The sequence below is a fragment of the Agrococcus sp. TSP3-2-1 genome, from assembly GCF_049897585.1.
GTDB lineage: Bacteria > Actinomycetota > Actinomycetes > Actinomycetales > Microbacteriaceae > Agrococcus.
In genome coordinates, this window is the sequence record NZ_JAFCWN010000004.1 from 1 (window position 1) to 54,341 (window position 54,341).

Below are 54,341 nucleotides of genomic sequence, written 5' to 3' on the forward strand. Positions count from 1 at the left end.
GACGACGAGTTGCTCGCGTTCGGCACGGTTAAGGGTGCCGGAGCAAAGCACGCCCCGAACTCGCCCGAGATTCCGCGGCTAGATCAGGATCCCATCCACACGTTTTGGCCTATAACCCGAGATCGCCGGTCGCGTCAGCCCGAGACCTCGTCGGCCTCGGGGTCGCCGCTGCGGCGCAGGATGCGCTCGGCGAATGCCGTCTCGATGCTCTCGAGCACGAGGTAGACGGTCGTCGCCACGAACGGCGAGAGCAGCCACGCGACACCGCCGTCCAGGAGGTGGAGCACCGGCAGCGCCGCAGCGAGCCCCACGAGGACGGAGACGATGTTGAGGCTCGTCGCGAGCGCGAGGGTCTGCGTCGGGTGCTGCGGCATCGCCTTGCGGAACCCGCTGGAGAGCACGCCCGTGAGCGCCGTGAACGACAGCACCGCACCTGCCGCGTACAGGAAGATCTCCGGCACGCCCGGCGCCCCCTCGACCGTCTGCGTCAGGCCGAACGCCACGGTGACGAGGATCGAGAAGCCGAAGGTCGTGCTCTCGCGCCCCGTGGTGCTGCGCAGCGCGCGGAGGAACGTCGCGGAGGGCCGCGTCTCGTCGGTGTGAGGGCGTGACATGCCGCCATCGTAGGTCTCGCGCGTGGTCGTCGGCGGTGAGCGGGTCTCAGGGGGTCAGTCTCGGTAGAGGTCGCCCGCGAGGTACTTGAGGCCGGTGTCGGTGGCCACGGTCACCACCGTCGCGCCCTCGCCGAGCTCGAGCGCGAGGCGCGTCGCGCCCGCGACGTTGAGGGCGCTCGATGTGCCGGCGAAGACGCCCTCCTCGCGCGCGAGGTGACGTGCGAGCGCGCGCGCCTCCGCCTCGTCGACGGTGCGCGCCTCGTCGAAGGTGCCAGGCAACAGGAGCGGCGGCACGATCCCGGTCGCGATGCCCTCGACGCGGTGCGGGCCGGCGCGGCCCTCGGTCAGCATCGGCGACGACGTCGGCTCGAGCGCGACCACGCTCGGCGGATGCGGCTGCTCGCGAAGCGCGGCGGACGCGCCCACAGCATGCCGGCCGTGCCGACACCCGCGCAGAACGCGTCGACGCGACCGCCGTCCGCCCGCACCGCCTCGAGGATCTCGCGCCCGAGCTCGGCGTAGCCGACGAGCGCATCGGCGTTGTGGAACTGGTCGACCCACCAGGCGTCATCACGCTCGACGATGCGCTCGACCTCCTCGCGCATCCGCACGAACAGATCGGGCGTGATGCGCCCGCCGTCGCTCTCGACGAGCGTCACGTCGGCGCCGAGCGCCCGCATGGTGTCGAGCTTCTCCTTCGCGAACGCGTCCGACGAGACGATCGAGAGCGCATGGCCCTTCACCGCGCACACGAATGCGAGCGACGAGCCGGTGCTGCCGCCGGAGTACTCGACGACGCGCCTGCCCGGCCGCAGGTCGCCGCGCCGCTCGGCCGCCTCGACGATCGCCCGCGCCATCCGGTCCTTGTAGCTCCCGGTCGGGTTGCCGCCCTCGAGCTTCACGAGCACGTTCGCTGCCCCGGGCGGCACGACCCGGCGCAGCTGCACGAGCGGCGTGCCGCCGATCGCGTCGAGCGGCGACGAGAGGATGCCGTGCTCGCCCATACGCCCTGCTTCCCGCGGAAGTGCGCCGCTCGAGCGCGGCGCTCGCTCCAGTCATGCCACACGGGCGCGCCCGCGACAAGCCCGTGCTTCGCTCGACACCCGCTCCGAGCCCGACTGCCTAGACTTCGGCGCATGGACCTCGCCGTCATCGCGTGCATCGCCGCCGCGCTCGCCGCAGCCGTGCACGGCTACATCTTCGTGCTCGAGACGCTCCGCTGGGAGGAGCCCGGCACGCGTCGCGTCTTCGGCACGACACCCGAGCAGGCGGCGCACTCGAAGCAGCTCGCCGCGAACCAGGGCGTCTACAACCTGCTGCTCGGGATCGCCGCGCTCGCCGGCGTCATCCTCGTCGTCACGGGCCTCCGCGGCCCGGGCATCGCGCTGCTGCTGACCATCACCGGCATCATGCTCGCCGCGGCGCTCTACCTCGTCGTGAGCGATCGCTCGAAGGGGAGGGCAGCCGTTGTGCAGGGCTTCTTCCCGCTCGTCGCGGTCGTCACGGGCCTCGTCGCCCTCGGTCAGAGCGTCTGATGCCCGGCATCCGCACCGCCGCTCGCGTCCTGCTCGGCGCCTCGCTCGTGTTCGCCGGCGCCAGCCACCTCACGTTCGCGCGCGACGAGTTCCGCGCCCGGGTGCCGGAGCTGCTCATCGCGTGGGCGCTGTGGTCGACGCGAAGACCGCGCCGCTGACCGCTCAGTCCTTGCGCGGGAAGATCCCGAGGAACTTCCGCTTGCCCGCTGGGCGATCCTCGCTCGAGGCGCGGACCGAGGCGCGAGCGTCGCCATCGCGCGCCGAGCGCGAGCTGCGACCGTCGTCGCCGTCGCGACCCCGGGCATCCGCGTCGTCGTGGGCGCCGTCGCTGTGCTCCTCGCGGATCTCGCGGCCCTCAGCCTCGAGCTTGTCGCGCGCCTCCGCCTTCTTCTCGACCTTCTTCGTCGAGCGCGGCGGCAGCTGGATGGTCTCCTCCGCCTCGATGCCGGTCTGGAGCTGGCGTGCCCGCTCCGTCTCGGCGTCGACCTCCGCGCCGAGGATCAGCACGATGTTGAAGATCCAGAGCGCGAACAGCAGCGCCATCACCGTGCCGATCGTGCCGTAGGCGCTGTAGCCGGTGAGGAGCGTGAAGTAGAGGAAGAGCCCGACGGCCGCGAGCGCGATGCCGACGATCGCGAAGATGGAGCCGAGGCTCACCCACGTGAACTTCGGCTGCTGCACGTTCGGGGCGAGGTAGTAGAGGAGGGCGATCATCGCGACGACGATCGCGAGCATCACCGGCCACTTCACCCACGCCCAGATGGGCAGGAATGTCTGCAGCATGAACGCGAGCAGCCCGCCGAGGCCGAGGGGCTCGGCGATGGGGCCGAGCACGCCCTCCACGAGCGACTCGTTGAGCGCGAGCGAGACGAGCAGCAGCACGACGCCCACGAGGAGCGCGATCGTGATGAGGAGCATCGTGGCGGTCTGCTTGATGAGGCCGCGGCCCTCCTCCATGCCGTAGATGATGTTCATCGACCGCGAGAACGCCTTGACGTAGGCGGACGCCGACCACACCGCCGTCGCGATGCCGATGATGAGCGCGATGACGCCGCCGGTCGCCGAGCTCGTCATGGTCTCGACGAGGTCGACGACGAGGGACCGGTAGTCCTCCGGCACCCGCTGGGCGAGGTCGTCGACGAGGCTCGTGACGGTGCTCGCGTTGTTCGCGAGCACGAGCGCGATGATCGAGAAGACGGCGAGCAGGCCCGGCGCGAGCGAGAGCACCATGTAGTAGGTGAGCATCGCCGCGAGGTCGGTGCCCCCGTCGGTGCCGAACTCCTTCAGGGCGCGCTTGAGCGCGTACTTCCAGCTCGCGCCCTCGAGCTTGGGCGGGGAGTCGGGCTTCGCGTCGTGGTCCGGGGCGGGGGCGTCCGCGGCATCGAGTGTCGCGTCGAGGCGGTCGCTGCTGTCCGACATGCGGTTCTCCCATCATCGTCCGGGAGTCCCCGGTGCGGGCGACTGTACCCCAGCGAGCCGAGGCGAACTTGGGAGTCGACACGGGGTCGAGCCACAGGATGCGCGGGAGACGGGAAGAGCCCGCGCCGCGTCGATCCGACGTCAGCGCGGGCCCCGATGCCGCCGGCTCAGGCCTCCGCGGAGACCTTCGCGCGCGCCTGCTGCAGCGCGCCCGGCCGCGGCTCGATCTCGACCGCCGGGTCGTGCTGCGGGTCGGCCGGGAGCAGCACGCCGTCGAAGAACTCGGCGAGCAGCTCCGGGCGCTCGAGCGGCAGCACGGCGGCGACGAACATGTCGGGCCGGACGACCACGACGCATCCTTCGCGGCTGACCCCGCGGCGCTCGAAGATGTCGTCCTCCGGATCGGCGGCGTAGACGAGCTCGTCGTCGCGCAGCTGGAAGGGGCCGAAGCGCGGCCGGAAGACGTCGTCGACGTCGTGCGGCTCGACGGCGTCGTGGTGCTGCTGCCACACGACCTTGACGTCGAAGACGCTGCCGGCGTCGTCGCCCTCGCGGCGCGTGCGCACGTACGGCGAGTCGGGCGAGGTGCGCAGCCACTGCGCCCACCCCTCGATCGCGCCGCCCTGCCCGGGCGCCTCGCGGCCCGCGAAGGCGTAGAGCCGCCAGCGGCCGTCGGCCCGCATGTGGTGCCCGAGCTCCATCGGCACCGCGTCGCACACGCGCACGACGGGCGCCGACCAGCAGCGCTTGCCGATCGGGAAGCCGGTCGCGAGGTGCTGGTGCTCGCCCGCCTCGACGATCATCGAGGGCGCGTAGTGCGTGCCGAAGCCCGAGGCCTGCACCTCGCTCTTGAGGTAGTGCGCCGTGACCTCCTTGGGGTCGACGCCGCCGAGCTCGGGGTGCTCGGGGTCGAGCACCTTCGCGCCCATGAGCGTCGACCACTCGCGGTCGAAGTCGATGAGCTTCTGCGCGACGTCCTGGCGCTCGACCGAGTAGGTGTCGAGCAGCGACTCGGGGGAGCGGCCGGTGAGCACCGAGCCGAGCTTCCAGCCGAGGTTGAAGGCGTCCTGCATCGAGACGTTCATGCCCTGGCCGGCCTTCGCCGAGTGCGTGTGGCACGCGTCCCCCGCGATGAACACGTGCGGCTCGACCGTGCCGCGCTCCTCGGGCTTCACGTCGTCGAAGGTGTCGGTCAGGCGCTGCCCGACCTCGTAGATGCTCCACCAGGCGACGTCGCGCACCTCGAGCCGGTACGGGTGGAAGATCGACTGCGCGATCTCGACGATGCGCTCGAGCGGCGTCTCGCGCACCTTGCCGTGGTCCTCGGGCGCGATGTCGCCCATGTCGACGTAGATGCGGCACAGCGCGTTGCCCTCGCGGGGGATGAGCAGGATGCTGCCCGCCTCCGACTGGATCGCGCACTTCGTGCGGATGTCGGGGAAGTCGGTGTCGACGAGCACGTCCATGACGCCCCACGCGTGGTTGCGCGAGTCGCCGAGCAGCTGCCCGCCGATCGACTTCCGCACGACCGAGCGCGCCCCGTCGCAGCCGACGGCGTACTTCGCCCGCACGACGCGCTGAGCGCCGGCATCCGCGCCCGCCGTGCGGCGCAGGGTCGCCTTCACGGGATGCGTCTCGCCGTCCTCGACCTCGAGCCCGAGCAGCTCCCACCCGAAGTCGGGCGTCATGCGGCTCGGCGAGTTGGCCATGTACTCGCAGAAGTAGTCCTGCACGCGCGCCTGGTTGCAGATGACGTGCGGGAACTCGCTGAGCGTCGAGCCCTCGACGCCCGCGGAGTCGGGCGTCGACTCGGCGCGGTAGATGCGCGAGCGGTCGGCGGGGTCGGGGCGCCAGAACTGCATCTCCGTGATGCGGTACGCCTCCTGCAGCAGCCGCTCGGCGAAGCCGAACGCCTGGAAGGTCTCGATCGAGCGGGCCTGGAGGCCGTCGGCCTGGCCGAGCTCGAGGCGGCCATCGCGACGCTCGATGATGCGCGTGTGCACCTCGGGGTACATCGACAGCTGCGCGCCGAGCAGCACGCCCGCCGGACCGGTGCCGACGATGAGCACGTCCATCTCGTCCGGGAGCTCCGCGGGCCGGTCGAGGCCGATGCCCGCGGCGGGGAGGATGCGCGGGTCGCCCTTGACGTAGCCGTGGTGGTGGAACTGCATGAGCTTCTCCTTCGAAGGATGTCTAGTAGCTGTCTGCCGCGGCGCGCGAGTCGCGGATGCGGGCGACGGCCGCCTCGGAGCCCCGCGCCATGAGCGTGACGTCGGCGGCGACGAACACGAACGCGGCGCCGCGCGCGAGCACGCGGTCCTGGTCGGCGTCCGCGAAGGCGTTGACGCCGACCGGCTTGCCCGCGCCGCGCACGGCGTCGATCGCCGCGTCGACCGCGGCGACCACCTCGGGCGCCCCCGGGGAGCCGGGGTAGCCCATCGAGCCCGCGAGGTCGGCGGGGCCGATGAAGACGGCGTCCACGCCGTCGACGGCGGCGATCTCGGCGGCGTTCGCCACCGCATCCGCCGTCTCGATCTGCACGGTCACCGACACGTGGCGGTCGGCGTCGCCGACGTAGCCGGTCGCCCGGCCCCAGCGCGCCGAGCGCGCGAGGGCCGAGCCGATGCCGCGCGTGCCGGGTCGCTCGCCCGCGGCGCCCGGGTAGCGGGCCGCGCGCACGGCGCCCTCGGCATCGCCGGCGGTCGACACCATCGGCACGACGATGTTCTGCGCGCCGAGGTCGAGCACCTGCTTGATGCGCACGGGGTCGTTCCAGGGGATGCGGACGATCGTCGTGACCGGGTAGGCCTCGGCGGCCTGGAGGATCTGCAGGATGTCGCGCAGCTCGATCGGCCCGTGCTCGCCGTCGACGAGCAGCAGGTCGGCGCCCGAGCCCGCCATGAGCTCGGCGGCGACGGGGCTCCCGGATGCGTTCCACAGGCCCACGAGGGGACGGTCGGCACCCGCGAGCACGTCGCGCAGGGTCGGCTTCAGCGCCGTCATCGGAACGCCACCTCGACCATCCCCGCGTCCTGGAACTCGACCCGCACGCGGTCGCCCGGGTGCACCCACACGGGGCGCGTGAACGAGCCGGCGAGGATGAGCTCGCCCGCCTCGAGCCGGTCGCCGTGCTGCGCGAGCTTGCCCGCGAGCCACGCGACGCCGCGCGCCGGGTGGCCCAGCACGCCGCCCGAGACACCGGTCTCGACCACCTCGTCGTCGACGAAGCACTGCGCGCCGATCCAGGCGAGGCTGCGGTCGCGCGGACCGAGCTCGACATCGCCGACCACGACGGCGCCGAGCGCGGCGTTGTCGCTGATCGTGTCGACGATCGTGCGGCCCGCGAGCTCGATGTGCGAGTCGAGGATCTCGAGCGCGGGCACGACGACCTCGGTCGCGTCGAGCACCTCGTCGATCGAGAGGCCCTCGCCCTCGAGCGGCGAGCGCAGCACGAAGGCGAGCTCGACCTCGACGCGCACGTTCGACCACTGCGCGTGCTCGACCGTCTCGCCCGAGCGGTACGCCTGGTCGGCGAAGATGACGCCGTAGTCGGGCTCGGTGATGCCCGTCGCATCCTGCATCGCCTTGCTCGTCAGCCCGATCTTGCGGCCCACGAGCCGGGCGCCGGCCTCCTCGCGGCGACCGCGCCAGATGCGCTGCACCGCGTACGAGTCCTCGATCGTCGCCTCGGGGTATCGGGTCGAGATCCTCTCGATCGTGCCGCGCGAGCGCGTGGCCTCCGCGAGCTCATCGGCGATCGCCGCGACGGTCGCGTCGTCGAGGCCTCGGCCCGGTCGCAGGTGATCCGTCGTCACAGCTGGTTGCCGATCTTGAAGCCCTTCGCGGCCTCGCCCTTGTAGGTGCCGTCCTCGTCGCCCTTGCGCGTGTACGAGAAGCCGTCGGCGCCGACGGTCACCTCCATCTCGCTCGAGTCGGTGCGCTCGACGATCTCTTGCGGCTTGCCGTCGAGGTCGAGCACCGGCGAAGCCTCGGTGTACCAGGAGGGCACGACCGGGTTGCCCCACCAGTCGCGTCGCTGGTTGTCGTGCACGTCCCACGTGATGACGGGGTTGTCGGGGTCGCCGGTCCAGTAGTCCTGCGTGTAGATCTCGACGCGGTGGCCGTCGGGGTCGGTGATGTAGAGGTAGAACGCGTTCGAGACGCCGTGCCGGCCGGGGCCGCGCTCGATGTGGTCCGACATCCGCAGCGCGCCGAGCTTGTCGCAGATCTGGATGATGTTGTGCTTCTCGTGGGTCGAGAAGGCGATGTGGTGCATGCGCGGCCCGTTGCCGCCCGTGAGCGCGGTGTCGTGCACCGTGCCCTTGCGGTGCATCCACGCGGCGTAGGTGACGCCCTGGTCGTCCTGGATGTCCTCCGTGACGCGGAAGCCGAGGTCCTCGAGGTACTTGCGGCCGCGCGGTACGTCGGGGGTGACCTGGTTGAAGTGGTCGAGGCGTACGAGCTCGCCCGCCGAGTAGAGGTCGTAGCGTTGGTGCAGCCGCTCGACGTGCTCGGTGGCGTAGAAGAACTCGTACGGGAAGCCTAGCGGGTCCTCGACGCGCACGCTGTCGCCGAAGCCCCGCTGGAAGCCGTCCGCACGACGCTCGGTGCGGCATCCGAGCTCCCGGTAGTAGGCCTCGGCGCGGTCGACGTCCTCGGGGGTGCGCACGCGGTAGGCGAAGGCGGCGACGGCGGCGACGGGGCCCTTCCGCAGCACGAGGTTGTGGTGGATGAACTCCTCGAACGACCGCAGGTAGATCGCCTCGTCGTCCTCTTCGGTCACGTGCAGGCCGAGCACGTCGACGTAGAAGGCGCGGCTCGCGGCGAGGTCGGTGACGACGAGGTCCATCGCCGCGCAGCGGATGATGTCGGGCGCGGGGACGGAGGGCTTGGGGATCTCGTTCATGGTGCTGCTCCTTGGCAGGGGAGGGTCAGGCGGATGCGCCGAAGCGGGTGGTGTGGACGTCGCCGAGCGTGATGTGCACGGCCTGCTGGTCGCTGTAGAAGTCGAGCGAGCGGTAGCCGCCCTCGTGGCCGAGGCCCGAGGCCTTGACGCCGCCGAAGGGGCTGCGGAGGTCGCGCACGTTGTGGCTGTTGAGCCACACCATGCCGGCCTCGACGTCCTGCGCGAACAGGTGGGCGCGCTTGAGGTCGTTCGTCCAGATGTAGGCGGCGAGGCCGTAGCGCGTGTTGTTCGCGAGCTCGAGCGCCTCCTCGTCGGAGTCGAACGGGGTGATCGCGACGACCGGGCCGAAGATCTCCTCCTGGAAGATGCGCGCGTCGGGCGCGACGTCGGCGAAGACGGTCGGGGCGACGTAGTTGCCCTCGGGGAAGCCCTCGGGGCGGCCGCCGCCCGCGAGGAGGCGGCCCTCGCCCTTGCCGATCTCGACGTACGACATGACCTTGTCGAAGTGCTCGGGGTGCACGAGCGCGCCGACCTCGGTCTTCGGGTCGCCGGGGTCGCCCACGACGATGTTCCTCGCGCGCTCGGCGTAGCGCTCGACGAACTCGTCGTAGACGCTGCGCTCGACGAGGATGCGGCTGCCGGCGGTGCAGCGCTCGCCGTTGAGCGAGAACACGCCGAAGAGCGTCGAGTCGATCGCGGCGTCGAGGTCGGCGTCGGCGAAGACGACGGCGGGGCTCTTGCCGCCGAGCTCCATCGAGAGCGCCTTGAGGTGCGGGGCGGCGTTGCCGAAGATGAGCTTGCCGGTGCTCGACTCGCCCGTGAACGAGATGAGCGGCACATCCGGGTGCTTCACGAGCGCATCGCCCGCGGTCTCGCCGAAGCCGTTGACGAGGTTGAAGACGCCGCGCGGCAGCTCGGCCTCCTCGAAGATGCCGGCCCACAGCGACGCCGAGAGCGGCGTGAACTCGGCGGGCTTGAGCACGACGGTGCAGCCCGAGGCGAGCGCGGGGCCGAGCTTCCACGACTCGAGCATGAAGGGGGTGTTCCACGGCGTGATGAGGCCCGCGACGCCCTTGGGCTTGCGGTTGACGTAGTTCACCTGCGTGCCGGGCACCTTGTAGGTGTCGTCGCGACCGGCGACGATGAGGTCGGCGAAGAAGCGGAAGTTCTCGGCCGCGCGCTGCGCCTGGCCCCGCGCCTGCGCGATCGGCAGGCCGGAGTCCCACGACTCGAGCTGCGCGAGCTCCCGGTCGCGCGACTCGACGATGTCGGCGATGCGAGAGAGGATGCGCGCGCGCTCGCGGTTCTTCATGCGCGGCCACGGTCCCTCGTGGAACGCCCGGCTCGCGGCGGCGACGGCGAGGTCGATGTCGGCCTGCTTGCCCGAGGCGGCGACGGTGTAGTCCTCGTTCGTGACGGGGTTGAGCACGCCGAACGTGTCGCCGTCGACGGACGCGACGCGCTCCCCGTCGATGTAGTGGGGGATGAGCTCGGGGATGCCTGCGGGCTGGTCGGCCATGATGGCTCCTTGTCTGTTCGGTTCGTCGCCGCGGGTGGCGGCTCGGGGCTGTCGGCAGCTCAGGGCTTGGGCTGCGTGCGGTGCAGGTAGGCGTCGGGCGTCGCGAGGCGGTGGGCGCGCACGGCGAGCTCGATGCGGCGCGGGTCGGCGCCCTCCTCGATGAGCCCGAGGATCGCCTCGTGCTCGTCGATCGCCGGCCCGGCGCGGTTCGGCACGAACGAGAAGGTCGACTGGCGCAGCCTCGCGAGGCGCTTCCAGCACGTGTCGATGACGTCGCCGAGCACCTGGTTGGGGCAGACGTCGGTGAGCCGCCGGTGGAAGGCCTCGTTGAGCGCGGTGAACCGCACGGGGTCGAAGTCGGCGAGCGACTGCCGCATCTCGTCGTTGATCGCCTGCGCCGCCGCGACGTCCGAGGCGGAGTAGAGGCCTGCGGCGAGCGAGATCGCGGCGCCCTCGACGTAGGAGAGCGTCTCCATCGTGTCGTGGTACTCGAGCTCGTCGATCTCGGCGACGCGCGCGCCGATGTTGCGCTCGAAGGTGACGAGCCCCTCCGCCTCGAGGCGGCGGATCGCCTCCCGCACCGGCACGACGCTCATGTCGAGCTCGCGGCCGATCGCGTCGAGCACGAGCCGGAAGCCGGGGGAGTAGGTGCCGTCGACGATGCGGTCGTGCAGCAGCCGGTAGGCGCGCTGCGACTTCGAGGGGGCGACGGTGCCGCCCGACTCGGCGGCGGCAGCGGTCCGCGAGCGGCGGCCGCTCACGACCCCTCCGACTGGGCCGTCTCGGCCTCGTACTTCGCGCGCCACTCGGCATCCATGGGGAAGAGCCCCTGGACGGGGTGGCCGGCCTCGACCTGCGCGGCGATCCACTCCTCCTCGGCCGCCTGCTGCAGGCACTCGTCGACGAGCTCGCGCGCGAGCGCCGGCGGGATGACGAGCACGCCGTCGTTGTCGCCGACGATGATGTCGCCCGGCTGCACCGTCGCGCCGCCGCACGCGATCGTCTCGTCGAAGGACCACGGCACGTGCAGTCGCCCGAGCACCGCCGGGTGGCCGCCGCCGTGGTACGTCGGCACGCCGATCTCGGTGACGACGTCGAGGTCGCGCACGCCGCCGTCGGTGACGAGGCCCGCGGCGCCGAGGTGGCGGGCGCGGAGCGCGAGGATGTCGCCGAGCGTGCCCGAGCGGTTGTCGCCGCGCGCCTCGATCACGACGACCTCGCCGGGCTGCAGCGAGTCGAACAGGCGCTTCTGCGCGTTGTAGCCGCCGCCGTGGCGCTTGAAGAGGTCCTCGCGGTTCGGCACGTAGCGGAGCGTGCGCGCGGTGCCGACCATGCGCTTGCGCGGCTGCGTCGAGCGCAGCCCGTCGATCGAGACGTTGTTGAGGCCGCGCTTCCGCAGCCCCGAGGAGAGGGTCGCGAGCGCGACGCGCGAGAGCTTGTCGCGCAGGTCGTCGTCGAGCACCGGCGCGGTCGGCTCCTGGAACTCGGCGATCGGGCGGCCGGATGCGTCGGCCCACTGCTCGGGGGTCGGCTTCGGCTGGGCGGAGTAGGCGGGCAGCCGCTGCTCGCCGACCCGCACCGTCGACGCGAGCCGCCCGGTCGAGAGCCGCTCGCCGTCGAGGGTCGTCGCCGTCACCTCGACCTCGACGCGCTGGCCGGGGGAGAAGGTGGAGGCGTTCGCGGGGGTGCCGGTGAGGATGACGTCCCCGGGCTCGAGCGTGATGAGCTGCGAGAGGTCGCTCACGATCTGCGGCAGCGAGAAGACGAGCGTCGAGGTCGAGTCCTCCTGCACGAGCTCGCCGTCGAGCCACGTGCGCACCTCGATCGCGAGCGGGTCGATGCGCGTGGCGTCGAGGAGCGCCGGGCCGATCGGCGTCATGCCGTCACCGCCCTTCGAGCGGAGGTTGGAGCCCTTGTCGACCCAGCGGAGGTCGAAGACGCCGAGGTCGTTCGAGGCCGTGACCGACGCGACGTGCGCCCACGCATCCGCCTCGTCCACCGCTCGCGCGTGCGAGCCGATGACGATCGCGATCTCGCCCTCGAAGCCGAAGATCTCGGTGCCGGCGGGCACGACGACCTCGCCGCCGGTCGAGAGCGACGTCTCGGGCTTGAGGAAGTAGCCCGGCGCCTCGGGCGTGCGGCCCTTCTGCGCGGCGCGGGCGCGGTAGCCGATGTGCATCGCGAAGACCTTGCCGGGCCGAGCGCCGAGCAGGCGCCACGCTGCCTCGGCGGGGGCGAGGGTCTCGGTCGGGAGCTGCGACGATGCATGCATGTCGGCATCGTATACGATTCCGAATCTGGTCTGCAAGAGCCGCTGAGCACCGCTCGCCACCGGAGGCTCAGCGTCCGCGCAAGACGGTTGTCTTCGTGCACGAAATCGTATATCTTCCAGTCAGTCCCGGCACCGAGCCCTCGGCGCCCTTCCCCTGACAAAGGAGTCAGCGTGTCTCACAGCACGACGCCTCACACCTCCGCTCGAGAGCGGAACAAGGTCCTGGCCGCAGTCGTCGTCGGCACCACCATCGAGTGGTACGACTTCTTCATCTACGCCTTCATGGCGAACCTGGTCTTCGCGCAGCTCTTCTTCGAGCCGGCGGGGCCGGGCCTCGGCCAGATCATCTCGCTCGTCACGATCGGCATCTCGTTCCTCTTCCGTCCGCTCGGCGCGTTCCTCGCCGGCCACTTCGGCGACCGGATCGGCCGCCGCCCGATGCTCGTGCTGACGCTCCTGCTCATGGGTGTCGCGACCACGCTCGTCGGCGCGCTGCCCACCTACGAGCAGATCGGCATCCTCGCGCCCATCCTGCTGATGTTCCTCCGCATCCTGCAGGGTCTCTCGGCCGGTGGCGAGTGGGGCGGTGCGGTGCTCATGGCCATCGAGCACGCGCCCGCCAACCGCCGCGGCCTCTTCGGCTCGTTCGTGCAGGCCGGCGTGCCGATCGGCATGCTGCTCGCGACCGGCATCCTCGCGGCCATCCGCGCGATGTTCCCGGGCGACGCGTTCCTCGAGGTCGGCTGGCGCATCCCGTTCTTCATCTCGATCGTCCTCGTGCTCGTGGGCTACCTCGTGCGCCGCTCGGTCGACGAGTCGCCGGTGTTCCAGGAGATCAAGGAGACGGCGCAGGAGCAGTCGGCGCCCATCGTGCAGGTCTTCAAGAAGTACGGCCTCGTCGTGCTCTTCGCCGCGATGGTCTTCATGGCCAACAACGCCACCGGCTACATGACCACCGGCGGCTACGTGCAGGGCCTGGCGTCGCGCCCGGTCGACGCGCCCGTGCCGGGCCTCGGGTTCGACCCGGTCGGCGTGCAGCTCGCGACCTTCGCCGGCTCGCTCTCGTGGCTCGTGTTCACGTTCGTCGCAGGCTGGGCCTCGGACCGCATCGGCCGCAAGCCCCTGTACCTGATCGGCTGGGCGGCGCTCGCAGCGGGCATCGTGCCGCTCTTCCTGCTCGTCGAGACGGGTGTCGCGGGCGTGGCCTGGGCGACGATCCTGCTGGGCGTCGGCCTCGGCCTCACGTACGGCGCGCAGGCCGCGTGGTACGCGGAGTCGTTCCCGGCCTCGGTGCGCTTCTCGGGCGTCTCGATCGCCTACGCGATCGGTGCGGTGATCGGCGGCGCGTTCGCTCCGACGATCGCGCAAGCGCTGCTGCAGGCGACCGGCTCGACGTGGGCGATCGTCGGCTACCTGCTGGCGACCGTCGTGATCTCGGTCATCGGCACGCTGCTGCTCAAGGACCGCACCGGCATCCCGCTCTCGATCGAGTTCGAGAAGTCGGGCAAGTGGGACGAGTGGAAGAAGGGCGACGAGTTCATCGCGCTCTCCGAGGTCGACCGCGAGGCGGCCGTCGAACGCTGACCCATGCCACACAGGACGGCCCCGCCCTCGTGGCGGGGCCGTTCGGCGTGCCGGGCAGGATCGGTCAGCGCTCGACGCGCGGGTCGTCGATCGGCGTGCCGGGCTCGTAGGGCCCGAAGAACAGGTCGGCGCCGTCCTGCGTGAGCGCGGTGCCGGAGGCCCGCTCGCCGTCGAACGCTGCGATCGTCGCGAAGGCGAGACGCGCGCCCGGCTCGTGGGGGTCTGCGATCTCGAGCCGCCAGCCGCCCGGCGACTCCACGATCGACGGCTCCGCGATCACGAGGCGCAGCATCCCGCCGTGCGCTGTGAGCGTCACGGAGCCGAGGAACGCGCCTTCGGCGCCGGTCGTCCTCGACCCGGCGGGGAAGCGGAAGGCCTCGCCCTCGGCCGTTGCGCCGTCGGCGGCCTCGACCGTGCCCGCGCCGCGGCCGCGCACGTAGTCGATCAGCGACGCCTTGATGCCCCAGACGAGCGCGGTCACCGCCGACCCGGCCAGGGCAGCGAGCGCGCGAACTCGATGAGCGCGCGGGTGCGGGCCGTCGGCTCGGGCGCGGCGGGCCAGATCACGTCGATGCCGACCGGCGGCACGCGCGGCTCGATCTCGAGCATGGCGACAGGGTGGCCCTCGTAGCTCGCGGGGTTCGCGGGCCGCTGCACGAGGATGCCGTAGCCCAGGCCGCGGCCGACGAGCGCGCGCACGGCCTCGGAGCTCTGCACTCGATGGCGCACGCGCGGCGTGACGCCCGCCGCCGCGAAGAGCGAGCGGGTGTGCTCGCTCGAGGGCGGCGCGTCGAGCAGGATGAGGTCGCGCTCGGCGAGCTCGGCGAGCCAAACCGAGCCGCGGCCGGCGAGCGGGTCGTCGCCCGCGACCACGACGTGCGCCGGCAGCGCGAAGAGCTTCGCCCGGTGCGGCTCGCCCGGCACGAGGGTGTCGTAGACGAACGCCACGTCGATGCGACCCGACTCGAGCCGGCCCTCGAGCCGGTCGTGCGTCGCCTCGACGATGTCGAGCTCGACCCGCGGATGCGCTCGGCCGAAGCCGGCGAGCAGGGGCGGGAGGATCGTCGGCGCGAGCGTCGGGTAGCAGCCGATCGTGACCGGCCCGACGAGCTCGCCGGGGGCGCCGCGGAGCGAGGTCTCGAGCTCGCGAGACGTCGCGAGCAGCGCGCGGGCGCGAGCCACGACATCCGCCCCCGTGCTCGTGAGCGTCAAGCCGCGCGCCCGGCGGCGCACCGTCAGCTGCGAGCCGAGCTCGCGCTCGAGCTCGCTGATCGCCTCGGAGATCGCGGACGGGGAGACGTGCAGGCGCGCTGCGGCGGCCGCGATCGTGCCCTCGTCGGCGGCGCACACGAGGTAGGAGAGCTGGCGCAGGGTGAACGCGGGCGCGTCGAGGGCATCCATGTTCGACTCCTCCGATGTAGAACGTACGATACATCCGCTTTCGCCAACGTAGCCGGTGGCGGATGATCGGGGGAGGACCGATCACGAGGATGTGCTCCATGCCGACCGAAGCTCCCGTCGCCGAGTGGGTGACGATCCCCGACCTGCACCGCGACCCGTTCCCGATCTACGAGCGGCTGCGCGCCGAGGGCGGCGTGCACTGGGTGCCCGCGGTCGGCCGCTACCTCATCACCTCCTACCAGGCGGTGCACGAGACCGAGCTCGACCAGGACGTGTTCTCGGCGAACGAGCGGGGCTCGCTGCAGATCCGCGCGATGGGCCACTCGATGCTCCGCCGGGACGGCCCCGAGCACTACCTCGAGCGGAAGGCGTGGCAGCCGGCGCTGCGACCCGGCGTCGTGCAGCGCGTGTGGCGCTCGAAGTTCGAGCGGAACTCGGAGCGCTACCTCGACGAGCTCATCGAGAAGGGGCCCGGCGCCGACCTGATCTGGGACTTCGCCGCGCCGTACGCCGCCGAGAGCCTGCGCGAGATCATCGGCCTGCACAGCGCCGGGCAGGAGGACCTGCAGCGCTGGTCGCAGACGCTCATCGACGCGACCGGCAACTACGCCGACGACCCCGAGGTGTGGGCGAAGGGCCTGCGCTCGTTCGACGAGGTCGACGCGGCGCTCGACGAGGTGCTGCCGTGGCACGCGGCGAACCCGAACGAGTCGCTGCTGTCGCAGCTCCTGCGCATCCCCGACTACGAGATGCCCATCGAGCGCATCCGCGCGAACGTGAAGATGACGATCGGCGGCGGGCTCAACGAGCCGCGCGACGCGCTCGGCGTGGCTGCGTGGGCGTTGCTGACGCACCCCGAGCAGCGGCGCGCCGTCGAGGCCGACCCGTCGCTCTGGAACGCCGCGTTCGACGAGACGATCCGCTGGGTCGCGCCCATCGGCCTCTACTCGCGGCAGGTCACGCGCGACACCGAGCTCGCCGGCGTGCGGCTCCCCGCCGGCGCGCGCCTCGGCATCTGCATCCTCGCGGCGAACCGCGACGAGCGCGTGTGGCAGGATGCCGACCGCTTCGACGTCCGCCGCGAGGTCAAGCCGCACCTCGCCTTCGGCAAGGGCGTGCACGTGTGCCTCGGCGCATGGGTCGCGCGCTCGGAGGTCGCCGACGTGGCCCTGCCGATGCTCTTCGAGCGCTTGCGCGGGCTCGACGTCGTGCCCGACGCGCCGCCCGCCATCGCCGGCTGGGTCTTCCGCGGCATGACGAGCCTGCCGGTGCGGTGGGACTCGGTCGCCGAGCCCGCGACGACCGCCGCGGCGCCCGTCGCCGCCTCGCAGGCCGCCCCGCGCATCGCGATCGTCGGCGCCGGCCCCGCGGGCTGCTTCGCGGCGCAAGCGCTCCGCCGCCGCTTCCCGGCCGCCGAGCTCGAGGTGCTCGACGCGCTGCCCGTGCCGTACGGCCTCGTGCGCTCGGGCGTCGCCGCCGACCACCCCGGCACGAAGTCGGTCGCGCGACAGTTCGACCGGCTCTTCCAGCACGAGGGCGTGCGCTTCCGGGGCAGCGTGCGCGTCGGCGACGACGTGCCGCTCGACGCGGTGCGCGAGGCCTACGACGCCGTCGTGCTCGCGACCGGGCTGCGCGCCGATCGGCCGCTCGGCGTGCCGGGCGACTCGCTCGCGGGCATCCACGGCGCCGGACGCATCACGCGCCTGCTCAACGCGCACGCCGACGAGGGCGAGGCGCCCTCGCTCGGCGAGCGCGTCGTGGTCGTCGGCCTCGGCAACGTCGCGATGGACGTCGTGCGCATGCTCGCCCGCGACGCCGAGGGCCTCGACGGCACCGACGTCGACGACGAGGCGCACGAGCGGCTCGCTGCCGCCGTGCGCACGATCCACGTCGTCGGCCGCAGCGCCCCGAGCGACGCGCGCTTCGACCCCGTCATGGTGCGCGAGCTCGCGAGCCTGCCGGGCGTCGCCCATCGCGTGCACGGCGTCGCCCTCGACGGGATCGAGGCGGGCAAGGACGCGCGAGCGGATGCGGTGCGCGACCTGGTCGCGGAGCCCGCCGCGGCGCCGCGCGTCGAGGTGCACTGGTGGTTCGGGCTCTCGCCCGAGCGCATCGAGGGCGACGGCCGCGCCGAGCTGGCCGTCTTCCGCGGCGCCGACGGCGAGATCGCGCTCGAGGCGGACGCGATCGTCACGGCGGTCGGCTTCGCCGCGAGCGACGACTGCCTCGCCGAGCCCGGTGCGCACCCGAGCGGCCGGGTGGAGCCGGGGCTCTACACCGCGGGCTGGCTGCGGCGCGGTCCGCGCGGCACGATCCCCGACCAGCGCACCGACGCGCGCGAGCTCGCCCGGCTCATCGCCGACGACCTCGAGGCGGGCGCGATCGCGATCGGGCGCGAGGGGCTGCCGCCGGTCGAGGGGGAGACCGACTTCGAGGGTTGGCGGCGCATCGACGTGCGCGAGCAGCTCTGCGCCGCGCCGGGCCGCTCGCGCTCGAAGCTGCGCTCGCGCGCCGAGCTGCTCCAAGCGGCGCGCGACGCGTCGATCCCGCTGCCGGCGGTCGCGACCGAGGAGAGCGCGTCGGAGGGCGCGGGGCTCCCCGTGACGGTGCTGTTCGGCACCGAGTCGGGCGGGGCGGAGCTCGTCGCCGACGAGCTGCGGCGCGGGCTCGCGAGCCGTGCGGCCGTCGAGGTCGTCGACGTCGCCGACGTCGCGCCAGGTGACCTCGACGCGAGCCGCCTGCACCTGCTCGTCTGCTCGACGTACGGCGACGGCGAGGTGCCGACGAGCGCCCGAGCGTTCCTCCGCGCGCTCGTCGAGGATCGGCCGGACCTGCGCGCGCTGCGCTTCGCGGCATTCGGGATGGGCGATCGCAGCTACACGAAGACCTACTCGCGCGGCAGCGAGCTCGCCGCCGAGGCGCTCGCGGCGTGCGGCGCCGAGCGGGTCGGGGAGTACGGGCGGCACGACGCCGGCGGGCCGGTGCCGGCGACCGAGGCCGCGCTCGAGTGGGCCGAGGGGGTGCTCGCCGAGGCGGCGGTGCCCGTCGGCTGAACCGCCGGCCGGTCGGCTGGCCCGGCGCCTCAGTCCTCCTGCGGCGGCAGCGGCACCTTCGGCAGCTTCTTGACCCGTGCGCGCCGCTTCGGCCGCGCGGGGATCATCGAGCGCATCTCCTCGAGCCGGCCGAAGCACAGCAGCCGGTCCTCGGCGTGCAGCACCTCCGAGCCCTTCGGGTTCGGGATGACGGCCGTGCCGCGGTGGAGCGTGAGCACCGTGATGTCGCGGTCGCGCAGGCCCGACTCGTCGAGCCGCTTGCCGACGAGGTCGGCGTCGCCGTGCACCACGAGCTCGGCGACGCCGAAGCCGGTCGAGACGGCGAGCCGCTCGCGCACGTCGATCTGCGGGAAGGCGACCTGGTCGTCGATGTAGTCGATGATCGCGCCGGCGACGTCGAGCCGCGTCGCGCGCTCGATGCCCTCGAGCCCGGGGGAGGAGTTGACCTCCATCACCTGCGGGCCGTCGTTGCCCTCGAGCATGTCGACGCCCGCGACCTTGAGCCCCATGATCTGCGCGGCGCGCACCGCGACGCGCTCGAAGTCGGGGTCGAGCGTGACCGGCTCGACGCTGCCGCCGCGGTGCACGTTCGAGCGGAACTCGTCGCCCTGGGCGCTGCGCCGCATCGCCGCGACGACGCGATCGCCCACTACGAGCGCGCGGATGTCGCGGCCCTTGCTCTCTGCGACGAAGCGCTGGATGAGCACTTGCTGCTTCGTGCTCTGCAGCGTCTCGATGATCGCCTCGGCGACCTTGATCGTCGGCGCGAGGATGACGCCGATGCCCTGCGTGCCCTCGAGCAGCTTGAGCACGACGGGGGCGCCGCCGACGCGCTCGATCGCGGGGATCACGTCGGCCCGGTCGCGCACGAACGTCGTGGGAGGCATCCCGATGTCGTGCCTCGCGAGGATCTGCGTCGCCCGCAGCTTGTCGCGCGAGTTCGCGATGCCGTTCGCGGTGTTGGGCGTGTAGACGTCCATCTGCTCGAACTGCCGCACGACGGCGGTGCCGAAGTAGGTGATCGAGTTGCCGATGCGCGGCAGGATCGCGTCGTAGTCGGTCAGCTGCCGCCCGCGGAACTGCAGATCGGGAGCGTCGCTCGAGAGATCGATCGCGAAGCGCAGGGTGTTGAGCACCTTGACGTCGTGGCCGCGCTCGGCGGCCGCGGCGCGGAGCCGGCGGGTGCTGTAGGCGCGCGGCGCGCGCGAGAGGATGGCGAGCCTCATGCGAGGTCGACCTGCCTTCCTGCTTGGATGGGGGCCTATGGGCGACGACCATCCTCGCAGGCCTGCGATCGCCGGCTGGCGCGAATGGGTCGGCCTGCCGCATCTCGGCGTGCCGCACGTGAAGGCCAAGCTCGACACGGGCGCGCGCACGAGCGCGCTGCACGCGTTCGACATCGTCGAGACGACGCGGGACGGCGCCGACTGGGTGCGCTTCTCGGTGCACCCGTGGCAGCGCTCGGACGCCGACGCGGTCGACGTCGAGGTGCCCGTGCACGACCGCCGGCTCGTGCGCTCGTCGACGGGCCACGAGCAGGAGCGCATCGTCATCCGCACGGCGCTCGAGCTGCTCGGCCGCGAGGTGCTCACCGAGGTGACGCTCGCGCGCCGCGACGAGATGGGCTTCCGGCTGCTCGTCGGGCGCGAGGCGCTCCGGCAGGGCTTCGCCGTCGACTCGGCGCGCTCGTACCTCGGCGGGCGGCCCGCGCGCGCCGTGCGGCTCAAGAACCGGGGGCGCGCCGGTGCGTGAGTCGTTCGCGATCGGCGGCGTGCGGGTGCGCGCCGGGCAGGCGAGGGGCGTCGAGCTGCCGATCGCCCGGCTCGTCACGGGCGGCGACGTCTCGCTCCCCGTGCGCGTGCTGCACGGTCGCGAGGAGGGACCGGTCGTCTGGATCGACGCCGCGATCCACGGCGACGAGGTCGTCGGCGTCGAGGTCATCCGGCAGGTGCTCGCGCAGGTGTCGCCCAAGCAGCTCCGCGGCACGCTCATCGCCGTGCCGGTCGTCAACGTGCTCGGCTTCCTGAACGGCGACCGCTACCTGCCCGATCGCCGCGACCTCAACCGCTCGTTCCCGGGCTCCGCGCGCGGATCGCTCGCGAGCCGCATCGCCCACTTGCTGATGACCGAGGTCGTCGGGCGCTGCGACGTCGGCATCGACCTCCACACGGGCTCCGACCGGCGCGACAACCTGCCGCAGATCCGTGCCGACCTCGACGATCCCGAGACGCGCCGGCTCGCCGCCGCCTTCGGCGCGCCCGTCATGCTGCACGCGAAGCTGCGCGACGGCTCGCTGCGCCAGGCCGCGCGCGAGGCCGGCGCGATCGCGCTGCTGTACGAGGCGGGCGAGGCGCTGCGGCTCGAGCAGGAGCCGATCGAGGTCGGCGTCGCCGGCGTGCTGCGCGTGCTCGCCGCGCTCGGCATGCTCGAGGCCGACGAGGCGGCGGATGCGTCGGCCGAGTGCCGCGCGAGCGGCTGGGTGCGCGCTCGCGGCACGGGCATCCTGCACCTCGACGTCGAGCTCGGCGACCGCGTCGAGTCGGGCGCGCGGCTCGGCCGGGTGGCGGATGCGCTCGGCACGGGCGGCCGGATCGTGCGCGCCGACCGCGACGGGATCGTGATCGGCCTCACGCGGGCGCCGATCGTGCACGCGGGCGACGCCGTCGCGCACCTCGCAACCCCCGAGCCTGAGGCATCTTCAACCGGGTAGTCGGGTGGGCGAGCCGAATGCTGCCGCGCCCTACCGGCTGCCCGGTTGAGTCGGGCTCAGCTCGTGGCGCAGCACCGGCGGTCGGCGCGAGGGGCAGCGCGGCGCGGGTCCGGCGGGCGCTAGGCGAGCAGGGCGATCGCGCCCGTCACGATGAGCGCGAGGCCGCCCGCGAGCGAGAGACCGATGATCGACCACTTCACGACCGCGCGGTTCACGAGGTGCGCGAGCCGGTTGCCGAGCAGCACGCCCGCGACGACCGGGACGACGAGGAGCGCCCACCCCCACCAGGGCCACGCCGGCGCGCCCGCCGGCGCGACGAGCGGTCGGATCGCGACGATCACGCCGCTCACGATCACCCAGAACGGCTGCATCGTCGCGACGAAGGTGCGGTCCTGCCAGCCCGAGAGCAGCGTGTAGATGCCGAGCGCGGGGGCGCCCATGCCGACGCTCGCGTTGAGCACGCCGATCGTCGCGCCCGCGGCGACGCGCAGCGGCGGCCCGTCGAGCGCTCGCGCGCTGCTCGTGAAGGCGACGGAGACGACCACCCCGATGACCGCGATGACGCCCACGATGACGCGCAGCGCATCCGTGTCCGCACCCTTCGCGAGCAGCAGCCCCGGCACCATCATCGCGACCGCCGGGACCGCGAGCCACGCGAGCCGTCGCCAGTCGATGTCGCGCCAGACGTTCGGCAGGATCACGAGGCACGCGAGCGCGCCGTAGAGGTTGACGACGAGCACCGCCGCGAGCGGGCCCGCGACGAGCGCGACCGCGGGTGTGACGACGAGGCCCCAGCCCATGCCGATCATGCGCTGTCCCGCGGCGCCGATGAGCACGGCGACGGCCGCGACGACGAGGGAGAGGAGGTCCACGGCCGTCAGCGTAGGTGCTCAGGGGGATGCGCGACGGTGCAGGCGCGCCGAGTGCGCGATCGGCTGCGGCTCGGCGGTGATGAGCTCGCGGAAGCCGGGGCACTGGGCGAAGTCGCTGTGGGTGCACGACTGGAGGTGGCGGATGACGGCGAGCGCGGCCTCGAGCTCGGCCTGCTGCCGCTCGAGGAGCCGCTCGACTGCGTCGTCGTCGGCGGCGGCCCCGCCGGGCTGCAGGCCGCGCTCACGCTCGCGCGCGTGCACCGCTCGGTCGCGCTCGTCGACGCCGGTCCGGGCCGCAACGCATCCGCAGCCCACATGCACAACGTCGTCTCGCGCGACGGCACGCCGCCGGCGGAGTTCCGCGCCGTCGCGCGCGAGCAGCTCGCGGGCTATGGGACCGTGCGGCTCATCGACGACCGGGTCGCCTCGGCCGAGGTCGGGGACGACGCCGTCGCGGTCGAGCTCGGCAGCGGCGAGCGGCTCGACGCGCGCTTCCTGCTGCTCGCGACGGGCGTCGCCGACGTGCCGCTGCCGCTCGGGCTCGCGCGGCACTGGGGCAACCAGGTCGCGCACTGCCCGTTCTGCCACGGGCACGAGCTCGGCGCGCGCGTCGTCGTGCTCGGCGGCGAGCCGCAGCGCGAGCACGCGGCGCGCATCATGGCGGGCGTCGAGGTCGACGAGCGGCGCGCGACCGGCATCGTCGAGGAGGGCGGCAGGCTCACGGCGATCGAGCTCGAGGGCGGCGCGGTGCTGCTGTGCAGCGGCGTGCTCGCGGGCGGCGACGTCCGGCAGGGGTCGTCGCTGCCGGCGGCGCTCGGCTGCGCGCGGCGGCCCGACGGCACGATCGAGGTCGACATGCTCGGCCGCACGAGCGTGCCGCGCGTGCTCGCCGCGGGCGATGCCGCGCTCTCGGGCGGGCACTCGGTCATCGCGGCAGCGGCGGCGGGGCAGCTCGCGGCGGCGGGGATCGTGCGGGAGCTCATCGCGTGAGCCGCGGGTCGGTGTGCGGGGTGCGGTCACGCCGCGGCGAGCAGCCCCGCGACGCCGGTGCCGATGACGGCGACGCCGCCGACGATCGAGAGCACGACGACCGCGGCGCGCGCGACGCCCGCCGGCACCCGGTGGGCGATGCGGTGGGCGAGCAGCGTGCCGAGCGCCGCGGCGGCCGAGGCGCCCGCCCACGCCCACCACGGCCACTCGGGGAAGCCCTCGGGCACGAGCACCGCCCGCTGCCCGAGCGTCATGAGGTTGAGGACGACCCAGAACGGCTGCATGGTCGCGGCGAGCACGAGCGGATCCCACCGACTCACGAGCGCGTAGATGCCCACGAGCGGGGCGCCGACGCCGACGGCGGCGTTGAAGCCGCCGATCGCGAGGCCGGAGCCGATGCGCGTGCCCGGGCCGTCGAGCGTGTGGCGCGAGCGCGTGAAGACGACGGAGATCAGCACGCCCGCGATCGCGAGGAGCCCGACCGCGATGCGGAGCGCATCCGCCGACACGACGCGCGCCAGGAGCAGCCCCACCACGCTCGCGGGCACCGCGGGCAGGAGCAGCCACGCGAGCCGCCGCCAGTCGACGTCGCGCCACACGCCCGGCAGCATGAGCGAGCACGCGACGACGGCGAAGATGCAGTTGAGCGGCACAGCCGCGATCGGTCCGGCGACGATCGCCGAGACCGGGCCCATCACGAGCCCGAAGCCGAGGCCGACGACGCGCTGGGCGACCGTCGCGACGAAGATCGCCGCCGCGTAGAGCAGCAGCGTGAGCGGATCGATCACGCGGTCGCGCCCGGGCGGCGCGCGGCCATCAGTGCTCGCCGATGGGCAGCGAGTCGCCGTTCTCGAGGCGGTGGTGCGTGCCCCCGTGCTCGGCGGCGGCCGCCTCGATGCGCGCGTGCGCCATGCCGAGGCCCATCGGCGAGAGCGGTGCGTCGTGCACCGCGAAGGTCGCGCGCGGCGCGACCGCCGTGACGAAGTCGATCACCTCGCCGATCTTGAGCCACGGCGCGCCGGCGGGCGCGGCGAGCACCTCGACCTTGACGTCGGGCGTCGCGTACGAGTCGCCCGGGTAGTAGAAGCGCTCGTTGACGAGCACGCCGAGGTTGTCGACGAGCGGGATCGAGCGGTGGATCTCGGCGTGCGTGCCGCCGAAGAAGCGCAGCCGGAAGGGGCCGGCGGTGACGCGCTCGCCCGCCTCGACGACGGTGACCTTGAACTCCGACGCGGCGGCGGCGACGCCAGCGGGCGCGTAGATCGGCGTGCCGGGGTTGGCCGCGAGCAGCTCGCGCAGCCGGCCCGCGTCCCAGTGATCGGCGTGCTCGTGCGTGATGACGATCGCGACGAGGTCGGGGGCCGAGACGGGGCCGGTCTGGTTGCCGGGGTCGATGACGAGCTGGCGTCCGTCCTCGTCGAGGATCATGCAGGCGTGCTCTCGCTTGGTCACTCGCATGGCATCCACGATAGGCGGTGCGCTCGGCGAGCGCAGGCGCTCGGCGCGGGCACGCGCTTCGCCTAGGCTCGCAGCCGTGCACATCGTCGTCGCCTCGAAGCCTGCCGACCGACCCGGTCGAGGCGGTGCGATCGGCGCGCGGACGGCTGCGCGCCTCGCCGAGCTCGGGCACGAGGTGCGGCACGTCGCGGCCGCCGACTACCGCGGTCAGCTCGAGCAGACGCGCTTCGCGATGACGACGGCGGATGCGCTCGTCGTCGTGGGCGGGGACGGCATGGTGCACCTCGGCGTCAACATCGTCGGCGGCACGTCGAAGCGCCTCGTCGTCGTGCCCGCGGGCAGCGGCAACGACTTCGCCGCCTCGCTCGGGATCCGGAGCGCCGAGCAGGTGCTCGACGGGCTCGAAGCGGCGCTCGACGGGAACGCTGAGCGCTTCGACCTCGTGCGGATCGAGCACCCGGACGGGGTCTCGCTCGCCGCTGGCGTCGTCTCCGTGGGCTTCGACGCCGACGTCACGGTGCGCTCGAACCGGTTCACGCGGGTGCCGAGCGCGCTCCGCTACCGCGCCGCGATCGTCGCGACGCTCCTGCGGCCGCGGCACCGCACGTTCCGGATGCGCTTCGACGGCGGCGAGGAGCGCTCGTGGCGCACCCTCATCGCGGCGATCGCGAACAACGGCACGTTCGGGGGAGGGGTGCCGATCGCGCCGAGCGCGTCGCTGCACGACGGGCGGCTGACGGCGGTGCTCGCCGATGAGGTGTCGTACCCGCGCTTCCTCATCACGCTCGCGAAGGCGATGCGCGGCACGCACGAGGCGGATCCGCGCGTGCACATCCTCGATTGCGAGTCGGTCGACATCGCGAGCGACGACGCGGTGACGGTGTGCGCGGACGGCGAGATCGTGGGCCGGCTGCCGGTGCGCTGCACCGCGATGCCCGGCGCCCTGCAGGTGCTCCGCGCGCCCTGACCGGTCCGTGCTCGCTCGATTTGGCGCACGCCCGGATCGTGTGGCACACTATCCAGGTTGCTTTCGCGAGCGAGAGCAGCACGGCCCCATCGTATAGCGGCCTAGTACGCCGCCCTCTCACGGCGGTAACGCGGGTTCGAATCCCGCTGGGGTCACACCAGAAGCGCCCTCGGTCTCACGGCCGGGGGCGCTTCGCCGTTCCCGGCCCGGTCTCGCGACCCACTCACCCTGCGAGCCGCACCGGTGCCGGTCGTCCCTGCGCCATCACGAGCTCGATGACCGACATCGTGCGCGGCCGCTCATGCACGACGTCGGCGTAGCCGAAGCGCAGCCAGCGCCCGCCCGCTGCTGTGATCGCGGTGCCACGCTTCCGATCCTTCGCCGCCTGCTTCTCGTTGTCCTGCCACTCGTCGCCATCGGTCTCCACCCACAGCCAGCCGTCGATCAGCAGGTCGCCCCGGCCACCGCCTGGCGCGGGCGCCTGCGTCTCGACCCGCCAACCCCGATCCCGGCACGGCACGCGCAGCAGCGACTCGAGTCCCGACTCGGCGCTCGCGTCGAGCTCGCGCCGCCAAGGCCGGCACCGGAGCGGCAGCAGACCGAAGAGCCGGTCGAGCCCTTCCTCGTCGAGGAGCCCCTGGTGCAGCGCGCTGTCGATCGAAGCGATCGCGTCGTCTCGCTCGACGCGCCGCGCGTGCTGCGCGAGCGCATCGACGAGGCTCACGCGCCACGGCTTCTCGTCGACGGTGAAGTCGCCCCGGATGCGCTCGCCCTCCGGCACGCGCCGCGGGCTGGAGTGGGGGCGCGTGGCGATCTGCACCGGGGGGAGCTCCGTGACCCAGACGCCGTAGGAGCGCAGCGCGCTCGCTCCGCCGAGGACTCCGCCGCTGCGCAGTGCCGCTCCGATCGCGGGATTCGCGTCGGGGATGATCACCCACGACCTGCCGATGGCTTGGAGCGCGCCGCTCGCCACCTCGGCGCGGATCGCTCGGTACGGGTGGCCGAGGGCGAGCAGCGCGGCGCGCGTGGTGGCGCCCTGCGCTGCGAGGACGTCTGCCGAGATGCTGCGCATCCACCGAGGGTGCCCTGCGCAACCGCGCCACGGGGCGGCGCCGCCTGGCGCTGTGGAGAACGCCGGCACCCGCTTCTCGGCGATGGGCCGTCACGCAAGGCGTCGATGTCACGGAGGGCGGTGAGAATCACCTCCGACCGTGGCGGATCACCGAATCGCGACTCCCTGCCTGACGCGCCACCGCAAGGAGCGCGGCTCAGCCCAGGTAGCCGAGCGCCCGCACCTGCTCGCGCTCCTGCTCGAGCTCCGCGACCGACGCGCGCAGCTGCTCGGCGACCTCCGGCTCGAGCTCGAGGTCGTCGACGATCGACCACTCGCCGTCGGCGGTCGTCACGGGGAACGACGAGACGAGCCCCTCGGGCACGTCGTACTCGCCGCGCGAGATGACCGACATCGAGGTCCAGTCGTCGGGCGCCGTGCCGAGCATCCACGACCGCACGTGGTCGATCGTCGCCGACGCTGCCGACGCGGCAGAGGAGGCGCCGCGCGCCGCGATGACCGCCGCGCCGCGGTTCGCGACCGTCGGCGCGAACTCGTCGCGCACCCACTCGCGCTCGACGAGGTCGGTCGCTAGCGACTCGCCGACGATCGCGTGCGTGAGGTCGGGCACCTGCGTCGTCGAGTGGTTGCCCCACACGATCATGCGCCGGATCCCCGCGACCGGCTCGCCCGTCCGCGCCGCGAGCTGCGCGATCGCGCGGTTGTGGTCGAGCCGCGTCAGGGCCGAGAAGCGCTCGCGCGGGATCTCGGGGGCCGCGGCGGCTGCGATGAGCGCGTTCGTGTTCGCGGGGTTCCCCGTCACGGTGATGCGGATGTCCTGGCTCGCGTGCTCCTGGATCGCGCGTCCCTGCGCGCTGAAGATCGCGCCGTTCGCGGCGAGCAGGTCGGATCGCTCCATGCCCGGCCCGCGCGGCCTCGCGCCCACGAGCAGCGCGTGCTCGGCGCCCTCGAAGGCGACCGACGCATCCGCCGTCGTGTCGACCGAGTGCAGCAGCGGGAAGGCCGAGTCGTGCAGCTCCATGACGACGCCCTCGAGCGCGGGCAGCGCATCCGGGATCTCGAGGATCCGCAGCCGCACGGGCTGGTCGGGTCCGAGCATGTCGCCGGCGGCGATGCGGAACAGCAGCTGGTAGCCGATCTGGCCTGCGCCGCCCGTGACGGCGACGGTGATGGGAGCGCGCATGCGCCCATCGTGCCCTGCGCATGCTGGACGAGGCCAGGGCAGGCGCGCGTCGTGTTCGCCGACAGAGGAGCGGCACCGGCCCCCGCGTAGACTGGGCGGATGGTCGATCGCGGCCACGCGCGTGCTGGGAGGGCAGATGGGCAAGACGCTCGCTGAGAAGGTGTGGGACGACCACGTCGTGGTGAAGGGCGAGGACGGCGCCCCCGACCTCATCTACATCGACCTCCACCTCGTGCACGAGGTGACGAGCCCGCAGGCCTTCGACGGCCTCCGGCAGGCTGGCAGGCCCCTGCGCCGCACCGACCTCACGGTCGCGACCGAGGACCACAACACGCCGACGCTCGACATCGACAAGCCCATCCAGGACCCGACGAGCAGGAAGCAGATCGAGACGCTGCGGCAGAACGCCGCCGAGTTCGGCGTGCGCATCCACTCGCTCGGCGACAAGGAGCAGGGCATCGTGCACCTCGTCGGCCCGCAGCTCGGCCTCACGCTCCCGGGCGTCACGGTCGTCTGCGGCGACTCGCACACCTCGACGCACGGCGCGTTCGGCGCGATGGCGTTCGGCATCGGCACGAGCGAGGTCGAGCACGTCATGGCGACGCAGACGCTCCCGCTCAAGCCCTTCAAGACGATGGCGATCAACGTCGAGGGCGAGCTGCGCCCCGGCGTGACCGCGAAGGACATCATCCTCGCTGTGATCGCGAAGATCGGCACGGGCGGCGGCGCCGGCTACGTCTTCGAGTACCGCGGCAGCGCCATCCGCTCCCTCTCGATCGAGGGCCGCATGACGATCTGCAACATGTCGATCGAGGCGGGCGCGCGCGCCGGCATGGTCGCGCCCGACGAGACGACCTTCGCCTACGTCAAGGACAAGCCGCACGCGCCCAAGGGCGCCGACTGGGATGCCGCGCTCGAGTACTGGAAGACGCTCCCGACCGACGACGACGCCGTCTTCGACAACGAGATCTTCATCGACGCATCCGAGCTCGAGCCCTTCGTCACGTGGGGCACGAACCCCGGCCAGGGCGTCTCGCTCTCGGGCGAGGTGCCGGCTCCCGAGTCGTTCGACGACCCGACCGACCGCTCGGCCGCCGAGCGCGCGCTCGAGTACATGGACCTCACGCCCGGCACGCGGCTCAAGGACATCGCGGTCGACACCGTCTTCATCGGCTCGTGCACGAACTCGCGCATGGAGGACCTCTCGGCGGCGGCCGAGATCATCCGCGGTCGGAAGAAGGCGGATGGGGTGCGCGTGCTGGTCGTGCCGGGCTCGGCTCGAGTGCGGCTCGAGGCAGAGGCCGCCGGGCTCGACAAGGTCTTCACGGACTTCGGCGCCGAGTGGCGCTTCGCCGGCTGCTCGATGTGCCTCGGCATGAACCCCGACCAGCTCGCGCCGGGGGAGCGCTGCGCGTCGACCTCGAACCGCAACTTCGAGGGCAGGCAGGGCAAGGGCGGTCGCACGCACCTCGTCTCGCCGCTCGTCGCCGCGGCGACCGCGATCCGCGGCACGCTCTCGAGCCCGTGGGACCTGCTGGACGCCGAAGCCGAGCCGGAGCTCGCGAGGGACGGAGTCGCCTGATGGAGAAGATCAGCACGCTGACCGGCCCGATCGTGCCGCTCGAGCGCTCGAACGTCGACACCGACCAGATCATCCCCGCCGTCTTCCTGAAGCGGGTCACGAAGACCGGCTACGACGACGCGCTCTTCCACTCGTGGCGGCAGGACCCCGACTTCGTGCTCAACCGGGAGCCGTACCGGCACGGCGGCATCCTCGTCGTCGGCTACGACTTCGGCACCGGCTCGAGCCGCGAGCACGCCGTGTGGGCGCTGCGCGACTTCGGCATCACCGCCGTGCTGGGCCCCCGCTTCGGCGAGATCTTCCGCGGCAACGCCGGCAAGCAAGGGCTGCTCGTCGGCCAGATCTCCGAGGAGGCGACGGAGGCCCTCTGGGCCGTCGCGCGCGCGAACCCGGGGGAGCCCGTGACGGTCGACCTCGAGGCTCGCACCGCGACCGCAGCCGGTGTCAGCCATCCCTTCCAGATCGATGACTACACTCGCTGGCGCCTGCTCGAGGGCCTCGATGACATCGCACTCACCCTGCGCGACGAAGCCGCGATCTCCGCGTTCGAGGCCAAGCGTCCGTCGTGGCTGCCCACGACGCAGGATCGGACGCCGCAGGGCCGGACGCCGCAGGCACGAACGCAAGGAGCCTCGTGAACCTCACCGAGTTCAGCAAGAGCGCCGGAGCTGCCGTCGGCATGAACGTCGACCGCATCACCGTGCGCGGCGGCAAGCCGCTGCAGGGCCGCATCCAGATGAAGGGCGCGAAGAACCTCGTCACGAAGGCGATGGTCGCGGCGCTGCTCGGCGAGACGCCGAGCGAGCTGCGCAGCGTCCCCGAGATCAGCGACGTGCGCGTCGTGCAGGGGCTGCTCGAGCTCCACGGCGTGACCGTCGAGCGCGACGGCGACACCCTGCGCCTCGACCCGGCGAAGGTGCGCACCGCGCACGAGACGTCGATCAACGCGCACGCGGGCTCCTCCCGCATCCCCATCCTGTTCTGCGGCCCGCTGCTGCACCAGCTCGGCGAGGCGTTCATCCCCGACCTCGGCGGCTGCCACATCGGCGACCGCCCGATCGACTACCACCTCGACGTGCTGCGCAACTTCGGCGCGGTCGTCGAGAAGCTGCCGAGCGGCATCCGGATGTCGGCGCCCAACGGCCTGCACGGCGCGAAGATCCACCTGCCCTACCCGTCGGTCGGCGCGACCGAGCAGGTGCTGCTCGGCGCGGTGCGCGCGAAGGGCCGCACGGAGCTCACGGGCGCCGCGGTCGAGCCCGAGATCATGGACCTCATCGCGATCCTGCAGAAGATGGGCGCAGAGATCCAGGTCGACACCGACCGCACGATCCGCATCGAGGGCGTCGACAAGCTCGTCGGCTACCGCCACACGGCGCTCTTCGACCGCAACGAGGCCGCCTCGTGGGCGTGCGCGGCGCTCGCGACCGGCGGCGACGTCTTCCTCGAGGGCGCTCGCCAGCCGGAGATGACGACCTTCCTCAATGTCTTCCGCAAGGCGGGCGGCGCGTTCGAGATCGAGGACGACGGCATCCGCTTCTGGCACCCGGGCGGCGACCTCAAGCCCGTCGTCGTCGAGACCGACGTGCACCCCGGCTTCATGACCGATTGGCAGCAGCCGCTCGTCGTGGCGCTCGCGAAGGCCAACGGCATCTCGATCGTGCACGAGACCGTCTACGAGCAGCGCTTCGGCTTCACCGAGGCGCTCGTCGAGATGGGCGCGCGCATCCAGATCCACACCGATTGCCTCGGCAGCCACGCGTGCCGCTTCGGGCAGCGCAACTACGAGCACTCCGCCGTCATCGCGGGCCCCGTCGAGCTGCACGGCGCGGATGTCGTGGTGCCCGACCTGCGCGGCGGCTTCAGCCACCTCGTGGCCGCGCTGACCGCCGAGGGCACGAGCCGCATCTCCAACGTCGGGATCATCGCCCGGGGCTACGAGCGCTTCATCGAGAAGCTCGAGACCCTCGGCGCGGACTTCGACGTGGAGGGCTGATGGGGCTGCCCGGCCGCCCGCCGAAGCCGGAGCGCACATCCGTCTACGTCGGGATCGCCGCCGCGGTCATCCCGCCGATGACCGCGATGGCGAAGCTGCGCATCCGCGGGCACGAGCACCTGCCCGCGCGCGGCGCGTTCGTGCTCTCGCCCAACCACTACAGCGAGATCGACCCGATCGTCATGGCGATGGCGGTGTGGAAGGCCGGCCGCGTGCCGCGCTTCATGGCGAAGGCGAGCCTGTTCAGGATCCCCCTCGTGGGCGCGATCCTGCGCGCGGCGGGCCAGATCCCCGTCGAGCGCGCCGGCCGCTCCGCCCAGTCGGCGCCGATGGAGGCCGCTCGCACGCTCGTGCGCGACGAGCTCGGCGTCATCATCTACCCGGAGGGCTCGCTCACGCGCGAACCCGACCTGTGGCCCATGCGGGGCAAGACCGGCGCCGTGCGCATGGCGCTCGAAGCGGGCGTGCCGCTCATCCCCGCCGCCCACTGGGGCACGCAGCACCTCATGCCGCGCTACGGCAAGTCGATCCGCCCCTTCCCGCGGAAGACGATCGACATCCTCTTCGGCCCGCCCGTCGACCTCTCCGACTTCGCGGGCAAGACCGACCAGGCGTCGATGACCGCCGCGACCGATCGCGTCATGGGCGCGATCGCGGGCCTGCTCGGCGAGCTGCGCGGCGAGCAGCCGCCCGCCGTGCGCTACGACCCGTCGCGCTACGGCCAGGCCGAGACGGGCCGCTTCGAGCAGGGCCCGACGGGGGACGAGCAGGGACGTGCGGATGGCTGACGTCGCGGTCCTCGGCGCGGGGAGCTGGGGCACGACGTTCGCCAAGGCGCTCGCCGACGGCGGCACCGACACGGTGCTGTGGGCGAGGCGGCCGGAGGCGGCGCGCGAGATCGACGAGTCGCGCCGCAACACCCGTTACCTGCCGGGCATCACGCTGCCCGCGACCATGCACGCGACGAGCGACATCCGCGCGGCGCTCGAGGGCGCATCCCAGGTCTACCTCGCCGTGCCGAGCCAGCAGCTGCGGCAGCTGCTGCGCGAGCACGGCCGCGCGATCGGGCCGGACGCGCCGATCGTGAGCCTCATCAAGGGCGTCGAGGCGGGCTCACGGCTGCGCATGAGCGAGGTGATCGCCCAGGAGCTCGCGATCGACGCCGGCCGCATCGCGGTCGTCTCGGGGCCGAACCTCGCGCTCGAGATCGCGCAGGAGCACCCGACCGCCGCGGTCGTCTCGTCGTCGAGCACGCAGACCGCCCGTGAGGTCGCCAAGCGCGCGCGGAACGACTACTTCCACTCCTTCATCAACACCGACGTCGTCGGCACCGAGTTCGGCGGCGTGCTGAAGAACCTCGTCGCGCTCGCGATCGGCATCGTCGACGGCGTCGGCTACGGCGAGAACACGAAGGCGTCGATCATCACCCGCGGCCTCGCGGAGGTGACCGACTTCGCCGTCGCCCACGGCGCCGAGCGCGAGACGATGAGCGGCCTCGCCGGTCTCGGCGACCTCATCGCGACGTGCGGCTCGCCGCTCTCGCGCAACTTCACCGCGGGCCGGCTGCTCGGCATGGGCTACTCGCGCACCGACGTCGTCGCCCGCATGGAGCAGGTCGCCGAGGGCCTCGCGTCGGTCGAGCCCGTCGCGCAGCTCGCGGCCGCGGTGGGCGTGCGGATGCCGATCCTCGAGCAGGTGCGGCTCGTGCTCGACGGCGAGATGGACCCGCGCGACATCGCGCCCCACCTGACGACCGACGACGAGCCGATCCAGGAGTGACCGTGACCGAGACCCCAGAGACCGGGCCGGCCCGGCGCATCCGCGTCGCCATCCTCTTCGGCGGCCGCTCGAGCGAGCACTCGATCTCGTGCGCGACCGCGGGCAGCGTGCTGCGGCACCTCGATCGCGAGCGCTTCGAACCGATCGTCGTCGGCATCGCGCCGTCGGGCGCGTGGACGCTGTGGGACGGCGACCCGGCCGAGCTCACGCTCGAGGCGATGCCGGTCGTCGCCGACGACGGCTCGCGCGTGCGGCTGCCGCAGGTCGCGGGCGAGCGCGCGCTCGAGGTCGAGGACGCCGCCGGGCGCCGGCTCGAGCCGATCGACGTCGTGCTCCCGATCCTCCACGGCCCCTTCGGCGAGGACGGCACGGTGCAGGGCGCACTCGAGCTCGCGGGGCTCCCGTACGTCGGCAACGGCGTGCTCGCGAGCGCGGTCGGGATGGACAAGCACTACACGAAGACGGTGCTCGAGCACGCGGGCATCCGCGTCGCCCCGTGGATCACGGTCTCGCGAGCCGCGTGGGCGCGCGACCCGGAGGCGGTGCGCGCGCGGCTCGAGGGCTTCCCGATGCCGGTGTTCGTCAAGCCCGCGCGCGCCGGCTCGTCCGTGGGCGTCAGTCGCGTCGCGACGATCGCGGAGCTCGACGACGCGATGACGGCCGCGCTCGCCGAGGACTCGCGCGCGCTCGTCGAGGTGGGCGTGAGCGGCCGCGAGATCGAGCTCGGCGTGCTCGCCGGCCGCGACGGCGCCCCGCCCCGGGCGTCGCTCCCGGGCGAGATCGAGCTCGACGAGGGCCGCTTCTACGACTTCGACCTCAAGTATCGCGGCGGCTCGGGCGCGCGCGTCGTGTGCCCCGCCGCGGTCGACGACGCGTCGCTCGCCGAGCTGCAGGCGACCGCGGTCCGCGCGTTCGAGGCGATCGAGGGGGCGGGGCTCGCGCGCGTCGACTTCTTCCTCTCGCCCGAGCACGGCGTCGTCGTCAACGAGATCAACACGATGCCGGGCTTCACGTCGATCTCGATGTTCCCGGTGCTGTGGGAGGCGAGCGGCATCGCCTACGCCGACCTCATCACCGAGCTCATCGAGCTGGGACTCGAGGAGCAGCGATAGCCGCCGCCCTCGTCACCGTCGGCCACGGTCGGCTCGACGGCGACGGACTGCGATCGCTCCTCGCGGGTGCGGGGGTCGAGCTCGTCGTCGACATCCGGCGCTTCCCGGGCAGCCGCGCGAACCCCGCCGCGTCGCGCGACGCGATCGAGGGCGAGCTCGCCGCGGGCGGCATCGCGTGGCGCTGGGAGGAGCGGCTCGGCGGCCGGCGCCGGCTGCAGGCAGAGGAGGACGCCGCCTCGCCCGACGGCTGGTGGCGCGTCGACGCCTTCCGCGCCTACGCCGCCTGGACGCGGACGCCGGAGTTCGAGGCGGGCATGGCGTCGGTGCTGGCGGATGCGTCGGCTCGGCGCACGGCGGTCATGTGCTCGGAGGCGGTGTGGTGGCGGTGCCACCGGCGGGTCGTCGCCGACGTGGCCGCGAAGCTGCACGGCGTGCCGGTCGAGCACCTCATGCACGACGGATCGCTGCGGCCGCACGAGCCGAGCGAGACCGCGACCGTCAGCGACGGGGCGCTGCGGTGGCCGCCGGCGCCGGTCGCCGGCTGAGCGCCCGGTCGGGCAAGCGCGTGAGCGCGACGCCGACGAGGCACACGAGGCCGCCGATGAGCGCGAGCGGGGGCGGCACCTCGCCGAGCAGCGGCCAGGCCGCGGCCGACGCGATGACGGGCACGAGGTAGGTCGTCGTGATGAGCCGGCCCGCGGGCATGCGGCGGAGGGCGTAGGCCCACGCGAGGAACGCGATCGCCGTCGGCACGACGCCGAGGTAGACGACGCCGACCGCCTCGGCGGTCGACGCGGCACCCGCTTGCGCGATGAGCGGCCCGGCCCACGGCAGGCTGCCGATCGTGCCGATCGCGACGCCGATGAACGTCATCTGCAGGCCCGGCAGGCGGCGCAGCAGCGGCTTCTGCAGCAGCACCGCGATCGCGTAGGTGACCGCCGCGAGCAGCGCGAGCAGCACCCCGGTGACGCTCAGCGCGCCGGTCGCGGTCGCCGCGCCGATGAGCGCGACGCCGCCGAACGCGACGACGGCACCGACCATGAGCCAGCGCGGGAATCCCTCGCCGAGCAGCCCTCCCGCGACGAGCGCGACGATGAGCGGGGCGACGTTGACGAGCAGCGCCGCGGTGCCCGCGTCGAGCTCGTGCTCCGCCGCGTTGAGGGCGAGGTTGTAGATGAGGAACCACGAGATGCCGAACGCGCCGAGCAGCAGCCACTCGCGCCGCGTCGGCCGCACCCAGCCGCCGCGCGCGAGCTGCACGCCGCCGAGCACGAGCGCGGCGACCGCGAGCCGCCCGAGCGTGAGGGAGCCCGGGTCGAAGGCGCCGGCGAGCGCTCTGATCACCAGGAACGCCGATGCCCAGGCCAGCAGCGGCACGACGACCGCGCCGATCACGAGCAGGCGCTCGCGCGCGGGGAGGCTCATGCGGTCAGCCTAGGGACGGCCGCCCACACCGACGAGCGTCGAGCCTGCCGCTATCCGTCGAGATCCCGCCAGCGCGTCAGAGCAGCACGTGGGTCGGCTCGAGCAGCCAGTGGTCGACCCCGCCGCGCAGCCAGTCGCGCAGCATCGCGTTGAAGCGCTTCGGGTTGTCGATGTTCCAGATGCAGCGCATGCCGGGCGCCGTGCGCGTCTCGGCGTGCGGCACGACCTCGCGGAGCGCCTCGAGCGACTCCGCCATCACCGCGGGGTCGAGCTCTCCCGCCAGCAGCAGCATCCGCCCCCGGTACCGGTCGAGCCCCTCGGGCATCGCGCCTGCCGAGATCTCGTCGAGCAGCACCCGCGCGGTCGTGCGCCGCACCGAGAGCCCGTGCTCGACGTAGCGCTCGACCGCCTCCGCGGTCAGGCCGAGCGCGCTCGCCTGCGCGCGCCACATCGCGCGACGGTTCCAGAGCATGAGCTGCAGCGCAGAGAGCGCGCGAGCCGTGCCCACGACCGGCATGACCGCGGTGCCGCTCGTGAGCACCGAGGCGACGAGCTGCGGGTGCCGAGCCGTGAGGTGCAGCGCGACCACACCCCCGAGCGAGAGGCCGACGAGGTCGACGGGGCCCTCGGCGCCGAGATCGCGGATGCGTCGGGCCAGGTCGTCCGCCGCCCCTGCGATGCCCGGCCACTCCTCGGCGATGCGCTCCCCGAACCCCGGGAGGTGCGGCGTGAGCGCGAGGCGGTCGCGCACCGCGGGCAGCTGCGGCTCCCACATCCAGTTCGCGGCGCTCCCGGCGTGCAGCAGCACCACGGCCCGGTGCGTGCTCGCGACCGACGGCCGGTGAGCTTCGGGGAAGGCGGTCATGGCCAGGGTGCTCCGGTGCCGAGCCGCCTGCGCCTGTGGGCGGAGCGGTCGCTGGGGTCGTGCGCGGGGGTCGTCGCGCGATTGGGGGACGGGACGTGTCAGGACCGAGTCGACCATCCCGCCGACCGCAGTGTCAACTCCGCGCCCCGAGCGTCCCGTCGAACGACCGGCTGCCGGCCGCCTCGCGACCGCTCAGGTGCCGCTCGGCGCGTCGGGGTCGAAGCCCTCTGCGGGGCTCTCCTCGATGCTCTCGCCGATCGCGGGATCGGGCTCGCTCGAGTGCGTCTGCCCCGTGTCGATGCCCTCGTCGACGACCGCATCGTCCGGCGAATGGCTCGTGCGCTGCGTCGGGTCGACCTGCTCGCCGGGGGCGTCGGACTCGTGCTCGTCGTGCATGGTGCTCTCCTCGTCCGCGGCGTCGTCGCCGCTGGTGGCCGACGCTACGCGCCGAGGCTGGGGGAGCGCCGAGCCGGGCGGGTCGGCGTCGCGCGGCCCGGCTCCGCTGCGGTCGCCTCAGACGACGACGGCGGTGCGAGCCGACGGCGCGCGCGAGCCGCGGGCGGCGTCGATGCGCGCCACGGCGAGCGCCTCGGCGGCGGCGAGCGGCGTGATGCCGCGCTCGCGCGCGCTCGCCATGACGCCGCGCACGGTGTCGGCGATGCCGGTCAGGCGCTCGGCGATCGCGGGCCACTCCTGGCCGTGGGCCATGCCCTCGAGGTGGATGACGCCGCCGGCGTTCACGACGAAGTCGGGCGCGTAGACGATGCCGCGCTCCTGCAGGCGCGCGGCGCCCGAGCGGTCGGCGAGCGGGTTGTTGGCGGGCCCGACGACCGCGCGCACGGGCAGCGCGTCGATCGCCTCGTCGGTGAGGATGCCGCCGAGACCGGCCGGCACGAGCACGTCGGCGGGGGTCGAGAGCGCCATCTCCGGCGCGATCCAGCGAGCGCCGAGCTCGTCGGCGAGCTGGCGCTTGCGTTCGTCGATGTCGGTGACGATGAGCTCCGCGCCGTGACCGGCGAGCATGCGCGCGAGCCGCCCGCCCACCTGGCCGAGGCCCGAGACGACGAACGAGCGCCCCTCGATCTGCTCCGAGCCGAACGCCTCGCCGAGCGTCGGCGCGATCGCCGAGAAGACGCCGAGCGCGGTCGCCCCAGCGGGCTCGCCCGCGCCGCCGCTCTCGGCGGGAAGGCCGACGACGTGCTCGGTGCGCTCGCGCACGACGAGCATGTCGTGCTCCGTCGTGCCGACGTCCTCGGCCGTGCGGTAGCGGCCGTCGAGCGCCTCGACGAGGTCGCCGAGATCGAGCAGCGCCGCGCGGCGGCGGTCGGGGTCGAGCGCCTCGCCGATCGGCAGCGCGATGACCGACTTGCCGCCGCCGGCGTCGAGCCCGGCCGCGGCGTTCTTGAGCGTCATCGCCGCCGAGAGCCGCAGGGCGTCGGCCTGGCCGTCGGCCCAGGTCGGGTAGCTCCACATGCGGCAGCCGCCGAGGGCGGGCCCGAGTGCGCTCGAGTGGAGTGCGACGGTGATGACGAGTCCGCTGCGGGCGCCCATGGAGGTCAGGACGCGCTCGTGCGAGAACTCAGGGATTGCGCTCATGGCGGCTCTCCTCATCGAGTGTCGGCGCCGCTCTCGGCGCCGTGGGTCGGGGCCGCGGATCGCGCGGCTTCCCACCATGGTGGTGCGGATGCGCGGCGCGCGCAAGCGCGTCGGCGCCCGTTGCGCGGGGTGCGCAGCCGGGCTCGCTGGAGCGCGCCAGGACTGCGCAGCGTGCCCTCAGCGGCGGTCGTCGCCGTCCGGCTCGATGCCGTCGCCCTCGACCACGATCTCCTCGCGCTGCACGGGCACCTGGATCGTCTGCATCTCGGTCACGATGCGCCGTCGCAGGCGCGGGCCACCGGAGCCGCTCGCGCTCGTCGCGCCGCGGCTCGCGTCGTGGTCGTCGTCGGCGCCGCGGCCGCGCACGCCGCGCTCGTCATCCGAGCCGCTGCCGCTCGCGTCGGCGCTGCCGGCGTCGTGCCCGCCGCCGTAGGGCGTGCGGTCGGCGTGCGCGGTCGAGGGGCCGGTGTCGTCCGCGTCGCCCGAGTGGCGCTCGTCGGCGCGCTGCAGGTGACCGCCGACGGCGCGGTCGCGGTCGTCGTCGTGGTGGCCGTGAGCGCGCTGCCCGTGGTCGCCGACGGCCGCGCGCTGCTGCAGGGGCGGCTCGACGCCGTAGTAGCGGTAGAGCTCCGCCTCCTGCTCGACCGAGAGCTCGCTCGCGTCGTCGATGCGCGGTGCGTCCTTGACGAACGCCTTCTCGAAGGGCACGACGATCCGGTCGCCGCGCTCGGTGGCATCCGCGACCGGGATGAACGACTCGTGCAACCCGAACAGGCCCGTCTTCACGGTGATCCAGGTCGGCTCGTCGGTGCCGTCGAGCACGAAGACCTGCCCCACGTCGCCGATGCGCTGGCCGTCGCTGCCGACCACTTCGCGGCCGACGATCTCGTCGATGCTGCCCTGGAACGTCACGATCTCTCCCAACGGTTCGGCCCCCGCCGAGCCGCGCTGCGAGCGCTCGGCTCGCTGCGCCGACGAGGGCGGCTGTCGCCTGGGCGCGACGGTACGCGCGGATCCTGAGCGGCTCGTGACAACCGGCTCCGGATCTCCGGGAGCGTCAGCGCACCGCGAAGCCCGTGTCGCCGCGCGCCTCGGTCTCCTCGCTGTCGACGCGGTCGACGCGAGCCGTGTCGGGGCCGTGCGCGAGCCACGCGCCGAAGGCCGTCACCGCATCCGCCTCACCCTCGGCCTCCGCCTCGACCGTGCCGTCGAAGCGGTTCCGCACCGCGCCCGCGAGTCCGAGCCGGTCGGCCTCGCGGCGCGCGGCCATGCGGAAGCCGACGCCCTGCACGGTGCCGTGCACGACGAAGCGGCGTCGGATGCGCTCGGTCAGCGTCCGTCGCCCTCGAGGCTCGGGGCGTCCTGGTCGCGAGCGGCGTCCTCGAGGTCGCGCTGGCCCTGGGCGTCGAGCTCCTCGGGCTGCTCGGCGTCGCGGCCGCCGGAGAAGTCGTCGTTCGGCGCCTCCTTCGCCTGGCCGTCGCCGTGCACCGTCTCGCCCGTGCGCGCGTCGACGCCCGCGCCGGACTGGCCGTCCTCGGGCACGAACTCGTTGTGGCGGGCGTCGAACGAGCTCGCCGAGCCGCTGCCGGCGGGCGGCGCCTCGTGGTAGACCGGGTCGCCCTCGCGCGAGTCGTACGTCGGGTCGTTCTGGTTTGCCATGATCGCTCTCCTCCGCGGTCCATCCGGCAGCCCTCGGCTGCGCTGTTGGCTCGACGCTACGCCGGGAGCCTGAGAGTCGGGAAGACCGCATCGGTACACCTCCTGACCAGGCTCGGGGGCGAGGTGGGCGGATGCGCGCCGGTAGGCTGGTCTGTCGTGGCACTCACGATCGGCATCGTCGGACTCCCCAATGTGGGCAAGTCGACCCTCTTCAACGCGCTCACCAAGAACACCGTGCTCGCGGCGAACTACCCGTTCGCGACGATCGAGCCGAACATCGGGGTCGTCGAGCTGCCGGACGAGCGCCTGACGCGCCTCGCCGAGATCTTCGGCTCGGCCAAGATCCTGCCCGCGACGGTGTCGTTCGTCGACATCGCCGGCATCGTGAAGGGCGCGAGCGAGGGAGAGGGCCTCGGCAACCAGTTCCTCGCCAACATCCGCGAGGCCGATGCGATCGCGCAGGTCGTGCGCGGCTTCAGCGACTCGGATGTCGTGCACGTCGACGGCAAGGTCGACCCGGCATCCGACATGGAGACGATCAACACCGAGCTCATCCTCGCCGACCTGCAGACGCTCGAGAAGGCGGTGCCGCGCCTCGAGAAGGAGGTGCGCGGCAAGAAGGCCGACCCGGCCGTGCTCGCGGCGGCGGTCGAGGCGCAGGCGATCCTGAACGCCGGCACGACGCTCTCGCAGGCTGGCTTCGACGTCACGCCGATCCGGGAGCTGGGCCTCCTGACGGCGAAGCCGCAGCTGTTCGTCTTCAACGTCGACGAGGCGGTGCTCTCGGACGACGCGAAGAAGGCCGAGCTCGCGGCGCTCGTCGCGCCGGCGAAGGCCGTCTTCCTCGACGCGCAGGTCGAGTCGGAGCTCATCGACCTCGACCAGGACGAGGCCCTCGAGCTGCTGCAGTCGCTCGGGCAGGACGAGTCGGGCCTCGACCAGCTCGCCCGCATCGGCTTCGACACGCTCGGTCTGCAGACGTACCTGACGGCCGGCCCCAAGGAGTCGCGCGCCTGGACGATCCGCAAGGGCTGGACCGCGCCGCAGGCGGCGGGTGTCATCCACACCGACTTCGAGCGCGGCTTCATCAAGGCGGAGGTCGTCTCGTTCGCCGACCTCGACCAGTACGGTTCGATGGCGGAGGCGAAGGCCGCCGGCCGGGTGCGCATCGAGGGCAAGGACTACGTGATGGTCGACGGCGACGTGGTGGAGTTCCGCTTCAACGTGTAGGCGGACACCCCAGCGCACGACGGAGTCGAGGGAGATGGCGTGGCTCCGGACGGCCATCGCAGCGCACAGCGATCCGTCTTGTACCGTATGCTGGTACGATTCGGCCTGTCGGAGGTGCTTGGATGTCCATCAGCGCGAGCGAGGCCCGCAAGACGCTGTTCCCGCTCATCGAGCGCGTGAACGACGACCGCGAGGCTGTCGAGATCGTCTCGCGGAAGGGCAACGCCGTGCTCATGGCCGCTGACGAGTACGCGGCCTGGCAGGAGACGGCCTATCTCTTCCGCTCTCCCGCGAACGCTCGCCGGCTCCTCGACGCCTACGAGCGTGCGCGCGCGGGCGTCACCGAGACGCACGAGCTCGACCGCGACGTGTAGGTGCGACTGGTCTGGGACAGCGCCGGCTGGGAGGACTACGTCTTCTGGCAGACGGCCGACCGGCGCGTCCTGAAGCGCATCAACGCGCTGATCGATGCGTGCCTGCGCGACCCCTTCGAGGGCATCGGCAAGCCTGAGCAGCTGAAGTACGGGGCGCGCGGTGCATGGTCTCGTCGCATCACCGACGAGCACCGGCTGGTCTACCTCGTCGAGGGGGAGGACGTGATCATCCTCCAGGCGCGCTACCACTACTGACGGGCGCGCCGACTGCTCTCGCTCAGGTCGGCACGACACCCTGGAGCCATGACGAACCCGACTGCCGCGATGCTCGTGATCGGTGACGAGATCCTCTCCGGGCGCACGCGCGAGGCGAACGCCTACCACCTGGCCGGCCGGCTCGGCGAGGTCGGCATCGACTTGCGCGAGATCCGGGTCGTGCCCGACGACCACGGCGTCATCGTCGCCGCGCTTCGCGATCTCAGCGCCGCGCACACCCACGTCTTCACCTCCGGCGGCATCGGACCCACGCACGACGACATCACCGCGGACGCGGTCGCGGATGCGTTCGGCGTCGGCGCCGAGGTGCGCGACGACGCCCGCGCGGCACTGCAGGCGGCCGTCGGGCCCGGGCGCACGCTGACCGATGCGCACCTGCGGATGGCGCGCGTCCCGCACGGTGCGGAGCTCATCGACAACCGCATCAGCGGTGCACCGGGCTTCCGCATCGGCAACGTGCACGTCATGGCCGGCGTGCCCGCGATCTTCGTCGCGATGCTCGACGCGGTGCTGCCGCGGCTCGAGGCGGGACGGCCCGTCGTCTCCGAGGAGCTGCGCTTCGAGGTGGGGGAGGGCCGCATCGCCGATCCGTTGCGCGATCTCGCCGCCGCGATGCCGGAGCTCAGCATCGGCTCCTACCCGTTCCGCGACGGCGCCGTCTTCGGCACGAACATCGTCGTGCGCGGTACCGACCCGACGCTCGTGCGCGAGGCGATGGAGCGGCTGCGCGCGATCCACCGCGCCGTGGGCTGAGCGGCCCCGTAGTCTCGGCGCTATGAGGAACTGGCTCGTCGTCCCGGTGCTCCTGTTCGTGGAGGTGCCGCAATCGGCGATGCAGGCCGTCGCGATGCGGTGGCGCGCGCGACGGCCTGGAGGCGCCGGCTCCGTCCAGGGTTCCTAGTAGGACTCGACCGGCGCCCACGGCACGCCAGGCCCGCACGACGCATCCGTCCGCCGTGCTCAGCATGCTCGCGGGGGCTTCGCGAGAGGCTGGCGTGATGGATGCACTGGCGAGCAGAGCGCAGGACGGTCGTGATCGAGTGCGGGTGCGCGGTGCTCGAGAGCACAACCTGCGGAGCGTCGACCTCGACATCCCGCGGGACGCGCTCGTCGCGTTCACCGGCATCTCCGGGTCGGGCAAGAGCTCGCTCGCGTTCGGCACGATCTACGCCGAGTCGCAGCGCCGCTACTTCGAATCCGTCGCGCCCTACGCCCGCCGGCTGATGAGCCAGGTCGGGGTGCCCGACGTCGACGCGATCGACGGTCTGCCGCCGGCGGTCGCGCTGCCGCAGCAGCGCTCGGGCGGCTCGGCGCGCTCGACCGTCGGCAGCGCCACCTCGATCTCGAACGTCGTCCGCATGCTCTACTCGCGCGTCGGCACCTACCCGCCCGGCGCGCCGATGCTCTACGCGGAGGACTTCTCCACGAACACCGTGCAGGGCGCGTGCCCGACGTGCCACGGGCTCGGCCAGGTGCACGACGTGCCCGAGTCGCTCATGGTGCCCGACGCATCCCTCACGATCCGCGAGGGCGCGCTCGCCGCCTGGCCGACGGCGTGGCACGGCAAGCAGCTGCGCGACAGCCTCATCTCGCTCGGCTACGACATCGACGTGCCGTGGCGCGAGCTGCCGCGCGAGCAGCGCGACTGGGCGCTCTACACCGACGAGTCGCCACAGGTGCCGATCTACACCGACCGCGGCCCCGCCGAGGTGCGGCAGGCGATCGCCGACGGCACCCCGCCGCGCTACATGAGCACCTTCCAGGGCGTGCGCCGCTACGTGCTGAACACGTTCGCGGGCTCGAAGAGCGCACGGATGCGCGAGCGCGCCGCGTCGTTCATGGTGAGCGTCGCGTGCCCCGAGTGCGGCGGTCGCCGGCTGAAGGGGGAGGCGCTCGCGGTCACGTTCGAGGGGCTCGCCATCACGGAGCTCGCCGCGACGCCGCTTCGCGACGTCGCGGCCCTGCTGCAGGGCGTGCTCGAGCCGGGCTGGCGGCCGCGCGGGGGTGGCGACGAGCATCCCGAGCAGCTGCTCGCCGCTCGCCGCCTGGTCTCCGACCTGCTCGCCCGCCTCGCGCCCATCATCGACCTCGGGCTCGGCTCCCTCTCGCTCGACCGCACGACCGCATCCCTCTCCTCCGGTGAGCTGCAGCGCATGCGCCTCGCGACGCAAGTGCTGTCGCAGCTCTTCGGCGTCGTCTTCGTGCTCGACGAGCCCTCCGCCGGCCTGCACCCCGCCGACACCGAGTCGCTGCTGGGCATCCTCCGGCGGCTGCGCGACACCGGCAACTCCGTCTTCTTCGTCGAGCACTCGCTCGACGTCATCCGCGAGGCCGACTGGATCGTCGACATCGGCCCGGGCGCTGGCTCCGAGGGCGGCGAGGTCGTCTACTCCGGGCCGATCGACGGGCTCCGAGCAGCGGATGCGTCCGTCACCCGCCGCTACTTGTTCGACGCACCGACGCCGAGCAACGAACGGCGCGAGCGCCGGCAGGGCGATGGGGCGCTCGAGCTGAAGGGCGTCTCCCGGCACAACGTGCAGGACCTCTCGGTCGCGTTCCCGCTCGGCGCGCTCACCGCCGTCACCGGTGTCTCGGGCTCTGGGAAGTCGACGCTCGTCGTCCAGGCGCTCCCCGAGCTGCTGCGGGCGAGCCTCGCGAGCGAGGTGGACGATGCCGCGGTTCTCGACGAGAGCGCTCCCGTCGCCGACCCGCTCACGCAGCGCGGCGAGGCCGAGACGACCGGCAGCGCGCGCGGCCCAGCGGGGCGGCTGCGCCGCGTCGTGCAGGTGAGCCAGCGGCCGATCGGCCGCACCTCGCGCTCGAACGTCGCGACCTACACGGGGCTCTTCGACCGCGTCCGCGCCCTGTTCGCCGCGACCCCCGAGGCGCGGCGTCGCCGCTACGCCCCGAGCCGGTTCTCGTTCAACCTGCCCGCCGGGCGGTGCCCGACGTGCAAGGGCGAAGGGACGATGGAGGTCGAGCTGCTCTTCCTGCCGACGGTGCACGCGCCGTGCACGACGTGCGGCGGCACCCGCTACAACGCCGAGACGCTCGAGATCGGGCTCGATGGCCGCTCGATCGCGGATGTGCTGGCGATGAGCGTGCGCGACGCCCGCGCATCCCTCACCGACGACGCGGAGGTCAACCGGCACCTCGACGCGCTGCTCGACGTCGGGCTCGGCTACGTCGCCCTCGGCCAGCCCGCGACCCAGCTCTCCGGCGGCGAGGCGCAGCGCGTCAAGCTCGCCGCCGAGCTGCAGCGGGGCCAGCGCGGCGACACGCTCTACCTGCTCGACGAGCCGACCTCCGGGCTCCACGCGGCCGACGCCGACCGGCTCTTGCAGCACCTGCACCACCTCGTCGACGGCGGCAGCACCGTCATCATGGTCGAGCACGACATGCGCATCGTCGCCGAGGCCGACTGGGTGATCGACCTCGGTCCGGGGTCGGGGGATGCGGGCGGCCGGGTGGTCGCGGAGGGCACCCCAGAGCAGGTGGCGGCGAGCCGGACGAGCCGCACCGCGCCGTACCTCGCGGCGGCGCTGGCGCGCTGAGCGAGAGGGCGCTCAGGGTGCTGCGCGGCATCCGCGCAGCCTCGATCTCGCTCGCGAAGGCGGAGGAGCAGGCGACCTGCCGACGGGCGGTGGGTACCCCATCCGCCCGAGCAGCGGTCTCAGGCACCACTCGGTCCGCTCCCAGCGAGGCACGACATCATCGATCCCGGAACTCCTGGGGCGCCCGATGCCTTGGACGAAGGCCACGCGAATGCCCCTCCGCAGCGACTGCGAGAGGGGCTCTCGCCGTTCTGGGCAGCGTCAGCCGATGCCGACGCCGGCGCCGAAGGGCGGGTGGAGCGCCACCGCGACCGCGAGGGCGACGATAGCTGCCCCGATGGCGAGCAAACTCGGCGCCAGCGGCGGGCTCGTCGCGCCCCGCGCACGCCACGCCGCGAGCAGCGCGGCGACCACCGCGGGGATCGACCACGCGAGCAGCACCCAACCCAGCAGCCACGTCAGCTCGACCGGCGCCTGCGGCAGGAGGTCCATCACCGCCGCGACCTGCAGCGAGACCGCGCCGAGCGCCGCGAGCACCGCGGCGATGACCGCCGGCGCCCACGCGTCGTGGGTCGCGCCCGCCTTCAGCATGACGGGAGCGTAGCCGTCTCCTCGATCGCGCCGCCAGGGGCCGCGGCGTCACGGCTCGGAGCGCGTCTCGCCCTCGGGATCGGGGTCGACGACGGGCGTGACGAAGAGCTCGGCGATGCGATGCCGGTCGAGCGCCGTGACCTTCAGCACCGCGCCGTCGATCCCCACGACGTCGCCGACCTTCGCCAGGCGCCCGAGCCGCTCGAGCACGAAGCCGGCGACGGTGTCGGCGGAGCTGCTGGGCAGCCGCACGCCCGTCGCCTCCTCGAAGTCCTGGAAGTTGAGTCGGCCGTCGACCGTGCCGCCCTCCGTCGAGAGCTCGCTCGGCCCGGTCTCGGTGTCGTACTCGTCGAAGATCTCGCCGACGACCTCCTCGAGGAGATCCTCGAGCGTGACGATGCCGTCGGTGCCGCCGTACTCGTCGATGATGACCGCGATGTGGTGCCCCTCGGCCCGCATCGTCGCGAGCGTCGGCAGCACGCGGGCGGTCGCCGGGAAGTAGGGGATCGGTCGGCCGATGTCGTCGAGGGTCGCGGCCGAGCGGTCCTGGAGCGCGTCGAAGAGGTCACGCACGTGGACGAACGCGGTGATGTCGTCGATGCCGCGATCGATGAGCGGATAGCGCGAGTACGGCAGCTCGCGCACGGAGGCTGCTGCCTGCTCGATGGTCGCGGTGCCGTCGAGCGCGGCGACCTCGGGTCGCGGCCGCATGACCTCGCTGAGCTGGCGGTCGCGGAGCGACAGCACGTCGTCCAGGATCCGCCGCTCCTCGTCGGGGAAGCCGGCGTGGCTCGAGACCATGTCGCGCAGCTCCTCCTCCGTCATCTCCTCTCCCGTCTTGTGGGGATCGCCGCCGAGCAGGCGCACGATGAGGTTGGTCGAGACGGACAGGAACCAGATGACGGGCTTCATGACGATCGCGAAGCCGTTCAGGATGGGCGCGATCGCGTAGGCGAACGCCGTGTTGCGCTGGATCGCGAGGCGCTTGGGTGCGAGCTCGCCGAGCACGAGCGAGAGGTAGGCGATCGCGAGGGTGAGCACGAGGGTCGCGGCCGTGCCGGCGACCTGCTCGCTCAAGCCGAGCTGCGTCAGCAGCGGCGTGACGTACGGCGCGATCGACGAGGCGCCGAAGGCGGCCGAGGCGAAGCCCGCGACGGTGACGCCGATCTGGACCGCGGAGAGGAAGGTGTTGGGGTTGCGGGCGAGCGCCGCGACCTTCGCGCCGCGCTTGCCGCGAGCAGCGAGTGCGTTGATCTGACCCTCGCGAAGGGTGACGAGCGCCATCTCCGTGGCGGCGAACACGCCGCCGATCAGGACGAACGCCACGACGAGGGCGATGTTCGTCGCGAGATCCGCGCTCATCGGCGGAGCTCCGCGGACTGGGGCGCGCCCAGGGTCACCTGGGCGTTCGGACTATGACCGTCGGGGGCCTCCCGGCTCGCGTTGCGTCGCACGGAGACAGGCTACAACCCGCTGCTTTGCGCGGCCCCAGCGCGAGCGCGAGTCGCGCGCTCAGGCCTCGAGGCGGCGAGCGCAGTCGATGCACGTCGTCGCCTGGGGTCGCGCCTCGAGCCGCTCGGGCGCGATCGGCTCGCCGCAGACACTGCACAGCGAGTCCTCGCCTCGCTCGTGCCGGGCGCTCGCTTCGTCGATCGCGGCCAGTGCCTCGCGCTGCGTCTGCCGGAGCCCTTCGAGTCGCGACCACTCGGAGGAGAGGGAGACGCCGTCGGGGTCGTGCTCGTCGTCGTCGTTCAATCCCTCCCGCATCCGTCGCAGCTCCACGAGCTCGCGCTCGACCTCCTCGAGCCGCGCGAGCACCTCGCGGCGGCGCTCAGCGATGCTGTCGGCGCGCGATGGCTGCATGCGGGATCCCCTCCTCCAGACCGGGTCGTCGGGCCAGGCTAGCCGTGGCCGCTGACATCCCGGCGTGTCACTCGGGGCGGGGAGGGCGGCGGTTCTGCTTGGTCGCGGATCGCCGCAGCTTCGCCTCGACCCGGCGCCGCTGGGAGCCGCGCGTCGGGCGGGTCGCGCGGCGCGCCCGCTGCGGCACGACGGCGTCGCGGAGCAGGTCCGCGAGGCGGCGCCTGGCAGCCACGCGGTTGTCGAGCTGCGAGCGATGCTCCGAGGCGCTGATGGTGAGCACCGTGCCCGCGAGGCGCGGCGCGAGGCGGTCGAGCGCCCGGCGGCGCTGATCGTCGTCGAGTGCCGTGGTCGCCCCGAGGTCGAGGCTCAGCTGCACGCGGGAGTCGGCGGAGTTGACACCCTGCCCGCCGGGGCCCGACGACCGGGAGAACTGCTCGACGAGCTCGGTCGCGGGCACGCGCAGGCCACGCGGGGCGCCGGGGCCGGGCGGCACGAGCAGATCGTCCATGCCTCGAGTGTGCCCGGTCGCTCGTCGACGTGCCCGCGCGACCACTGTCGCGATCGACGATCGAGCCGGGCACCGATCAGCGGGTGCGCTGTCGGGCTCGCGATCACGATGGAGTGCGGAAGGAGGACCAGGATCGGCACGCTGAGCCGGCGGAGGCGCGTCGCAGCGGTGGTCCGCTCAGCACACAACCCATGCTCAGGTTCCGCCTGAGCGTCGAAGGGAGCACCCCCATGGACGTCACCATCGTCGACAGCGCCGCCCTGGCCCTCGTCGGCCACGCGGTCGAAGTGCCACTCATCCATCGCGGGGTGAACCCGCACATCCAGGCGCACATCGCCTCGCTCCCGCCCGAGGAGCACGTGCGGCTCAAGGGTCTCGGCGACGCCGAGCCAGGCGGGATCCTCGCCGTCATGGCGGACATCGAGCCCGACGCGCCGGAAGGCTCGCCACTGACCTACCTGCACGGCGTCGCGATGGGAGCCGGCTCCGAGGTTTCCGGCGACCTCGACGTCGTGCGGGTGGACGCCGGCACGTGGGCGGTCTTCCGCTCGAGCGGACCGTTCCCCGACGCGCTGCAGTCGATGATGGCCGCGACCGCGACCGACTGGTTCCCGTCGAACCCGTGGCGGCTGCGCCCCGGCCCATCGATCCTGCGGTACCTCGAGCTCACCCAGTCGCACGCGACGTGCGAGTACTGGCTGCCGATCGAGGCGGTGTGACACCGCCGCGCCGCACTGCTGCGGATCAGTAGCGCTCCGGCCATCCGTACGGATCACCGTCACCCAGCAGGTCGCTCGCGGCGTCGATCTCGGCCGCGACGCGTTGGCGGAATCGAGCGTCGATGCCGCGCCTGAGCAGCTCGCGACCGAGCTGCCGACGGACCGCTGCGAGCTCCATGTCGGCGCTCCTGGCGACGGCGACCGCGAACGCCAGCGCCAGGAGCTCGGCATCCTCCAGCGCTGGGATGCCTCGCTCGGCGCGCGCCGCCTCCGCCTCGCGCTGCGCCTCCCACGGCGATGGGAGGCGCTGCGCGAGTGCCGCGAGCCAGTCGTAGTCGCCGTTCGCGTCGAGCTGGCGCAGCCGCGGCAGCACGAGGTCGGCGGCCAGGTGCCGCTCGTCGGCGGGCAGCATGCGGTGCAGCTGGCCTCGCAGGCCCTGCTCGGTGCGACCGACGCGAGCGGCGATCTCGTCGAGCGAGCCGCCGTCGCGGATCGCGCGCATGACCGCGCGGTAGTCCTCCTCCGTCCACGGCTTGCCGTGGCGTCGCGGCAGCGGATCGCCTGGCAGGTGTGCGACGAGGTCGTCGCGCGTGATGTTCGTCATGTCCGGCACTGTGCCGGGTTCCACGAGCGCAGGAGCGAGCACCGGCGGTGCCTGTGGACGAGCGCCGGGTACCTGCGGCTGGGAGGATGGCGGGATGACCGCAACCCTCGTCGCGCAGGGGCTGGCCGGCGGCCACGGCCACCGCACGCTCTTCGACTCCCTCGACCTCACCGTCGCACCCGGCGATGTCGTCGGCGTGGTCGGGGCCAACGGCGCGGGGAAGTCGACGCTGCTGCGGATCCTCGCGGGCGTCGACGAGCCGCAGGCCGGCACCGTGTCGCTCGCGCCGGCCGACGCTTTCGTCGGCTGGCTGCCGCAGGAGCACGAGCGGGTCCCGGGCGAGACCGTCGTCGACTACATCGCGCGCCGCACCGGCTGCGCAGCCGCGACGCGCGAGATGGACGCTGCCGCGGAGGCGCTGGCCCATCCCTCTTCGGGTGACCCCTCGCTCGCGCCGGCCGGTACCGACCCGGCCGACACCTACGCATCCGCCCTCGAACGCTGGCTCGCGAGCGGCGCGGCCGATCTCGAGGAGCGCACGCCGATCGTGCTCGCAGACCTCGGCCTCGAGCTCGAGGGCCAGCCGATCGAGCAGGCACTCATGACCTCGCTCTCCGGCGGGCAGGCGGCGCGCGTCGGGCTCGCGGCGCTGCTGCTGAGCCGCTTCGACATCGTGCTGCTCGACGAGCCGACGAACGACCTCGACCTCGATGGGCTCGAGCGGCTCGAGTCGTTCGTGCGGGGGCTGCGCGGCGGCGTCGTGCTCGTGAGCCACGATCGCGAGTTCCTCGCGCGCTGCGTCACGCGCGTGCTCGAGCTCGACCTCGCGCAGTCGTCGAACCGCATCTACGGCGGCGGCTACGACTCGTACCTCGAGGAGCGGGCGACGCTCCGCCGGCACGCCCGGGAGCAGTACGAGGAGTTCGCCGACCAGAAGGCCGACCTCGTCGCCCGCGCGCGCCGGACGCGCGAGTGGTCGAGCCAGGGCGTGCGCAACGCCATGAAGAAGGCGCCCGACAACGACAAGAACCGCCGCCGCGCGATGACGGAGTCGAGCGAGAAGCAAGCGCAGAAGGTGCGGCAGATGGAGAGCCGCATCGCGCGGCTCGAGGAGGTCGAGGAGCCGCGCAAGGAGTGGCAGCTGCAGTTCGAGATCGGCGCTGCGCCGCGCTCGAGCACGGTCGTCGCGACCCTCAACGGCGCGGTCGTGCGGCAGGGCGCGTTCACGCTCGGGCCCGTGTCGCTGCAGGTGAACGCGGGGGAGCGGATCGGCATCACGGGGCCGAACGGCGCCGGCAAGTCGACGCTGCTGCGCGCGCTGCTCGGCCGCCGGGAGCCCGACGAGGGATCGGCGAGCCTCGGCTCGAGCGTGCAGGTGGGCGAGATCGACCAGGCGCGCTCGCTGCTCGCGGGCTCGCGACCACTGGCGGATGCGTTCGAGTCGCTCGTGCCGGAGCTGGCGTCGGGCGAGGTGCGCACCCTGCTCGCGAAGTTCGGGCTGCGCGCCGACCACGTCGGACGTCCCGTCGACGAGCTCTCGCCCGGCGAGCGCACGCGCGCCGCGATGGCGCTGCTGCAGGCGCGCGGCGTCAACCTGCTCGTGCTCGACGAGCCGACCAATCACCTCGACCTGCCCGCGATCGAGCAGCTCGAGCAGGCGCTCGAGACCTACGATGGCACGCTCTTGCTCGTGACGCACGACCGGCGGATGCTGGAATCCGTGCGCGTCGACCGTCGCTGGCATGTGGAAGCCGGACGCGTCGCTGAGCTCTGAGCGGAAGGGCGGCACATGCCGGTCGGAGACGTCGAACGAGCCGTCGCGGCCGCGGCCGCGGCTGACGGGATCGAGCTCGTGCCCATGCCGCGCGTTCCTTGGCTGACGACCCGCGGACACCTTGCCGTGTGGGGGATCTCGGAGGGCGTGCTCGACCGGCTCGCGGCGGCCTTCGCAGCGCTCGGCGGCGATGCCGACGCGCAGGCGGCGAAGCAGCTGCGCTCGCTGCCGAACGACCTCGTCCACCTGCCGACGCGGACGATGGTGGAGGTGGATGAGTTCCAGCACTTCACATCGTTCCGTCTGCAGACGCTGCAGCACGTGGACGGTCGCTCGACGATCGACCGCGCGAGCTACGCATCGCTGTGCGCTGCTTGGGCAGCGAAGGCGGATGCGTACCGCGCTTCGAAGGTCGCCAAGGGCTTCCCCGGCGCGTACTCGCGCGGGCGTCAGCGCGCGTACAACGACCTCCTGCGCGACTTGCTGGCTCCGGAGCACGGCTGGGGGCTCATCCGGGTGCCGGCAGCGGGAATCGACGGCGCCACGGCATACGAGCGAGCTCGAAAGGCCATGAGAGGAGTGCTACGCGAGCGACGGGACGGCTGACGGCGCCGTCGTCGGCCGTCTGGTGGCGAAGATCGCCGACTGACCCGCTGAACCGGACCCCTTCCGCCCAGTCGGACCCGACATATCGGGTCCCGTTCGGCGGAAGGGGTCCGCTGCGCTCGGCGCACGCGCGGCGAGATGGCGCGGAGCCCGCTCTCGGCCACGCGGCCTAGAGTGCCGCGCACGGCCCGCCGAGCGGCGGCGCCGCCAGAGAAGGAGGACACACCGATGAGCGACGCGACGATGCCCGAGCTGCGAGCGACCGGCCAGGAGCGCGAGACGATCGGCGCGACCGGCGACGCGCAGCAGGGCAACCTGCAGAAGGACCCCTCCGACTGGGTCAGCGGCGACGACCCGATGACCGAGGCGCAGCGCTCCTACCTCGACACGCTCGCGCGCCAGGCCGGCGAGGAGCTGCCCGCGGACCTGACGAAGGCCGAGGCGTCGGAGCACATCGAGCGCCTCCGCGACCAGCAGAGCGGCACCGGCTCAGCCTGAGCGAGCTGCGTCGCGCACGACGCGGTAGGTGACGTGCGCGACGAGCGGGTTCGCGCGCGCCGAGACCGTCTCGAGCCGCACATCGCCCGAGCGCACGAAGAGCCGCTCGCCGGCCCCGAGCACGATCGGCGCGACGTGCAGCCGCAGCTCGTCGATGAGTCCCGCCGCGAGGCACTGGTCGACCGTGCTCGCGCCGCCCGCGATCGAGATCGAGCGCTCGCCGGCCGCTTCGCGCGCTCGCGCGAACGCCGCCTCGACCCCGTCGGTGACGAAGTGGAAGACCGTGCCGCTCGCCATCCCGATCGGCTCCCGCGGGTGGTGGGTGAGCACGAACACCGGCGCGCGGTACGGCGGCTCCCGCCCCCACCAGCCGTCCCACGGCTCGTTCCACCGCCCGCGGATCGGCCCGAACATGTTGCGGCCCATGATGTAGGCGCCGTGCCCGAGGATCGCGTCGATCTCCTCGCGGTTCTCCTCAGGCGCCTCGAACATCCAGCGGTGCAGGTCCTCGCCGCCGACGCCGAGCGGCTCCTCGCGGCTCTGCGACGGCCCCGCGACGAAGCCGTCGACCGAGACGCCGATGTCGCAGCTGACGATCCCCATGGCGCCGCATCCTGCCGTGCCGGAACCCGGAGCACCACCCTCGATCGCAGTCGAGCGAGGGCTGGACGCGTCGGGCGGCGCGAGCGCGCCTGGCACTGCCCGATCCTGCCGTGAGGAGTAGCGTCGCGGCATGAGCGAGCAGCAGCCGGTCGTGCGGGTGTGGACCGGCGCCGTGCGCACGCAGGACCGCGAGGAGTACGTCGACTACGTCGAGCGCACCGGCATGGAGGCCTACCGCTCGACGCCCGGCAACCTCGACGCGTGGATCCTCACGCGCGACCTCGGCGACGGCCACACCGAGATCACGACCGTCTCGCGCTGGGAGTCGATGGCGGCGGTCATCGCGTTCGCGAGCGACGACCCAGAGCGCGCCGTCTACTACCCGGAGGACGACCGCTACCTGGTCGAGCGCGACGACCGCGTGCGGCACTACCTGCAGCGCGCCTGACGCAGCGCCGGGCACTGCGCCTCAGCGCACGCCCCACGCGTACGTCTGCTGCTGCAGCTTCAAGTACATGAGCGTGTCGGTCTCGCGCACGCCGTCGATCTGTCGGATGCGGTTGGAGACGAGATCGAGCAAGTGGGCGTCGCTCTCGCACACGACCTCGGCCAGCACGTCGTAGCTGCCCGCCGTGATGACGACGTAGTCGACCTCCGGCAGCGCCGCGAGCGCCTCCGCGACCGGCTCGAGCGCGCCGGAGGCGCGGATGCCGATCATCGCCTGGCGCGCGAAGCCGAGCTGCATCGGGTCGGTGACGGCCACGATCTGCATGACCCCCGCATCCGTCAACCGCTTCACGCGGTTGCGCACCGCGGTCTCGCTCAGGCCGACGGCGTGCCCGATCGCCGCGTACGAGGCACGGCCGTCGCGCTGCAGCTCGGCGATGATCGCCTTGTCGTGGCTGTCGGGCAGGCTCACAGGTGCGACCACGCCTCCGAGAGCACGCTCCGCAGGATCTGCCCCATCTCGTCGAAGTGCGACCGATCGCAGATGAGCGGGGGAGAGAGCTGGATGACGGGGTCGCCGCGGTCGTCGGCCCGGCAGTAGAGCCCGGCGTCGAACAGCGCCGTCGAGAGGAAGCCGCGCAGCAGCCGCTCCGCCTCGTCGTCGTCGAAGGTCTCGCGCGACTCCTTGTCCTTCACGAGCTCGATGCCGTAGAAGTAGCCGTCGCCGCGCACGTCGCCGACGATGGGCAGGTCGGTGAGGCCTTCGAGCGTCGCGCGGAACGCGCCCTCGTTCGCCCGCACGTGCTCGAGCACGCCCTCGCGCTCGAACGCCTCGAGGTTCGCGAGGCCGACCGCGGTCGCGACCGGGTGGCCGCCGAACGTGTAGCCGTGCGCGAACATCGCGCCCGGCTCGGCGAAGGGCTCGAAGAGCCGGTCGCTCGCGATCATCGCGCCGAGCGGCGCGTAGCCAGACGTGAGCCCCTTCGCGCACGTGATGATGTCGGGCTGGTAGCCGTAGCGCTCGGCGCCGAACATCGTGCCGAGCCGGCCGAACGCGCAGATCACCTCGTCCGAGACGAGCAGCACGTCGTACTGATCGCAGATCTCGCGCACGCGCTGGAAGTA

At 72.9% G+C, this 54,341-nt stretch carries 56 protein-coding genes, 1 tRNA gene and 2 pseudogenes (1 of these 59 running past the window's edge); 26 read left to right on the plus strand and 33 right to left on the minus strand.

Going from position 1 to position 54,341, the window contains the following annotated elements; all coding sequences use genetic code 11:
* Positions 1-134: 134 nt before the first annotated feature.
* Together ACP7BI_RS06785 and ACP7BI_RS06790 are read right to left on the minus strand one after the other, a co-directional pair.
* Positions 135-614, minus strand: coding sequence for a hypothetical protein (locus ACP7BI_RS06785; protein WP_425844601.1), 480 nt, complete (start codon positions 612-614; stop codon positions 135-137).
* Positions 615-668: 54 nt separating this feature from the next.
* Positions 669-1,618, minus strand: a pseudogene (locus tag ACP7BI_RS06790) (PLP-dependent cysteine synthase family protein).
* A gap of 132 nt (positions 1,619-1,750) precedes the next feature.
* Here ACP7BI_RS06790 and ACP7BI_RS06795 point away from each other — a divergent pair.
* Positions 1,751-2,149: a DUF1304 domain-containing protein gene (locus ACP7BI_RS06795; protein ID WP_425844602.1), complete on the plus strand. Its 399-nt coding sequence runs from the start codon at positions 1,751-1,753 to the stop codon at positions 2,147-2,149.
* Entirely contained in the window at positions 2,149-2,307 is a 159-nt protein-coding gene (locus tag ACP7BI_RS06800; RefSeq protein WP_425844604.1) for a hypothetical protein, read from the plus strand. The genes ACP7BI_RS06795 and ACP7BI_RS06800 overlap by 1 nt, the downstream gene beginning before the upstream one ends.
* Before the next feature lie 4 nt (positions 2,308-2,311).
* On the opposite strand, the gene ACP7BI_RS06805 is transcribed toward ACP7BI_RS06800, so the two are convergent.
* The 8 genes from ACP7BI_RS06805 to ACP7BI_RS06840 all read right to left on the minus strand — a co-directional run bounded on the left by ACP7BI_RS06805 (position 2,312) and on the right by ACP7BI_RS06840 (position 12,265).
* A complete protein-coding gene (locus ACP7BI_RS06805; protein WP_425844605.1) occupies positions 2,312-3,568 on the minus strand; it encodes a YihY/virulence factor BrkB family protein in 1,257 nt (418 codons plus the stop codon).
* 167 nt (positions 3,569-3,735) lie between these two features.
* A complete protein-coding gene (locus ACP7BI_RS06810) occupies positions 3,736-5,739 on the minus strand; it encodes an FAD-dependent monooxygenase (RefSeq protein WP_425844606.1) in 2,004 nt (667 codons plus the stop codon).
* A gap of 22 nt (positions 5,740-5,761) precedes the next feature.
* Complete coding sequence (locus tag ACP7BI_RS06815; RefSeq protein ID WP_425844607.1) at positions 5,762-6,571, minus strand: HpcH/HpaI aldolase family protein; 810 nt, start codon at positions 6,569-6,571, stop codon at positions 5,762-5,764.
* Positions 6,568-7,383 (minus strand): 2-keto-4-pentenoate hydratase, encoded by an 816-nt coding sequence (locus ACP7BI_RS06820; protein ID WP_425844608.1) that lies wholly within the window; start codon positions 7,381-7,383, stop codon positions 6,568-6,570. Before ACP7BI_RS06820 ends, ACP7BI_RS06815 begins: the two co-directional genes overlap by 4 nt.
* Entirely contained in the window at positions 7,380-8,474 is a 1,095-nt protein-coding gene (gene hpaD / locus ACP7BI_RS06825; RefSeq protein ID WP_425844609.1) for a 3,4-dihydroxyphenylacetate 2,3-dioxygenase, read from the minus strand. The genes ACP7BI_RS06820 and hpaD overlap by 4 nt, the downstream gene beginning before the upstream one ends.
* Positions 8,475-8,499: 25 nt before the next feature.
* Positions 8,500-9,993, minus strand: a complete 1,494-nt coding sequence (hpaE, locus tag ACP7BI_RS06830; RefSeq protein WP_425844610.1) for a 5-carboxymethyl-2-hydroxymuconate semialdehyde dehydrogenase — start codon at positions 9,991-9,993, stop codon at positions 8,500-8,502.
* A 59-nt stretch (positions 9,994-10,052) separates the two neighbouring features.
* Complete coding sequence (locus ACP7BI_RS06835; RefSeq protein WP_425844611.1) at positions 10,053-10,754, minus strand: GntR family transcriptional regulator; 702 nt, start codon at positions 10,752-10,754, stop codon at positions 10,053-10,055.
* The gene (locus ACP7BI_RS06840) at positions 10,751-12,265 is read right to left on the minus strand and encodes a fumarylacetoacetate hydrolase family protein (protein WP_425844613.1); all 1,515 of its coding nucleotides are present in this window, start codon (positions 12,263-12,265) and stop codon (positions 10,751-10,753) included. Before ACP7BI_RS06840 ends, ACP7BI_RS06835 begins: the two co-directional genes overlap by 4 nt.
* Positions 12,266-12,436: 171 nt before the next feature.
* Between ACP7BI_RS06840 and ACP7BI_RS06845 the strand changes: the two genes are divergently transcribed.
* Complete coding sequence (locus ACP7BI_RS06845; RefSeq protein ID WP_425844614.1) at positions 12,437-13,849, plus strand: MFS transporter; 1,413 nt, start codon at positions 12,437-12,439, stop codon at positions 13,847-13,849.
* Positions 13,850-13,913: 64 nt separating this feature from the next.
* On the opposite strand, the gene ACP7BI_RS06850 is transcribed toward ACP7BI_RS06845, so the two are convergent.
* Together ACP7BI_RS06850 and ACP7BI_RS06855 are read right to left on the minus strand one after the other, a co-directional pair.
* Complete coding sequence (locus ACP7BI_RS06850; protein WP_425844615.1) at positions 13,914-14,330, minus strand: HtaA domain-containing protein; 417 nt, start codon at positions 14,328-14,330, stop codon at positions 13,914-13,916.
* Positions 14,327-15,250 (minus strand): LysR family transcriptional regulator, encoded by a 924-nt coding sequence (locus ACP7BI_RS06855; RefSeq protein ID WP_425844616.1) that lies wholly within the window; start codon positions 15,248-15,250, stop codon positions 14,327-14,329. Before ACP7BI_RS06855 ends, ACP7BI_RS06850 begins: the two co-directional genes overlap by 4 nt.
* Positions 15,251-15,348: 98 nt before the next feature.
* Between ACP7BI_RS06855 and ACP7BI_RS06860 the strand changes: the two genes are divergently transcribed.
* A complete protein-coding gene (locus tag ACP7BI_RS06860) occupies positions 15,349-18,303 on the plus strand; it encodes a cytochrome P450 (protein WP_425844617.1) in 2,955 nt (984 codons plus the stop codon).
* Between the two features lie 29 nt (positions 18,304-18,332).
* Here the strand turns inward: ACP7BI_RS06860 and ACP7BI_RS06865 are convergent, their stop codons facing one another.
* On the minus strand, positions 18,333-19,529 hold the full coding sequence (locus tag ACP7BI_RS06865; protein ID WP_425844619.1) for a RimK family alpha-L-glutamate ligase: 1,197 nt from the start codon (positions 19,527-19,529) through the stop codon (positions 18,333-18,335).
* A 37-nt stretch (positions 19,530-19,566) separates the two neighbouring features.
* Between ACP7BI_RS06865 and ACP7BI_RS06870 the strand changes: the two genes are divergently transcribed.
* Together ACP7BI_RS06870 and ACP7BI_RS06875 are read left to right on the plus strand one after the other, a co-directional pair.
* On the plus strand, positions 19,567-20,055 hold the full coding sequence (locus tag ACP7BI_RS06870; protein WP_425844621.1) for an ATP-dependent zinc protease: 489 nt from the start codon (positions 19,567-19,569) through the stop codon (positions 20,053-20,055).
* A complete protein-coding gene (locus ACP7BI_RS06875) occupies positions 20,048-21,013 on the plus strand; it encodes a succinylglutamate desuccinylase/aspartoacylase family protein (RefSeq protein WP_425844623.1) in 966 nt (321 codons plus the stop codon). The genes ACP7BI_RS06870 and ACP7BI_RS06875 overlap by 8 nt, the downstream gene beginning before the upstream one ends.
* A 119-nt stretch (positions 21,014-21,132) precedes the next feature.
* Here the strand turns inward: ACP7BI_RS06875 and ACP7BI_RS06880 are convergent, their stop codons facing one another.
* The gene (locus tag ACP7BI_RS06880) at positions 21,133-21,885 is read right to left on the minus strand and encodes a TSUP family transporter (protein ID WP_425844624.1); all 753 of its coding nucleotides are present in this window, start codon (positions 21,883-21,885) and stop codon (positions 21,133-21,135) included.
* Positions 21,886-22,002: 117 nt separating this feature from the next.
* Between ACP7BI_RS06880 and ACP7BI_RS06885 the strand changes: the two genes are divergently transcribed.
* Entirely contained in the window at positions 22,003-22,875 is an 873-nt protein-coding gene (locus ACP7BI_RS06885) for an NAD(P)/FAD-dependent oxidoreductase (protein WP_425844625.1), read from the plus strand.
* A gap of 26 nt (positions 22,876-22,901) precedes the next feature.
* On the opposite strand, the gene ACP7BI_RS06890 is transcribed toward ACP7BI_RS06885, so the two are convergent.
* Both ACP7BI_RS06890 and ACP7BI_RS06895 read right to left on the minus strand, forming a co-directional pair.
* Positions 22,902-23,663, minus strand: coding sequence for a TSUP family transporter (locus tag ACP7BI_RS06890; protein ID WP_425844626.1), 762 nt, complete (start codon positions 23,661-23,663; stop codon positions 22,902-22,904).
* Between the two features lie 28 nt (positions 23,664-23,691).
* Positions 23,692-24,333: an MBL fold metallo-hydrolase gene (locus ACP7BI_RS06895; RefSeq protein ID WP_425844628.1), complete on the minus strand. Its 642-nt coding sequence runs from the start codon at positions 24,331-24,333 to the stop codon at positions 23,692-23,694.
* A gap of 76 nt (positions 24,334-24,409) precedes the next feature.
* Here ACP7BI_RS06895 and ACP7BI_RS06900 point away from each other — a divergent pair, with 76 nt between their 5' ends.
* Together ACP7BI_RS06900 and ACP7BI_RS06905 are read left to right on the plus strand one after the other, a co-directional pair.
* Complete coding sequence (locus ACP7BI_RS06900) at positions 24,410-25,300, plus strand: diacylglycerol/lipid kinase family protein (protein ID WP_425844630.1); 891 nt, start codon at positions 24,410-24,412, stop codon at positions 25,298-25,300.
* Between the two features lie 82 nt (positions 25,301-25,382).
* Positions 25,383-25,455, plus strand: a tRNA-Glu gene (locus tag ACP7BI_RS06905).
* A 68-nt stretch (positions 25,456-25,523) separates the two neighbouring features.
* Here the strand turns inward: ACP7BI_RS06905 and ACP7BI_RS06910 are convergent.
* Positions 25,524-26,372 carry a hypothetical protein gene (locus tag ACP7BI_RS06910; protein WP_425844631.1) on the minus strand — a complete coding sequence of 283 codons (849 nt, stop codon included), beginning with the start codon at positions 26,370-26,372 and terminating at the stop codon, positions 25,524-25,526.
* A gap of 196 nt (positions 26,373-26,568) precedes the next feature.
* Positions 26,569-27,555, minus strand: a complete 987-nt coding sequence (locus ACP7BI_RS06915; RefSeq protein WP_425844632.1) for a malate dehydrogenase — start codon at positions 27,553-27,555, stop codon at positions 26,569-26,571.
* 136 nt (positions 27,556-27,691) lie between these two features.
* Here ACP7BI_RS06915 and leuC point away from each other — a divergent pair, with 136 nt between their 5' ends.
* Genes leuC through ACP7BI_RS06950 form a run of 7 tightly spaced genes read left to right on the plus strand, consistent with a single transcriptional unit; the run spans position 27,692 to position 34,569 of the window.
* Entirely contained in the window at positions 27,692-29,137 is a 1,446-nt protein-coding gene (gene leuC / locus ACP7BI_RS06920) for a 3-isopropylmalate dehydratase large subunit (protein ID WP_211448222.1), read from the plus strand.
* A complete protein-coding gene (gene leuD, locus ACP7BI_RS06925) occupies positions 29,137-29,775 on the plus strand; it encodes a 3-isopropylmalate dehydratase small subunit (RefSeq protein ID WP_425844634.1) in 639 nt (212 codons plus the stop codon). The genes leuC and leuD overlap by 1 nt, the downstream gene beginning before the upstream one ends.
* A 41-nt stretch (positions 29,776-29,816) precedes the next feature.
* Positions 29,817-31,133, plus strand: a complete 1,317-nt coding sequence (gene murA / locus ACP7BI_RS06930) for a UDP-N-acetylglucosamine 1-carboxyvinyltransferase (protein ID WP_425844990.1) — start codon at positions 29,817-29,819, stop codon at positions 31,131-31,133.
* Positions 31,133-31,921 carry a lysophospholipid acyltransferase family protein gene (locus ACP7BI_RS06935; RefSeq protein WP_425844635.1) on the plus strand — a complete coding sequence of 263 codons (789 nt, stop codon included), beginning with the start codon at positions 31,133-31,135 and terminating at the stop codon, positions 31,919-31,921. The genes murA and ACP7BI_RS06935 overlap by 1 nt, the downstream gene beginning before the upstream one ends.
* Positions 31,914-32,912, plus strand: coding sequence for an NAD(P)H-dependent glycerol-3-phosphate dehydrogenase (locus tag ACP7BI_RS06940; protein WP_425844636.1), 999 nt, complete (start codon positions 31,914-31,916; stop codon positions 32,910-32,912). The genes ACP7BI_RS06935 and ACP7BI_RS06940 overlap by 8 nt, the downstream gene beginning before the upstream one ends.
* Before the next feature lie 2 nt (positions 32,913-32,914).
* The gene (locus ACP7BI_RS06945) at positions 32,915-34,024 is read left to right on the plus strand and encodes a D-alanine--D-alanine ligase family protein (protein WP_425844638.1); all 1,110 of its coding nucleotides are present in this window, start codon (positions 32,915-32,917) and stop codon (positions 34,022-34,024) included.
* Entirely contained in the window at positions 33,949-34,569 is a 621-nt protein-coding gene (locus ACP7BI_RS06950; protein ID WP_425844639.1) for a DUF488 family protein, read from the plus strand. Before ACP7BI_RS06945 ends, ACP7BI_RS06950 begins: the two co-directional genes overlap by 76 nt.
* Here the strand turns inward: ACP7BI_RS06950 and ACP7BI_RS06955 are convergent.
* From ACP7BI_RS06955 to ACP7BI_RS06985, 7 genes are all read right to left on the minus strand, one after another.
* Positions 34,523-35,449, minus strand: a complete 927-nt coding sequence (locus ACP7BI_RS06955) for a DMT family transporter (RefSeq protein WP_425844640.1) — start codon at positions 35,447-35,449, stop codon at positions 34,523-34,525. The genes ACP7BI_RS06950 and ACP7BI_RS06955 overlap by 47 nt on opposite strands.
* A gap of 76 nt (positions 35,450-35,525) precedes the next feature.
* Positions 35,526-36,314 carry an alpha/beta fold hydrolase gene (locus tag ACP7BI_RS06960; RefSeq protein ID WP_425844642.1) on the minus strand — a complete coding sequence of 263 codons (789 nt, stop codon included), beginning with the start codon at positions 36,312-36,314 and terminating at the stop codon, positions 35,526-35,528.
* 192 nt (positions 36,315-36,506) lie between these two features.
* On the minus strand, positions 36,507-36,710 hold the full coding sequence (locus ACP7BI_RS06965) for a hypothetical protein (RefSeq protein WP_425844643.1): 204 nt from the start codon (positions 36,708-36,710) through the stop codon (positions 36,507-36,509).
* Between the two features lie 117 nt (positions 36,711-36,827).
* The gene (locus ACP7BI_RS06970; protein ID WP_425844645.1) at positions 36,828-37,910 is read right to left on the minus strand and encodes a Glu/Leu/Phe/Val dehydrogenase dimerization domain-containing protein; all 1,083 of its coding nucleotides are present in this window, start codon (positions 37,908-37,910) and stop codon (positions 36,828-36,830) included.
* Between the two features lie 177 nt (positions 37,911-38,087).
* Entirely contained in the window at positions 38,088-38,822 is a 735-nt protein-coding gene (locus ACP7BI_RS06975; protein ID WP_425844646.1) for a PRC-barrel domain-containing protein, read from the minus strand.
* 145 nt (positions 38,823-38,967) lie between these two features.
* On the minus strand, positions 38,968-39,213 hold the full coding sequence (locus tag ACP7BI_RS06980; protein WP_425844647.1) for an acylphosphatase: 246 nt from the start codon (positions 39,211-39,213) through the stop codon (positions 38,968-38,970).
* Positions 39,214-39,239: 26 nt separating this feature from the next.
* Positions 39,240-39,569, minus strand: coding sequence for a hypothetical protein (locus ACP7BI_RS06985; protein ID WP_425844649.1), 330 nt, complete (start codon positions 39,567-39,569; stop codon positions 39,240-39,242).
* A gap of 156 nt (positions 39,570-39,725) precedes the next feature.
* On the opposite strand from ACP7BI_RS06985, the gene ychF reads away from it, so the two are divergent.
* The 5 genes from ychF (at position 39,726) to ACP7BI_RS07010 (ending at position 45,003) form a co-directional block, all read left to right on the plus strand.
* Positions 39,726-40,799, plus strand: a complete 1,074-nt coding sequence (gene ychF / locus ACP7BI_RS06990; RefSeq protein ID WP_425844651.1) for a redox-regulated ATPase YchF — start codon at positions 39,726-39,728, stop codon at positions 40,797-40,799.
* A gap of 122 nt (positions 40,800-40,921) precedes the next feature.
* Positions 40,922-41,173: a type II toxin-antitoxin system Phd/YefM family antitoxin gene (locus ACP7BI_RS06995; RefSeq protein WP_425844653.1), complete on the plus strand. Its 252-nt coding sequence runs from the start codon at positions 40,922-40,924 to the stop codon at positions 41,171-41,173.
* The gene (locus tag ACP7BI_RS07000; protein ID WP_425844654.1) at positions 41,174-41,428 is read left to right on the plus strand and encodes a Txe/YoeB family addiction module toxin; all 255 of its coding nucleotides are present in this window, start codon (positions 41,174-41,176) and stop codon (positions 41,426-41,428) included. It abuts the gene before it with no gap.
* Positions 41,429-41,476: 48 nt separating this feature from the next.
* Positions 41,477-42,202 carry a competence/damage-inducible protein A gene (locus ACP7BI_RS07005; protein ID WP_425844655.1) on the plus strand — a complete coding sequence of 242 codons (726 nt, stop codon included), beginning with the start codon at positions 41,477-41,479 and terminating at the stop codon, positions 42,200-42,202.
* A 245-nt stretch (positions 42,203-42,447) separates the two neighbouring features.
* A complete protein-coding gene (locus ACP7BI_RS07010; RefSeq protein ID WP_425844657.1) occupies positions 42,448-45,003 on the plus strand; it encodes an excinuclease ABC subunit A in 2,556 nt (851 codons plus the stop codon).
* A gap of 261 nt (positions 45,004-45,264) precedes the next feature.
* Here ACP7BI_RS07010 and ACP7BI_RS07015 read toward each other — a convergent pair whose 3' ends face one another.
* The 4 genes from ACP7BI_RS07015 to arfB all read right to left on the minus strand — a co-directional run bounded on the left by ACP7BI_RS07015 (position 45,265) and on the right by arfB (position 47,965).
* The gene (locus tag ACP7BI_RS07015; protein ID WP_425844659.1) at positions 45,265-45,594 is read right to left on the minus strand and encodes a hypothetical protein; all 330 of its coding nucleotides are present in this window, start codon (positions 45,592-45,594) and stop codon (positions 45,265-45,267) included.
* 48 nt (positions 45,595-45,642) lie between these two features.
* Entirely contained in the window at positions 45,643-46,956 is a 1,314-nt protein-coding gene (locus ACP7BI_RS07020; RefSeq protein WP_425844661.1) for a hemolysin family protein, read from the minus strand.
* A 150-nt stretch (positions 46,957-47,106) separates the two neighbouring features.
* Entirely contained in the window at positions 47,107-47,457 is a 351-nt protein-coding gene (locus ACP7BI_RS07025; protein ID WP_425844663.1) for a TraR/DksA family transcriptional regulator, read from the minus strand.
* A gap of 67 nt (positions 47,458-47,524) precedes the next feature.
* Entirely contained in the window at positions 47,525-47,965 is a 441-nt protein-coding gene (gene arfB, locus ACP7BI_RS07030) for an alternative ribosome rescue aminoacyl-tRNA hydrolase ArfB (protein WP_425844665.1), read from the minus strand.
* 146 nt (positions 47,966-48,111) lie between these two features.
* Between arfB and ACP7BI_RS07035 the strand changes: the two are divergent.
* Positions 48,112-48,684: pseudogene (locus ACP7BI_RS07035) on the plus strand (GyrI-like domain-containing protein); the annotation flags it as partial.
* A 25-nt stretch (positions 48,685-48,709) separates the two neighbouring features.
* Here ACP7BI_RS07035 and ACP7BI_RS07040 read toward each other — a convergent pair.
* On the minus strand, positions 48,710-49,288 hold the full coding sequence (locus tag ACP7BI_RS07040; RefSeq protein WP_425844666.1) for a hypothetical protein: 579 nt from the start codon (positions 49,286-49,288) through the stop codon (positions 48,710-48,712).
* A 94-nt stretch (positions 49,289-49,382) separates the two neighbouring features.
* Here ACP7BI_RS07040 and ACP7BI_RS07045 point away from each other — a divergent pair, with 94 nt between their 5' ends.
* The 3 genes from ACP7BI_RS07045 to ACP7BI_RS07055 all read left to right on the plus strand — a co-directional run bounded on the left by ACP7BI_RS07045 (position 49,383) and on the right by ACP7BI_RS07055 (position 52,166).
* Positions 49,383-51,062 carry an ABC-F family ATP-binding cassette domain-containing protein gene (locus ACP7BI_RS07045; protein ID WP_425844667.1) on the plus strand — a complete coding sequence of 560 codons (1,680 nt, stop codon included), beginning with the start codon at positions 49,383-49,385 and terminating at the stop codon, positions 51,060-51,062.
* Between the two features lie 15 nt (positions 51,063-51,077).
* Positions 51,078-51,668, plus strand: a complete 591-nt coding sequence (locus tag ACP7BI_RS07050) for a hypothetical protein (RefSeq protein WP_425844668.1) — start codon at positions 51,078-51,080, stop codon at positions 51,666-51,668.
* Between the two features lie 228 nt (positions 51,669-51,896).
* Positions 51,897-52,166: a DUF3072 domain-containing protein gene (locus tag ACP7BI_RS07055; RefSeq protein WP_425844669.1), complete on the plus strand. Its 270-nt coding sequence runs from the start codon at positions 51,897-51,899 to the stop codon at positions 52,164-52,166.
* Here the strand turns inward: ACP7BI_RS07055 and ACP7BI_RS07060 are convergent.
* On the minus strand, positions 52,158-52,769 hold the full coding sequence (locus ACP7BI_RS07060) for a dihydrofolate reductase family protein (protein ID WP_425844670.1): 612 nt from the start codon (positions 52,767-52,769) through the stop codon (positions 52,158-52,160). The genes ACP7BI_RS07055 and ACP7BI_RS07060 overlap by 9 nt on opposite strands.
* 130 nt (positions 52,770-52,899) lie before the next feature.
* Here ACP7BI_RS07060 and ACP7BI_RS07065 point away from each other — a divergent pair, with 130 nt between their 5' ends.
* Entirely contained in the window at positions 52,900-53,217 is a 318-nt protein-coding gene (locus tag ACP7BI_RS07065; protein WP_425844672.1) for a hypothetical protein, read from the plus strand.
* Positions 53,218-53,238: 21 nt separating this feature from the next.
* Here ACP7BI_RS07065 and ACP7BI_RS07070 read toward each other — a convergent pair whose 3' ends face one another.
* Positions 53,239-53,700 (minus strand): Lrp/AsnC family transcriptional regulator, encoded by a 462-nt coding sequence (locus ACP7BI_RS07070; RefSeq protein WP_425844673.1) that lies wholly within the window; start codon positions 53,698-53,700, stop codon positions 53,239-53,241.
* Positions 53,685-54,341, minus strand: partial view of an aspartate aminotransferase family protein gene (locus ACP7BI_RS07075; RefSeq protein WP_425844675.1) — the 3' portion only. 684 nt of this gene lie beyond the right edge of the window; the window shows 657 of its 1,341 coding nt (coding positions 685-1,341); the start codon falls outside the window, past its right edge; it ends in the stop codon at positions 53,685-53,687. Before ACP7BI_RS07075 ends, ACP7BI_RS07070 begins: the two co-directional genes overlap by 16 nt.

What these genes read in the sequence shown, in the direction of transcription:
- ACP7BI_RS06785 (WP_425844601.1), bottom strand. Translation starts at nt 614, where the DNA reads ATGTCACGCCCTCACACCGACGAGACGCGGCCCTCCGCGACGTTCCTC.
- ACP7BI_RS06795 (WP_425844602.1), top strand. Translation starts at nt 1,751, where the DNA reads ATGGACCTCGCCGTCATCGCGTGCATCGCCGCCGCGCTCGCCGCAGCC.
- ACP7BI_RS06800 (WP_425844604.1), top strand. Translation starts at nt 2,149, where the DNA reads ATGCCCGGCATCCGCACCGCCGCTCGCGTCCTGCTCGGCGCCTCGCTC.
- ACP7BI_RS06805 (WP_425844605.1), bottom strand. Translation starts at nt 3,568, where the DNA reads ATGTCGGACAGCAGCGACCGCCTCGACGCGACACTCGATGCCGCGGAC.
- ACP7BI_RS06810 (WP_425844606.1), bottom strand. Translation starts at nt 5,739, where the DNA reads ATGCAGTTCCACCACCACGGCTACGTCAAGGGCGACCCGCGCATCCTC.
- ACP7BI_RS06815 (WP_425844607.1), bottom strand. Translation starts at nt 6,571, where the DNA reads ATGACGGCGCTGAAGCCGACCCTGCGCGACGTGCTCGCGGGTGCCGAC.
- hpaD (WP_425844609.1), bottom strand. Translation starts at nt 8,474, where the DNA reads ATGAACGAGATCCCCAAGCCCTCCGTCCCCGCGCCCGACATCATCCGC.
- hpaE (WP_425844610.1), bottom strand. Translation starts at nt 9,993, where the DNA reads ATGGCCGACCAGCCCGCAGGCATCCCCGAGCTCATCCCCCACTACATC.
- ACP7BI_RS06840 (WP_425844613.1), bottom strand. Translation starts at nt 12,265, where the DNA reads ATGCATGCATCGTCGCAGCTCCCGACCGAGACCCTCGCCCCCGCCGAG.
- ACP7BI_RS06855 (WP_425844616.1), bottom strand. Translation starts at nt 15,250, where the DNA reads ATGGATGCCCTCGACGCGCCCGCGTTCACCCTGCGCCAGCTCTCCTAC.
- ACP7BI_RS06860 (WP_425844617.1), top strand. Translation starts at nt 15,349, where the DNA reads ATGCCGACCGAAGCTCCCGTCGCCGAGTGGGTGACGATCCCCGACCTG.
- ACP7BI_RS06865 (WP_425844619.1), bottom strand. Translation starts at nt 19,529, where the DNA reads ATGAGGCTCGCCATCCTCTCGCGCGCGCCGCGCGCCTACAGCACCCGC.
- ACP7BI_RS06870 (WP_425844621.1), top strand. Translation starts at nt 19,567, where the DNA reads ATGGGCGACGACCATCCTCGCAGGCCTGCGATCGCCGGCTGGCGCGAA.
- ACP7BI_RS06895 (WP_425844628.1), bottom strand. Translation starts at nt 24,333, where the DNA reads ATGCGAGTGACCAAGCGAGAGCACGCCTGCATGATCCTCGACGAGGAC.
- ACP7BI_RS06910 (WP_425844631.1), bottom strand. Translation starts at nt 26,372, where the DNA reads ATGCGCAGCATCTCGGCAGACGTCCTCGCAGCGCAGGGCGCCACCACG.
- ACP7BI_RS06915 (WP_425844632.1), bottom strand. Translation starts at nt 27,555, where the DNA reads ATGCGCGCTCCCATCACCGTCGCCGTCACGGGCGGCGCAGGCCAGATC.
- leuC (WP_211448222.1), top strand. Translation starts at nt 27,692, where the DNA reads ATGGGCAAGACGCTCGCTGAGAAGGTGTGGGACGACCACGTCGTGGTG.
- leuD (WP_425844634.1), top strand. Translation starts at nt 29,137, where the DNA reads ATGGAGAAGATCAGCACGCTGACCGGCCCGATCGTGCCGCTCGAGCGC.
- murA (WP_425844990.1), top strand. Translation starts at nt 29,817, where the DNA reads ATGAACGTCGACCGCATCACCGTGCGCGGCGGCAAGCCGCTGCAGGGC.
- ACP7BI_RS06935 (WP_425844635.1), top strand. Translation starts at nt 31,133, where the DNA reads ATGGGGCTGCCCGGCCGCCCGCCGAAGCCGGAGCGCACATCCGTCTAC.
- ACP7BI_RS06940 (WP_425844636.1), top strand. Translation starts at nt 31,914, where the DNA reads ATGGCTGACGTCGCGGTCCTCGGCGCGGGGAGCTGGGGCACGACGTTC.
- ACP7BI_RS06955 (WP_425844640.1), bottom strand. Translation starts at nt 35,449, where the DNA reads ATGAGCCTCCCCGCGCGCGAGCGCCTGCTCGTGATCGGCGCGGTCGTC.
- ACP7BI_RS06960 (WP_425844642.1), bottom strand. Translation starts at nt 36,314, where the DNA reads ATGACCGCCTTCCCCGAAGCTCACCGGCCGTCGGTCGCGAGCACGCAC.
- ACP7BI_RS06965 (WP_425844643.1), bottom strand. Translation starts at nt 36,710, where the DNA reads ATGCACGACGAGCACGAGTCCGACGCCCCCGGCGAGCAGGTCGACCCG.
- ACP7BI_RS06970 (WP_425844645.1), bottom strand. Translation starts at nt 37,910, where the DNA reads ATGAGCGCAATCCCTGAGTTCTCGCACGAGCGCGTCCTGACCTCCATG.
- ACP7BI_RS06985 (WP_425844649.1), bottom strand. Translation starts at nt 39,569, where the DNA reads ATGGCAAACCAGAACGACCCGACGTACGACTCGCGCGAGGGCGACCCG.
- ACP7BI_RS06995 (WP_425844653.1), top strand. Translation starts at nt 40,922, where the DNA reads ATGTCCATCAGCGCGAGCGAGGCCCGCAAGACGCTGTTCCCGCTCATC.
- ACP7BI_RS07005 (WP_425844655.1), top strand. Translation starts at nt 41,477, where the DNA reads ATGACGAACCCGACTGCCGCGATGCTCGTGATCGGTGACGAGATCCTC.
- ACP7BI_RS07010 (WP_425844657.1), top strand. Translation starts at nt 42,448, where the DNA reads ATGGATGCACTGGCGAGCAGAGCGCAGGACGGTCGTGATCGAGTGCGG.
- ACP7BI_RS07015 (WP_425844659.1), bottom strand. Translation starts at nt 45,594, where the DNA reads ATGCTGAAGGCGGGCGCGACCCACGACGCGTGGGCGCCGGCGGTCATC.
- ACP7BI_RS07020 (WP_425844661.1), bottom strand. Translation starts at nt 46,956, where the DNA reads ATGAGCGCGGATCTCGCGACGAACATCGCCCTCGTCGTGGCGTTCGTC.
- ACP7BI_RS07025 (WP_425844663.1), bottom strand. Translation starts at nt 47,457, where the DNA reads ATGCAGCCATCGCGCGCCGACAGCATCGCTGAGCGCCGCCGCGAGGTG.
- arfB (WP_425844665.1), bottom strand. Translation starts at nt 47,965, where the DNA reads ATGGACGATCTGCTCGTGCCGCCCGGCCCCGGCGCCCCGCGTGGCCTG.
- ACP7BI_RS07040 (WP_425844666.1), bottom strand. Translation starts at nt 49,288, where the DNA reads ATGACGAACATCACGCGCGACGACCTCGTCGCACACCTGCCAGGCGAT.
- ACP7BI_RS07045 (WP_425844667.1), top strand. Translation starts at nt 49,383, where the DNA reads ATGACCGCAACCCTCGTCGCGCAGGGGCTGGCCGGCGGCCACGGCCAC.
- ACP7BI_RS07050 (WP_425844668.1), top strand. Translation starts at nt 51,078, where the DNA reads ATGCCGGTCGGAGACGTCGAACGAGCCGTCGCGGCCGCGGCCGCGGCT.
- ACP7BI_RS07055 (WP_425844669.1), top strand. Translation starts at nt 51,897, where the DNA reads ATGAGCGACGCGACGATGCCCGAGCTGCGAGCGACCGGCCAGGAGCGC.
- ACP7BI_RS07060 (WP_425844670.1), bottom strand. Translation starts at nt 52,769, where the DNA reads ATGGGGATCGTCAGCTGCGACATCGGCGTCTCGGTCGACGGCTTCGTC.
- ACP7BI_RS07065 (WP_425844672.1), top strand. Translation starts at nt 52,900, where the DNA reads ATGAGCGAGCAGCAGCCGGTCGTGCGGGTGTGGACCGGCGCCGTGCGC.